Genomic DNA, 57,164 nt, shown 5'->3' on the forward strand with positions numbered 1-57,164 from the left:
CGCTGGAACGGCCAAATGGTCTGAATCTATTTGGCGCGACGCGGGTCGCGGGCGCGGACCTCCGACAAGCTCCGGCCATCCGCGCCTGCGACCCGCGCCGCGTCCGGCCGTTCGGCACTGCAACCCGCGCCGCGCCGGCCGCGCAAAGCACAAACCCTCGCGGGCGGCGGCCGAGGTGGCCCTAGGACCACCTCGGAAGCCGAACGCGAGGGTTTAGTGATGCCGAGGCCGAGAGGCCCTACTACTGCGAGATGCCGACGGTAGCCGGATCCTCGTTCGAACCGGGAGCCTCGGGCGAGACACCGGCGCGAACGCGAGCCCCGAGGTCGGGGTCGACCGACGTCCAGTAGGCGAACACGCGCTCGAGCAGGTCGGGGCGCGTGACCTTCGACACGTGACCGACGATGTTGCCGACCATGCGCTCACGAGCGGCGTCGTCGAGGACCTCGCGGTACAGGGTGCCGGCCTGGCCGAAATCGTCGTCTTCGGGGTGCAGCGTGGCGGCCGTGCGGGTCAGGAGCCCGTCGGACTCCCAGCCCGAGTCGTCACCGTGCGCCTCGGGCGACGCGTGTGCGCCGCCGACCGAGTTGGGTGCGTAGACCGGGGTCGTCGCCGACGAGAAGTGGTAGCGGGCGCCACCGTCTTTCGAGTAGTCGTTGACCTCGGTGTGCGGCATGTTCACCGGCAGCTGCGCGTGGTTGGTGCCCACGCGGTAGCGGTGAGCGTCGGCGTAGCTGAAGATGCGGGCGAGCAGCATCTTGTCGGGGCTGGCGGCGATCCCGGGCACGAAGTTCGAGGGGGCGAAGGTGGCCTGCTCGATCTGCGCGAAGTAGTTCTCGGGGTTGCGGTTGAGCTCCATGGTGCCGACCTCGATCAGCGGGTAGTCGCTGTGCGGCCACACCTTCGTCAGGTCGAACGGGTTGAAGCGGTACGAGGCTGCGTCGTCGTAGGGCATGACCTGCACCGATAGCTTCCAGGTCGGGAAGTCGCCACGCTCGAGCGCCTCGGAGAGGTCGCGGATGTGGAAGTCGGCGTCTTCACCGGCGATGCGGTCGGCGTCGTCCTGCGTGAGGATCTCGTTGCCCTGGTCGCTCTTGAAGTGGTACTTGACCCAGAACTTCTCGCCCGAGGCGCTGATCCACTGGTAGGTGTGCGACCCGAAGCCGTCCATCATGCGCCACGAGGCCGGGAGGCCGCGGTCGCCCATGAGCCAGGTGACCTGGTGGGCCGACTCGGGCGAGAGAGTCCAGAAGTCCCACTGCATGTTGTGGTCGCGGAGGTGCGAGCCCGGAAGGCGCTTCTGCGAGTGGATGAAGTCGGGGAACTTGATGCCGTCGCGGATAAAGAAGACGGGCGTGTTGTTGCCCACGAGGTCATAGTTGCCCTCGTCGGTGTAGAACTTCAGCGCGAAGCCGCGGGGGTCGCGCCAGGTGTCGGGCGAACCCTGCTCACCCGCGACGGTCGAGAAGCGAGCGAGCATCTCGGTGGTCGCACCGGGCTGGAACAGCGAGGCGCGGGTGTACTTCGACACGTCGTTCGTGACGGTGAACGTACCGAACGCGCCGCCGCCCTTGGCGTGGACGATGCGCTCGGGCACTTTCTCGCGGTTGAACTGGGCGAGCTTTTCGACGAGGTAGACGTCGTGAAGCGCAATGGGGCCGTCGGCGCCGACGCTCTGCGAGTGCTCGTCGCTGGCGACGGGCGCCCCGGCCTGAGTTGTCGTGTGGTTGTGCAACTGGTCAGTCATGAGACTCCTTGCTGATCGAGATGGACGAAAGAGAAAGTTCAGGATCCGACGGCTCGGCCGCACCAGCGGCCCCGTCGAGCTCGGAGGCTCGGCACTCGGGGCACAGCCCCCAGAAGGTCACCTCCGCGGTGGTCACCATGTAGCCGGAGGTCGACGACGGGGCGAGGCACGGCGCTTCGCCGACCACGCAGTCGACGTCGGCAATCGCTCCGCAGATCGAGCAGACGACGTGGTGGTGATTGTCTCCGGTGCGGAGCTCGTAGCGAGCGGGCGAGCCCGCCGGCTCGATCCGTCGGAGGATGCCGATGCCGGTGAGGGCGGCGAGCACCCCGTAGGTCGCCTGGAGGCTGGTGCCGGGTAGCCGAGCGGCCACGCGAGTGAACACCTCGTCGGCGGTCGCGTGCGAGTGGTCGATCAGCGCTTCGATCGCGGCGACACGGGGTGCCGTGACGCGGAGGCCCGCGTCTCGGATCCTGGTGCTCGCCTCGAGTGAAGTCATGCCATAAGTGAACCACTTGTTTTGAGTGATTCAAAATAAGCGAGGAGTCCTCGCGGTGGGCGCATACTTGTCAGCGCCCGCCTCACCGATTGGAATAGCCACGCCTCCCGTCTCTACCGTGCTGCTCACGTTCCGCCTCGACCCCGTCGCGCTGGCCGTGATCGTCGTGGCAGCCATCCTCTACGGAGCCGGTGTCATTCGGGCCCATCGAGAGGGCACCCGCTGGAGCCCGGGCCGCACAGCGGCCTTCTTCGTGCTGGGGCTCGGGTCGTACGCGATCATCTCGTTCGGGTTCCTCGGCGCGTACAGCCACGATCTGCGCTTCGCCTTCACCACCCGGATCGCACTGCTGCTGTTCGTGGTGCCGGCGCTCATCGCGCTCGGTCGGCCGGTGCACCTGGCCCGAGCGGCACTCGGGGAGGCCGGGCGGGCTCGATTGGAGCGGTTCCTCGGATCCTCGTTTCTGAAAGTCGTCGGCAGCGCGATCTTCTCCCCGCTGTTCGCTCTGGCCGTCTTCGCGGTCTTCCTGACACCGCTCGCCTTCTCGATCCGCGAGAACGCCGTGGGCGAATCGCTCATCACGGTGCTCGTTCCGGTCGCCGGGCTGCTGATGATCCTGCCGGTCTTCGAGGGGTCTCGCGTGCACACGAGCTTCTTCATCACCGTCGAGTTCCTGCTGGCGTTCGTCGAGCTGATCCTCGATGCCATCCCCGCGATCGTGCTGCGCATCACCGGCCACGTACTTGACCAGGGGCACGCCGTCGCGGCCATCGCTCCCGGGTGGTTCCCGTCACAGCTGCGCGACCAGCAGCTCTCGGGCGATCTGCTCTGGTTCATCGCCGAGGTGGCCGACATTCCCGTGCTGATCTTCCTGTTCGTGCGCTGGAGTCGCACCGACCGCCGCGAGGCCCGCGCCGTCGACGAGCTGAGCGACGACGAGATGGAGGAGCTGACCCGGGCGCACCTGCGCGGGGCGCGCGACTGACCTGCCTGCTTGCCTGCTCGGCTGCTTGGCTGCCTGGTGCTCTTGCAAATTTGAAGGAGAAACCCGCGCCCGGCAACGACTTCATGCCGATCCGGGGGGTTCGCCTCCGCGTTTTTCCTTCAAATTTGCAAAGGCACACAGCTGAGGGGAAATAAGGGAGGCGCCCAGCCATCGGGGGAAATGACTGGGCGCCTTCGGACCGGGAGTGGATCAGATACTCCACGGCTGAGCCGGAGTGAGTCAGAAGCCCGATCACAAGGCCTCGTCTCTCCGACAAGCTCTACTCTGGGCCCCCCGCATAAGAGCGGGCTGACAGGAGTCTTGGCGTCTGCCGCTAATGGCGCGACTTGTAGACTTGGCGAGTCCGCTCGCCTCCCCTCTACGTGATGGAGTTCCTGTGCCCACGATCGTCGTCGAAGTCATGCCCAAGGCTGAACTGCTCGACCCCCAGGGCAAGGCAGTCACCTTCGCTCTCGCCCGTCTCGGCAAAGACTTCGCCACTGAGGTGCGCATCGGCAAGCGCTTCGAGATCACTGTCGACGAGGTGACCGACGCGATCCTGGCCGACGTGAAGCAGCTCGCCGACGACGTCTTCTCGAACTCGGTCATCGAAGACGTCGTATCGATCGAGGTGCTCCAAGATCCTGCGGCGAGCGCCCCGGCCGAAGCGTCCAGCACCGCCGCCGCCCTCTGATGGCGACCGGCATGCGCATCGGCGTCGTCACGTTCCCCGGGTCGCTCGACGACCGCGACGCCCAGCGCGCCGTTCGCCTGGCGGGTGGCGAGCCCGTAGCCCTGTGGCACGGCTCGCACGACCTCGACGGCGTCGAGGCGATCATCCTTCCCGGCGGCTTCAGCTACGGCGACTACCTGCGCGCCGGCGCCATCGCCAGCCTCTCGCCGATCATGAGCGAGGTCGTCGACGCCGCGAACAAGGGCATGCCCGTTCTCGGCATCTGCAACGGCTTCCAGATGCTCGCCGAGGCCCGTCTCATCCCGGGCGCGCACACCCGTAACGCGCACCAGCAGTTCATCCGCCGCGACCAGCGCCTTCGCGTCGAGAACGCCGACACCGCCTGGACGAACGGCTTCGAGCAGGGTCAAGAGATCACCATCCCGCTGAAGAACGCCGACGGCCGCTTCATCGCCGATGCGGAGACCGTCAAGCGGATCGAGGGCCAGGGTCAGGTCGCCTTCCGCTACCTCGGCGTCAACCCCAACGGATCCTTCGACGACATCGCCGGCGTCTCGAACGAGCGCGGCAACGTGGTGGGTCTCATGCCCCACCCGGAGCACGCCACCGAGCCCGGCTTCGGCCCCGACACGGCCCTCGCCATGTCGTCGGGCGTCGATGGCCTCACCTTCTTCACCTCCGTCATCCGAAAGGCGCTCGTCGCGTGACTACCGAACTCACCCAGGCTCCCGGCAGCGCAGGATCCGAGCGCCACATTCCCGACACCGTCTCGAACGCTGCAGCGACACCTGACCGCGAGCAGCCCTACGGTGCACTCGGCCTGAAAGAAGACGAATACCTCAAGATCCGCGAGATCCTCGGCCGTCGCCCCACCTCCGGCGAACTCGCGATGTACAGCGTCATGTGGAGCGAGCACTGCTCGTACAAGTCGTCGAAGATCTACCTCCGCCAGTTCGGCGAGAAGGTCTCCCCCGCCATGAAGAAGAACCTCATGGTGGGCATGGGCGAGAACGCCGGCGTGGTCGACATCGGCAACGGCTGGGCCGTGACCTTCAAGGGCGAGAGCCACAACCACCCGAGCTACATCGAGCCGTTCCAGGGTGCCGCGACCGGCGTCGGCGGCATCGTCCGCGACATCATCTCGATGGGCGCCCGCCCGGTCGCCGTGATGGATCAGCTCCGCTTCGGCGCGATCGACGCCCCCGACACGCAGCGCGTCGTCGACGGCGTGGTGTCGGGCATCAGCTTCTACGCGAACTGCCTCGGCCTGCCGAACATCGGCGGCGAGACCGTGTTCGACGCCGTCTACCAGGGCAACCCGCTCGTCAACGTCACGAGCGTCGGGGTCCTCCGCCACGAAGACCTCCACCTCGCCAACGCCAAGGGCGCCGGCAACAAGGTCGTGCTGTTCGGCGCCCGCACGGGTGGCGACGGAATCGGTGGCGCCTCGATCCTCGCCTCCGACACGTTCTCGGCCGGCGGCCCAACCAAGCGCCCCTCGGTGCAGGTCGGCGACCCCTTCGCCGAGAAGGTGCTCATCGAGTGCTGCCTCGAGCTGTTCCGCGACGAGCTCGTCGAGGGCATCCAAGACCTCGGTGCCGCGGGCATTTCGTGCGCCACCTCCGAGCTGGCCAGCAATGGCGACGGCGGCATGTTCATCGAGCTCGAGAAGGTTCTGCTGCGCGACCCCACGCTCACTGCCGAAGAGATCCTCATGAGCGAGAGCCAGGAGCGCATGATGGCCGTCGTGCGCCCCGACAAGCTCGACGCGTTCCTCGCGGTCGTCGCGAAGTGGGAGGTCGAGACGAGCGTGCTCGGCGAGGTCACCGACACCGGCCGCCTTATCATCAACTGGCACGGCGAAGAGATCGTCAACGTCGAGCCGCGCACCGTGGCTGTCGACGGCCCCGTCTACGAGCGCCCCGTCGCCTACCCGTCCTGGCTCGACGAGCTCCAGGCCGACACCGCTCGCAGCCTCGATCGGCCCGAGACCGGCGACCAGCTCCGCGAGCAGTTCCTGGCCCTCCTCGGCTCCCCGAACCTCGCCGACAAATCGTGGATCACCAACCAGTACGACACCTACGTGCTCGGCAACACCGCACTCAGCTTCCCCGACGACGGCGGCATGATCCGCGTCGATGAAGAGAGCGGCCTCGGATTCGCGATCGCGACCGACGCCAACGGCCGCTACTGCCAGCTCGACCCCGCGCAGGGTGCTCGCCTGGCTCTCGCCGAGGCCTACCGCAACGTCGCCGCCACCGGTGCCACCCCGGTCGCCGTCACCGACTGCCTCAACTTCGGCTCCCCCGAGAACCCCGAGGTCATGTGGCAGTTCTCGAAGACCGTCGAAGCCCTGAGCGACGCCTGCCTCGAGATGGAGATTCCCGTCACGGGCGGAAACGTCTCGTTCTACAACCAGACCGGCACCGCGCCGATCCACCCCACGCCCGTCATCGGCGTGCTCGGCGTGATCGACGACGTCGCAAAGCGCATCCCCTCGGGGTGGCAAGACGAGGGCGACAACATCTACCTCCTCGGCACCACGTCGCTGGAGCTCGACGGCTCGGCCTGGGCGGGCACCATCCACGATCACCTCGGCGGGCGTCCTCCCGCGGTCAACCTCGAGGCCGAGCGTCAGCTTGCGGGCCTTCTGGCCGCCGGCGGCAGCGAGTCGCTCCTCGGATCGGCGCACGATCTCAGCGAAGGCGGCCTCGGCCAGGCCCTCGCCGAGTCGGTTCTCCGCTTCGGCGTCGGCGCCCGAGTGTGGCTCGACGAGGTCATGGAGCGCGACGGGGTCGACGCCGCGACGGCCCTCTTCTCGGAGTCGACCGGCCGCGTGCTCGTGTCCGTCCCCCGCGAAGACGACGTGAAGTTCCGCGGCCTCTGCGAGGGTCGCGGCTACCCCGTCGCCCGCATCGGCGTCACCGACAAGCAGAACCCGGGCCTCGAGGTGCAAGACCTCTTCACGGTCAACCTCAACGAGCTCCAGGCGACCCACCGTGGCACGCTCCCCGCGCGCTTCGGAGCGCTAATCGCCGAGTAGCTCGCCCGTCACCGTGAGACCTCAAAAACGACCAGGATCCGCGCCCGGCGCCCGTCGAATTTGAGGTCTCGGGCGTTCTCCACAGGGTGGGGGCACAACGCCGCGGGCGGAGTGCGCGGGCGGGGATGATCGGCGGGTGAACGACGACCCTGAAGCCTTTCGAGTTCGCGACGCCGAGGCGCGCGGGCTGACACCGGCTGCCCTCCGTCGCGTCGAGTGGGAGCGGCCATTCCATGGCATTCGGCGCTGGCATCGAGACACGGGGCCACCGCGGGGCGTGAGAGATCGGGTGGTCGATCTCTGCCGGGCGCTGCTGCCAGCGCTTCCCGAAGGCGCGTTTTTCAGCCACGTCACCGCGGCCATTCTGTGGGGATTGCCACTACCGGCCGCGCTCGAGTTGCATGACGCACCCCTCCACGTCACGACGCGTTCGGGCAATGCACTCCGACGCAGAGGAGTCGTCGGCCACCTCCGTCGATCCGCACCTCCGCACGTGCTTCGCGCGGGGATTCCGGTAAGCACGCCGATCGACACCTGGGTCGACTGCCGGGCCACCCTGGACGACATCGAGCTCGTCGTCGTGGGCGATGCCCTCGCCGGGGAGTGGTCGCCCTACCGCGGAGCTCACCACTGCGATCCGTCCGACCTCGTAGCCGCTGCCAGAAAGGCCATTGGCAAAGGATCCGCTCGACTCCGCCGCGCCGCCACCCGTATTCGAGCCGGTTCGAAGTCACCCCAAGAGACGCGGCTCCGACTCGCGCTCGTCGAGTCCGGTCTCCCCGAACCCGAGATCAACGTGACCAAGTACGGCCCGGATGGTGCCTGGCTGGGTGCAGCCGACCTCGCCTACGACGAGCAACGCCTCGCTATCGAGTACGAGGGCGATTACCACCGCACCGATCGCGACCAATGGTTCGCCGATATCGCGCGGCGCGAACGATTCGACGATGCCGGTTGGCGCACCGTGAGGGTCACCGCCGCCGACATGCGCCACCTCGATGCGCTCTGCACCCGAATCGCCCGCCTCCATCGCGAACGAACTCCGTGAGACCTCAAAAACGACCAGGATCCGCGCCCGGCGCCTGTCGAATTTGAGGTCTCACGCGGCGCGGCGCGACGCAGCGCGACGCAGCACGGCGCAGCGCGGCGCAGCGCAGCGCAGCGCAGCACGACGCGACGCGGCGCTTCGCTACGCGAAGGCGATGCAGGCGGGCGAACCCGTCGCGATGAGCGCGGTTGGGGCGCCCGGCACGCCCGTCGCCGGGTCGATCGGCAAGACCGCAACGGTGTCGGAGAGCTGGTTCGCGACGAGCATCTCGCCCGCGTCGATCGCGAAGTGGCGGGGCCACCGACCGCCGCACGGCACCTCGGCCACGAGTGCCAGGCGCCCGGCCGTGGCCGTGTCCGTGGCCGTGTCCGTGCCTCCGTCCGGCTCCGAGCCCGCGAGCACGGCGAGGGTGTCGCGCCCGCGAACCGCGACGTACACCCGCCCGCCCTGCACCTCGATGTGCGAAAGGAGCGTCTCGCCCGTGCCTGCCTCGACCGAGGGGTCGCAGGCCAGCACCGAGTAGTCGAGGGTGAACCCCTCGGCGGAGTGGGACAGCACGTGGAGGCAGCCGTCCAGCTCGCCCGCGACGACGAGTTGCTCGCCGAGCCAGGCGAGATGCCGTGGCCCCGATCCGGCCGGCAACGCATGCGCGCCGACGAACGACGGTTCGAGGGTGATCGGATCGACGGCGACCTCGAAGAGGCGGTCCGTGCCGAGGTCGGCGACGAGCAGCGTGCCCCACGGCGTCGGTGTGGCGCTGTGGGCGTGCGGCGCCTCCTGACGCTCGACGTGGGGCCCGGTGCCAGCAGGCAGGGGGAGCACGCGGGCCACTCGCGCAGGATCCAACGCATCGGCAGAGAGGACGGCGACCGTTCCGGCCGTGTAGTTGGCGACCACGAGGGATCCTGAAGCTGGATCGACGACGACGTGGCAGGGAGCGCTGCCGCCCGAGGCGGCGATCGAGGCGGGTACGAGCTCACCCGCCGAGTTTGTGAACGAGACGACGCGCCCGGCCGCCGTCTCGGAGACGACGTGTACCTCCCCCTCGGTGAGGGTGAGGAACGACGGGTCGTCGACCGGTGCGACCTGGATCAGCTTCCACTGCCCGTCACGCGACTGCCGCTCGAAGACCGAGACACCCTCGCCCCGCCCTCCACTCGTGGCGGTGTACGAGCCCAGGTAAAAGCGCGTGCGGGCCTCGCTCATGATTCGTCTCGGACGCCCGAGGCGATTCGCTCATGGTGGTGGATGACCTCGGCCACGATGAAGTTGAGGAAGCTCTCCGTGAAGTCGGGATCGAGGCGCGAGTCGGCCGCGATGGCCCGAAGGCGCTTGATCTGCTCGACCTCGCGGCCCGGGTCGCTCGCCGGCATCCCCGCATCCGCCTTGAGGTGGCCGACGGTTTGCGTGAACTTGAACCGTTCGGCGAGCAGATGGACCAGGGCGGCGTCGATGTTGTCGATGCTCTCTCGGATGCTCTGTAGCCGCTCGACGGCGCTGGGGTTCGGTTCCATGGCTCGACTTTATCGGTCGCGGCCTTGCAGAATCTGGTGCGGCTTCGTTACTCGTCGCCGAGGAGGTCGTGGCGGACGATGACCTCGTCGCGCCCGGGGCCGACCCCGATCACGGAGATGCGGGATCCTGAGATCTTCTCGATGGCGAGCACGTAGTCTTGCGCGTTCTTCGGCAGGTCGGCGAAGGTGCGCGCGCCCGTGATGTCGTCGTTCCAGCCGGGGAACTCTTCGTAGATCGGCTTCGCGTGGTGGAAGTCGGACTGCGAGACGGGCATCTCGTCGAAGCGGACTCCGTCGACCTCGTAGGCCACACAGACGGGGATGGTCTCGAGGCCGGTCAGCACATCGAGCTTGGTCAGCACGAAGTCGGTCACGCCGTTGATGCGAGCCGAGTAGCGCGCGATCGGGGCGTCGTACCAGCCGCAGCGACGCGGGCGACCCGTCGTGGTGCCGAACTCGAAGCCCTGGCTGCGGAGGAACTCGCCCGAGGCGTCGAAAAGCTCGGTCGGGAACGGTCCGGCTCCGACGCGGGTCGTGTACGCCTTGACGATTCCGACGACGCGCGAGATCTGACCCGGGCCGATGCCCGAACCGGTCGAGGCGCCGCCCGCGGTGGCTGACGACGAGGTCACGAACGGGTACGTTCCGTGGTCGACGTCGAGCATGGTCGCCTGGCCCGCCTCGAAGAGGACGTTCTTGCCCGCTTCGAGCGCATGGTGCAGCTCGAGGGCGGTGTCGGCGACCATCGGGCGCAGGCGCTCGGCGTAGCTGAGCAGCGTCTCGACGACCTCGTCGGCGCTGATCGCCCGGCGGTTGTAGATCTTGACGAGCAGGTGGTTCTTCTGGTCGAGAGCCGCCTCGACCTTCTGCCGCAGGATGTTCTCGTCGAAGAGGTCTTGCACCCGCAGCCCCACGCGGTTGATCTTGTCGGCGTAGGCCGGCCCGATGCCGCGACCGGTGGTGCCGATCGAACGCGACCCCAGGAAGCGCTCGGTGACCTTGTCGAGCGTGCGGTGGTAGTGCGTGATGAGGTGCGCGTTGGCGCTGACACGGAGCTTCGACACGTCGACGCCTCGGGCGATGAGGGCGTCGAGCTCGTCGAACAGCACCTCGATGTCGACGACGACACCGTTGCCGATCACCGGCGTCACGCCCGGAGTCAGGATGCCCGAGGGCAGCAGGTGCAGGGCGTACTTCTGATTGCCGATCACGACCGTGTGGCCGGCGTTGTTGCCACCGTTGAATTTGACGACGTAGTCGATGCGGCTGCCGAGCAGATCGGTCGCCTTGCCTTTGCCCTCGTCGCCCCACTGGGCTCCGATGATCACGATTGCGGGCATGGTGTTCTCCTCGCGGTCGGGGATCGCACCCGTGCGCAGGTGCACCCCAGTGTATCGGAGCCGAGGATCCGACGGCCCGGCGGGCAGAATCGACTCACGAAAAGCACGATCGAGACACGAAAACACAATCGAGCCACGGCATGCCGTGGCTCGATTGCGTTATTTCGGTCTGACGCGGGTTCGCCGGCCCTAGTCGGCCGAGGGCGGCTGTGAGCCGGAACCGCGCCGCGCCCTGGTGAGCACCACGACGACGGCCACGAGCGCGACGAGGATCACCCCGCCGCCGACCCCGAGGGCGAGGGGGAGGCCGTTGGATCCTTGGCTCATTGCCTCGGGGGTGGTGCCATCGCCATCGGTCGCCGCCGCAGAGCCCGACGAGGCTGCGGGCGCCTGGTCACCGCAGGTCGGCCTACGGTCAGCGCCTTCCGCTGCGGTCACCGACGCCGGCTTGTCGTAGCTGAACGCGAGCGACGACGTCACCGTGTGCCCGTCGGCCGAGACGATCTGCCAGCGGGCCGTGTAGTCGCCGGACGCGCCCAGGGCGACCGGCACCGTCACATCGGTGTCGGCGATAGTCGGGCAACCGGTCTCGAAGTGCTTGCCGGCGGGGCCGGTTACCTCGACGACATTCGACGAGCCGTCGCCCGACAGGTCGAGCACACGGTCGTCGAAGGTCAGCTTGACGCTCGTGAGCTCGGTCGACACCGTCGAGCCGGCCTTTGGCGTCGACGACACGAGGTAGTCGTGCGCGTTCGCGGCGGCTGCCGGCACGAGCACGAGCGCGCCGACCCCGAGGGCGACTCCAAGGGCCGTGGTGAGACGCCTCACGAGCGGGCCGAGCCTCGAGCGCTCCGCACGTAGGCGAGGAGCGCGACCACGAGGGCCAGGGCTCCGAGCCCGAGACCGGCGATGCCGAAGCCGAGCCCCAGGCCCGAGGTGGTTCCGGTGCTGGCGGATGCCACCGGCGTCGCCGTCGCCGTATCGGTGGCCGTCACGCCGCCGTGGTGGCTTTCGGTCGCCGCGCCGATCGCGAGCACCGGTGCGGGGTGTTCGGGCTCTTCGCCGTCGGCGGGTGTCGGCTCGTTCCACTTGACCACGCTGCCGTCGCTGTACGTCTGCGTTGTCGGGAGCTCGACCTCGTCAACGTCGGGAACGGCACCGGCCGACACGGTGAAGAGCTGGAACTCTCCCGGCGCGATCCCGTCGGCGGTCGAGTCGGCGGTCCAGGTGACGCGGGTGACCGCCTTCGTGATGGTGCCGTCGTCAGTCTTCACGGCCTTGGGGAGCGTGCTCGTGGTCACGACGGCCTTCCAGCCGGCGAGCGGCTGGTACGACACCGAGGTGAACGGGTGGTCGGTCGGGAAGTCGACAGCGACCCTGGTCGTCGACGCGGTGGCCGACTCGGTCGGAACCTTGAACTGGAGCGTGGAGTACGAACCGGCGGTCACGTCGTCGCCCTCGACGTGCACGTGTGCCGATGCGGCGAGAGGTGCGGCCAGTGCGAGGGCACCGGCGAGGGGAAGGGCGAACGCGGTGCGCAGGGCGAGGGTGCGGGTGCGGGTGCGGGTGGTGGGCATGGTGAATCGTCTTTCTGTCGTCTGAATGGCGCCCGGGCGCGGGAGGCTCGGGGCGCAGCGACTTAGCCCGGCAGCGGGCGGTCGCAGGAAAATGGGGTCAGACGACAGCGGGCGGGCCGCGATGGGGGCGAGCAGCGAGGAGCACACCGAGCCGGCGAATGCCACGTCGGTCGGCCAGAGCCCGGACCAGCCCGTGCCGGTCGGGGAACAGGGCGAACCCGAGGATCCGCGACACCAGCGCGAGCCGGGCGACCGCAAGTCGGGCGATGGTCACCAGCGCCCGCTCACCGTGGAGAAGCAGTGCGATCGTGAGGAGAGCAGCCACGGCGTGGCCGAGCCACATGCGCGTGTCGCTCATGCCCTCCATGCCGTGGCTGGCCGATCCGGCGACGTCGGGGAGGCGGACGGTCGAGCCGCCCGACATCACCATGCCGAGCATGCCCACCGAGTGGCCGTCTCCAGCTGAGGCGGGAAGCGACGTTCCGAGGCTGAAGAGCAGGTGGAAGACGATCTGGCTCACGCCGACGGAGACCGCCAACGGAACGACGGCGAGGGCCCGTGCGCTGAGTGCGATGCAGACGAGGCAGGCGAAGACGAGAGCCAGCACCGTGCCGAGGAGGCCCGGCACCATGCCGCCGCCGGCGACGTGGGAGAACGCAGCGATTGCCACGGAGAGGGTCGCCACGATCAGGCCGCGCGCGACGCGCAAACCCCTCGAAGCGACCCGGACCGTCATGCCTGAAATCTTACGGGGAACGCGATCAGCGGTCGGCGCGCGCGTTGTCGGCGGTACCCGCCGGTGCTTTGCCTGCCATACGCGCGAGCTGCTCGTTGTAGGCGTTCAGCTCGGCGTCTCCGTCGACGTCAGCTCGTCGGTCGTACCGCTTGGCGGTCTTCTCGTCGCTAGTGATCCACTGACGCATCACCATCAGGGCCACGAGCACGGTCGGGAACTCGCCGGCACCCCACGCGATGGCGCCACCCGTGTGCTGATCGGCCAGGAGGTCTTGGTAGTTCGTCTTGCCAAGCGCGTGCCACCAGTCGGCGGCGAGGATGTCGGTGCCGGACATGATGGCGAGACCGAAGAACGCGTGGAACGCAAGCGTCGCGAGAAGCAGGATGATGCGGAGCGGGAACGGCGGCCGCTTGGGGCCGGGGTCGACTCCGATGAGTACGAAGAAGAAGACGTACCCGGAGAGGAGGAAGTGGACCTCCATGATGAAGTGCCCGGGGTGCGTCTGCAGCGAGGCTTCGAACCAGCCCGTCCAGTAGAACGCGACGAGACTGCCAGCAAAGACCACGGCCGCGACGATGGGGTTGGTGATGAAACCGGCGTAGCGCGAGTGCGTGATGAGCATCAGCCACTCGCGAGCACCGCGGCTGTTGTCGTGGCGCTTCGGGAGGACGCGAAGCGCCAGCAGAATCGGGGCACCCAGCACGAGGAGCGGGGGGACGTACATCATCAGCACCATGTGCTGGATCATGTGCGTCGAGAAGTTCACGGCGCCGTAGACGCTCGGGCCACCGCTCGTGGCGAAGAGCACTCCGAAGCAGCCGAAGAGCCAGGGGACGGTGCGCCCCCACGACCAGCTGTCGCCGCGGCGCTTGAGGCGGTAGACGCCGACCAGGTAGAGGCCTGCCATGACGGCCGCGACGGCGATGAAGAAGTAGTCGGGGTGGAACCCGAACAGGAATCGCGGCAGCGTGACGGGCGCCGGGTACGCGAAGCCGATGAGCCCATCGCGGGTGTCGCCCTCAGCGACCTGCGGTACGGGCGGCGCGCTCCTCGAGAGGGCCACCGACAGACCCATCGCGACCGCCATGAAGACGACCTCGACCACGGCCAGCCGGACGAACGCCCGAGAGCGCCCCGGTTCGCGGATTAGTCGCGGGATCACCCGTCGTCGGTGAACAACGCCAGCCACTCCCAGCCCGATTAGGATGATCGATTTGACCAGGATCAGCAGCCCGTAATTCGTCGTCACGAGGTCGGCCGGGCCGGTCAGACGCAGGCTCGCGTTGATCACGCCGGAGAACGCGACGAAGGCGAAGGCCCAGACGGCAATAGTCGAGTAGCGGGAGACGATCGCGGCGAGATGCCGGCCCGCCTTGTTCCGCAGCAGGATGACTGCGATCAGACCGCCCATCCACACGGTGACGCCGATGAGGTGCATGGCCAGGCTGTTCACCGCGTTGACGTGCTCGTTCGTGCCCGACGAGTGGCCGGAAAGGGAGAGCGGGAGCAACGCGAGGAGGGAGAACACCGTCGCCGTCGCCGTCCACGAGACGTTTTTCGTGGCGAGCAGGATGATCAGCGCCACGAGCGTGCAGCCGATCGAGACGACCCAGGTCTGGCCCAGCTCGAGTTGGAACGTGAAGAAGAAGAATTGGCGACGGAAAGTCGAAGAGGTAAACGGCACCCCGAGCACATTTGCCGCCGTGAACATCAGCGTGGCCACACCCGCGATAAACCACACGGTGGCCGACCACGTCGCCCAGCGCGTTGCGTGCCACTGGCTGAAACTCGCCGACTTGGGGTCTTTCGACTGGCCGGGGAGAACGACCGACGAGACCACCAGCAGGCCGATTGTCACAGCGGCCGCGCCATTGAAGACGCCTTTGGCGAGGGGTAGCCCATTGTTGACGACGACACCCGGATCGACGATGAGTGAACCACCGAGCGCACCGGTGAAGTACATGGCCGCGAGCGCCAGCACGAGCAACAGCGCGCCCGACCCGATCAGCCAGATGGCCACGGCAGACGGTCGGCCGGATCGCACCGGACGGGGAGCGTCACCGCCCGAATCGCCCCCCTGCGAGGCGCGGCGGTTCGACGACAGGTCGAGACGGGTGGTCTCGAAGCGGAGGTCGTCGATCTGATCGGTCACCCAGTAATAGTACGGACACGCTCCCGATCCCTGTCGGAGTTATCCACAAGGCCGAGACACCTCCCCGTATTCGCAACCGCTCGTTCACCCGGGCTCGCCACTCTGCCGGCATGGACGCACGCACGAACCCCGACGAGATCGCACGCACGAACCCCGATTCGAGCCCCGGCACCACCGCACTCGCGAAGCCGCGCAAGATCGTGCTGGTCGGCATCGACGGCCTGCGCATCGACGACGCCCTCACAGGCGTCCACGCCCCCGTGCTTTCCGCCTTCGCCCGCGCGGGCCAGCTCCTCCCACTCGAGATGGAAGTGCCGACAATCTCCGGCCCCGGCTGGTCGTCCATTCTGACCGGAGCACCGCATTCGGTCCACGGCGTCTTCGACAACACCTTTCACGGTCACCGCCTCGATGCCACCACCGATTTCCTCGCACGCGCCTCGCACGCGGGCCACTCCACTTTGGCCGCGGTGAGCTGGCCGCCGCTCGCCGATCCGGCGAGCGCGGGTCCGATCCTGACCACTCGCCTCGACGACCAGAGAGCCGGCCGCCATCGCCTCGTGGTCCGCGACGGCGAGACCTACGGCTACCGCATGGCCGACGGCGACATCGCCGCCTTCACGCGCCTTGCGATCCGCGATGCCGGGCCCGACGCGAGCTTCGTCTACCTCGGCGAAGTCGACGAGGCCGGTCATCTCTACGGCGGGGTCTCGCCTGAGTACGACGCCGCCGTCGCGCGCGTCGACACCCACCTCGGCACGATCCTCGACGCGGTGGCGCGCCGGGTGAGCACGCACGACGAAGACTGGCTGGTCGGCGTCACGACCGACCATGGGCACCTCGACGAGGGCGGCCACGGCGGCGCCGACCCCGTGTTGACGCGGTCGTTCCTCGCCCTCGGCCGATATGGGAGCGGCGTGCCGTTCGACGTCGACAGCGCGATCAGGATCCAGCCCACCGACATCTCGCGGATCCTGCTCTCCCATCTCGGCTGATCGGCCCCGCGCCCACCAACGGCGCTAGTCGCCGATCGCCTTCGGGTGCCGTGCTCGGAGCGCCGTCTCTTCGGCGTCGATCGCGGCCAACACGGCCTGCACGGCGTTCTCCTGGTACCGCCCGTCGCGGCGTGCAAGAAGCACGGCCTCGCGCTCGGCCTCGATCATGCTGCCGCGAAGCCTGCTGAACATCACGGGCGACTGCTCCCGGTCGGGGGGCGACGGGTTCGCGAGCGACTCGGAGAGGAAGCTCGATGCGCGCCGGAGCTGCTCGACGACGCGCTCCTCATCGTCGTCGCCGCGCACGGCGTCGAGCCGGTCGATGCCGGCCTGCTTGGCCTCTGCTGTGAGCAGCTGTCGTTCCGTCCACTCCTGCGCGAGGTTCGGGGCGGGCAGGTGCACCCGGCGGATGAGCAGCGGCAGGGGAAGTGCCTGCAGCAGAGTGCCGAGAACGACGACGAACGCCAAGAACTGCAGCAGTTCGCGCTGCGGAGTGCCTTCGGGAAGGAGGAAGGCCGCAGCCAGAGTGACCACGCCACGGATACCTGCCGCCGAGACGACCGTGCTCGACGCGGCCGTCCACGCGCGTTCGCGGACTCGCGCCGGCCCGATCCGGTAGAGGAACATCGTGAAGAACACCCACGCGAACCGGGCAGCGATCACGATGGCGAGCACGGCGAAGCTGATGCCGATGGTCGGCCAGAGCCCCGGCCCGAACCGGACCACGTTCTCGAGCACCCCCGCGAGATTGAGGCCGATGAAGAGGAACACGGCGTTCTCGAGCAGAAACTGCACTGTGCGCCAATTGAGCCGCTCGGCCACGCGGGCCTCGGCCGAGAGCACGACGGGCGACCGGTAGCCGAGGTAGAGGCCGGCGACCACGACGGCGAGCGCCCCGGAGCCGTGGAGGAGTTGCGCGGGGAGGAAAGCGAGAAAGGGGGTGACGAGCGAGAGGCTCGTGTCGAGCACGGCGGACCGGAGCCGGCTACGAATCTGGGCCAGCACGATACCGACGACAAGGCCGATACCTCCGCCGACGATCACCGCGAGGCCAAAATCAACCGCGACTTCGCCGGGTGTAACCACATGGTGGATGGCGGCGATTGCCGCATCGAGTGCCACGAGAGCCGTGGCGTCGTTGAGCAGGCTCTCGCCCTCGAGGATCGTCACGACTCGACGCGGGAGCGGCACCTTGCCGGTCACCGCCGTGACCGCGACCGCGTCGGTGGGGGCGACCACAGCGCCGAAAGCGAGGCCAGCCGCGATCGTGATGCCCGGCACGATCCACCAGGCGGCGAACCCGACCACCACGACGGTGAAGGCGACGAGCGCGACGCTGGTCAGCACGATGCTGTCGTTACGAGCCCGGATGTCGATCAGCGACGTGCGGATGGCGGCGGCGAACAGCAGGGGCGGCAAGAGGGCGTAGAGGATCAGATCCGGCTCGAGCGTGACCCTCGGCACACCGGGGATGAACGACGCCACTGCTCCGACCGCGACGAGGGCGACCGGGGCCGACCAGCCGACTCGACCCGAGAGCCCGGTCACGGCGACGGTCACGATGACGAACGCGACGATCCAGGCGATCGAGGTCACGGGGTCCATGAGGTCGAGGATGGCACAGCGTCGGCGACTCGACGAGGGGTGAGCGGAAAGGCCCCCTTAGGACGCCCCACCGAGCACGAGCCCGAGTCCGGAGGCGCCGATCGACACGACGAGCATCCCGATGCCGTAGAGGGCGGCTGCCCCGTACCGGCGGTCTTGCACGAGACGCACGGTCTCGACGCTCGCGGTGCTGAACGTCGTATAGCCGCCCATGAGGCCACCCCCGAGAATCAGCACCCAGTCGTGCGGCAGACCGGCTGCCGTGCCGAGCCCGGTCAGCAGGCCGAGCCCGAACGATCCGGTGACATTGATCACGACGGTCGCGACCGGAAAGCGGCTGACGCGCGCCTTGATGACGCCGTCGAGAACGAAGCGCAGCGACGCCCCCGCGCCCCCGGCGAGGCAGATCGCGATGAAGACGAGAGGGGTGGTCATCCGGCGTCCTCCTCGTCATCGCCGGTGACGTGGTGGGTCGAGCGCGACTGCACGGCCCCGGCGAGGGCGATGCCCAGTGCCGCCGCCGCGACCCCGGCGAGCAGCGACAGTGCCGCGTAGGTCAGAGCGACGCCGGTCGCGGATCCTAGGCGGGTCGCCACATCGGTCGCGAGCGCGCTGTAAGTGGTGAAGCCGCCGAGCACGCCGGTGCCGAAGAGAAGGCGAAGGATCCGGCGCCCCCCGTCATCCGATCCGCGCCGTGCGAGCGACTCGAGCAGCGCTCCGAGCGCGAAAGAGCCGACGAGGTTGATGGCAAAAACCGTCGTCGGGAATCCGTGGGGCGCGGCCGGCCAGGTGAGCGACAGCGCCTCGCGGATGCCGGTGCCGACGGCGCCGCCCGCGAACACGAGGAGGATCAGCCGGGGCTGACGGTGAAGTGGGCTCACGTGTCCAGTTAATCATCCCCGCGCCCTGCTCCGAATTTGAAGGAGATCCGCGCCCTCGACCCCGGCGGATCCTGATGTTTCCGTCGGGGCCGGCGCGTTTCTCCTTCAAATTCGGAAGCGGGCGCGACCGGCAGCAGCTAGTCGCCCTTCACATTCACGATCTGCCGCAGCGTGTGCCGGATCGACACCAGATCGGACGCGTCGTCCATCACCTGGTCGATCGGCTTGTACGCCTGCGGGATCTCGTCGAGGAATGCGTCGGTGTCGCGGTACTCGATGCCGACCATCGCCTCGCGCAGCTGATCGTGCGTGAAGGTCTTGCGAGCCTTCGACCTCGAGAACTGCCGACCCGCGCCGTGCGGCGACGAGTCGAGTGCGAGCTTGTTGCCGAGCCCCTCGACCACGTACGACGCCGTGCCCATGGAGCCGGGGATCAGCCCGGCCTCACCGGCCCGCGCCGAGATCGCGCCCTTTCGCGAGAGCCAGACGCTCTTGCCGAAGTGCGTCTCTTTCTGCGTGAAGTTGTGGTGCGTGTTGATGCGCTCGAGCTCGGTGACGGGCGATCCCATCCAGTCGGCGAACTGCCGCACGACGCGGTCCATCATCTCCTCGCGGTTGAGCAGCGCGAAGTGCTGCGCCCAGCGGAGCTCAGCGATGTACCGGTCGAACTCCGACGTGCCCTCGATCAGGTAGGCGAGGTCGTCGTCGGGCAGCGCGATCCACCACTTCTTCATAAGCGCCTTGGCGACCTGGATGTGCTTCTGCGCGATCTTGTTGCCCACGCCTCGGCTGCCCGAGTGCAGGAACAGCCAGACGTCGTCGTTCTCGTCGAGGCTGATCTCGATGAAGTGGTTGCCCGAGCCGAGCGTGCCGAGCTGCAGCTCCCAGCTCTTCGTGTACGACGCCGGGTCGAATCCGGCCTCGACGGCCATCGCCGTGAGCTCGTCGATGCGCGGCGCGGCAGTCGCCACCACCTTGCGGTTGTACGAGCCGGCCGAGGTCGGCACGGCACGCTCGATCGCCTCGCGCACCGGCTTGCGGTCGGTGGGCAGGTCGGCGGCGGTGAACTGCGTCTTCACTGCGATCATGCCGCAGCCGATGTCGACGCCCACGGCGGCCGGCATGACCGCCCCGAGTGTCGGGATGACCGACCCCACGGTGGCGCCGAGACCCAGGTGGGCGTCCGGCATCAGAGCGAGGTGCGGAAATATGAACGGCATGGTCGAGGTGGTGCGAGCCTGGGCCTCCGTGGAGTCCTCCAGGATGCTCGCCCAGCTCAGCAGCCGGTTCGTGATCTTCTTCATGGTCCTTTCGTTTCTGTTCGGTGTGACGGAGTGCACCCGGGGAGGCGCATTCCGATCGACCTGCAGTGTCGAAAGAAACGAGAGAAGCCCCGGGCCTCATCGGCGGCCGGGGCTTCGACGGATCGAAAGCTACGGCCCTAGATGGGTTCGTGGAAGGTGCGCTGGATGAGCTCGAGCTCATAGCGCGGGGCGAGTTGCTGGTTGTTCAGCATTTCGTTCCTTCCAGGGGCGGCATGCCGGAGTGGCATGGAGAACCGAGCATAGCGGGCCGAGGATCCGACGTGTCAAGCAATCGGGGCAAGTCACCTTCTACACACTTCCGTAAAGTGCACACGGCAGTGCAAGTTAGGCGTACACTCGCTGCATGCCTTCCACCGCCAGCCGCCCGCGCGCCCCGCGCCGCGACGCGACCGAGAACCGCGAGAGCCTCCTGCTCGCTGCCGGCACCCTGCTCAACCGCGACCCCAATGCCTCCCTCGAAGCCGTCGCCGCGGAGGCCGGGCTCTCCCGTCGCGCCCTCTACGGCCACTTCGCGAACCGCGACGACCTGCTTCGCGAGCTGGCGCTGCGGGGCGCCGCGCGCATCAACGCGGCGCTGCTGCCGGGCGCCGGTGCCGTGCCGGGTGCCGAGCCGACGGATCCTGCGCTCCAGCTCGCCACCGTCGGTGCCCGCCTCTGGAACGAGGTCGACCACGTCCGCACCATGGCCCTCATCACGGTGCGCGGGCCCCAGGCGCTGCTGGTCGGCGACGCGCTCCTCCCCCTGCGCGAGCACGTGCGCGGCATCGTCGAGCGCGGCATCGCCGATGGCTCGTTCCGCGACGACATCGACGCGCACACCCTGGCCCACCTGATCGAGAGCGCCGCCATCTCTGTGCTCGACGAGTCGACCCGACATGAGATCTCCACCGCGGAGGGGCGACGCCTCGTCGTGCTCTCGGTGCTCGCCCTCGCCGGCTTCGGTCACGCCGAGGCGACGACCATTCTGACCACCCTCACCCCGGAAGAAGAACGATGAGACTCACCCTCGACGGCGTCGCCATCGGCGAGGGCCCCGGCGCCCCGCTGCCCCGGCTCGACGCCACCGCCACCAGCGACATTCCCGCGGTCGTCGCGGTCGAGACGGAGGGGGCCCCGACGCTCGCCTCGCTCATCGCCGGTGGCCGCATGGCCCCCGACACCGGCCGAGTGCTGATCGACGGCGTCGACGACCCCGCCCGCATCCGCGAGGCGTTCGCCCTCATCGACACACCGACGGTCGCCGAGCCGTTCGCCGACCTCACCGTCCGTACGGTGGTGCAGGAGGAGCTCGCTCTCGCCGGCCAGCGTGGCAACCGGGCGACGTCCGACCTCTTTCTCGAGGCGGTCGGTCTCGCCGAGCACGACGAGACGCGCATCAAGCACCTCCCGACCGAGGCCCGTATCCGCATTCTCTGCGAGCTCGCGCTCCTCCGCCCCGGCGTCGAGGGCCTCATCATCACCACGCCGGAGCGCCACGGCGGCGACACCGCGGCCTGGTTCGGCGTCGTCCGCGACCTCGCCCTCCGCCACGTCGCCGTCCTCCTCGTCACCGGCGTAGCCGCGGCCGCACACGTCAGCGCACTGCTTCCCGCGCCCGAAACCGCTTCAGAATCGCAGGACACCGAATGAAGATCGCCGCCCTCGTCCGCTCCGAGCTCAACCGCCTCACCGCCTCCCCGCTCGCCCGGCTGGCCTTCATCGCGCTGATGTGCGTTCCGTTGCTCTATGGCGGAATGTATCTCTGGGCCAACCAGGATCCCTACGCCAAGCTCGACCACATCCCCGCCGCGATCGTCGACAACGACGCCGGGGCGACCGACTCCGACGGCAACGCGGTCGACTACGGGCAGAAGATCACCGATCAGCTCGTCGAGGGCAACGACTTCGACTGGCACGTCGTCTCGCAGGCCGAGGCCGACAAGGGCATCAAAGACGAGACCTACAACTTCGTCTTCTCGATCCCGAAGTCGTTCTCGACCGACCTCACGAGCGCGTCGACGACAGATCCGACCGCGGCCAAGATCGACCTGACCACGAACGACACGACGAGCTACCTCTCGTCGACGATCGCCGATCAGGCTGGCAAGACGATCCGGGCGACGATCACCGCGGAGGTCGGCAAGACGGCCGCCAAGACCCTTCTCGTCGGCTTGAACGACGTCCGCGACAACCTGAAAGACGCGAGCGCAGGATCCAGTAAGGTCACTGCGGGCGCGACCGACCTCAAATCCGGTCTCGACTCTGCGAAGTCCGGCGCCACGAAGCTCGCCTCGGGCGCGTCCCAGCTCTCGACCGGAGCATCGAGTCTGAATACGGGTCTCCAGCAGCTCCGCACCAAGACCGCAGCTCTCCCCGCCCAGACGGCGCAGCTGTCGAGCGGCCTCGACACTCTCCAGTCGCAGACCTCGTCGCTTCCGGCCGACTCCGCAGCCCTCGACACCGGCGCTCAAAAGGTCGCAGCGGGCAACAAGGCTCTCGATGACGGAGTCGCCCTGCAGAAGCAGGCCGCGTCTGACGTCAAGGCAGCCCTGCCTGCTCAGCTCTCGGCCGCTCAGAAGAAGCAGCAGGCCGCTCTTAACCAGATCTACGCCGCCACGGGTATGACCGATGCGCAGAAGGCCGCCATCCAGCAGGTCGTCGATGCCTCGAACGAGTCCACGGCCACCAAGCTGACCTCGGCCGCGACTGCCGCCCAAACGCAGCTGTCCACGCTTGAAACCACGACCGGTCAGCTCGCCACGGGCAGTGCCCAGGTTGCCGCCGGCACCTCGAAGCTCTCGGCGCAGACGCCGGCCCTCGTCTCGGGAATCCAGCAGCTCGACGCGGGAGCGAACGAGCTCAGCACGGCTGCTCCGGCCCTCACGAGCGGCATCGCCAGCGCGGCCGACGGCTCCGCGCAGCTCGCCTCCGGCGCGGCCACCGCGTCGACCGGTGCCTCCTCGCTCTCCTCCGGCATCACCAAGCTCGACTCGGGCGCGAAGTCGCTCGTCACGGGTTCGACGAAGCTGACGAAGGGGCTCAAAGACGGCGTGAAGCAGATTCCGGCCACGACCGCGGCCACCCGAGACACCCAGGCCGCAGCGATCGCCGACCCGGTGAGCATTCGCGACTCGTCGATCGCGAGCGCCGGCAACTACGGTGCGGGGCTCGCACCGTTCTTCATCAGCCTCGCCGCCTGGATCGGCATGTACGCGCTGTTCCTGATCATCAAGCCGATCTCCAAGCGAGCCCTGACGGCAGTCCGCGCCCCCGGCCGGATCACCCTCGCCGGCTGGCTCTCTCCCGCGATCCTCGGTCTGGTGCAGATGGTCGCCCTGTTCGCGATCGTCAAGTTCGCCCTCGGGTTCGACGTCGTGAACCCGGTGCCGATGGTCGGCCTGATGGTGCTCGCGTCGATCACCTTCGCGGCCATCATCATGATGCTTAACGTGCTCCTCGGCAGCGTCGGGCAGTTCCTCGGACTGGTGCTGATGCTCATCCAGCTCGTCACCGCCGGCGGCACGTTCCCCTGGCAGACCCTTCCCGGCCCGCTGGCGGCGCTGCACTTCGCCCTGCCGATGAGCTACGCCGTCGACGGCATCCGCCAGCTCATGTACGGCGGCAACATCGGCGCCGCGTGGAGCGACGCCGGAGTGCTCGCCCTCTGGATGATCGGCGCGCTGCTGGTCTCGTTCGTCGCCGCTCGACGCATGACGAAGCGCCGCACGATGCGCGACCTGCGCCCCAGCCTGATCGGCTGATCGGCTCATCGCCTGATCGGCCGGCGTTGCCCTAGCGCCCCGAGGCCACTCCCCCGTGGAGACGATTTGCGCGTCATCAAATTTGACGCAGATCGAAATGGCCGACGTTTCGAATCGCGTCAAATTTGATCGGGCGCAAAACGTCTCTTACGAGAAGCCACTCCGGCCCGGCCTGCCAAAGAGCGCCCGAAAGTGCACAAATGGGTGCTCGCTTGCCTTCCGAGCCACCAATTCCGCACTCTCGGCGGCGGCAGCGCGGCAGCAGCCCGACGGCGTAACGCCAGCGCACCTAACGCCGAACAAGCCCCTCGAGCTCGACCTCGTAGCGCCGGCAAATGTCAGCCCACGTGTAGTGCTCCAAAGCCCGTGAGCGCGCAGCCGTCGACAGCTCCTCCTGCCGCGCGGCATCGCCGATCAGGCCGACGACGGCCGACGCGATCTCCGACGGCGTCGGCTGCACGAAGACCGCCGCGTCGTCGAGCACCTCGCGGTTGTAGACGGTGTCGCGGGCGACGGTCGGCGCGCCGCAGAGCATCGCCTGCACGAGCGCCGGATTGGTTCCGCCGACGCTGTGCCCGTGAAAGTAGGCACCCGCGTGCTGCCAGAGGGCGAGCAGGCGACGGTCGTCGCTCAGGTGGCCGAGCCACGTGACACGCGGCTCGGCTTCGGCGAGCAACCGGACCGCGTCGTCGATCTCGCCGCCGTAGCCGCTGGATCCTACGATGACGACGTTCGTCGTGAGAGCGATCGTGCGGGCCGCCTCAATGAACTCGTGCACGGTGTTCTCGGGCACGAACCGCGCGACGATCAGGGCGTAGCCTCGATGCGTCTGCCCTTCTTCGACAGGGAGGTCGCCGGGCTCTTCGCCGCCGTAGGGGATGAACACGCTGTCGCGTCCGAATCCGTCGCGCCAGCGCCGGGCGATCTCGCGCGCGTCGGCGACCAGTCGGGTGCCCCACCACGCAGTGGTCTTGGCCCCGGCCCGGAACATCAGCTTGGCCAGGCGGCCCCACTTGGCGCGCTCCCATTCGATGCCGTCGACGTTGACGAGCGTCGGGATTCCGCGCAGCTTGAGCAACGGCAGCCAGAAGCCGTTCGCGACATTCATCACCAGAGCAACGTCGGGCTTGCGGATCATCGCGTCGAGAGTGGCGGTCAGCCCGTAGCTGAGGGTCGACAGCGACTTGCTCTCGACACCGCGGGTCGTCTTCGCTCGCACGCGCGGGTCGAGGTCGGGGTCGTCGTCGCGCGTCGCCCCGTCGCGGCCGTAGACGGTGACGTCCCAGCCCTGCTCGGCGAGGTGCGGCGCGATCTTGCGCACCGCGGTCTCGAAACCGCCGTAATAGCTCGGGTAGCCCCGGGTTCCGATGACGGCGACGGATTTCGACATGCACCGAACCCTAGCGGTCCCACCCAGAACCTCTCGTCAAATCCCCTATTGTTATGTAATATTTGGAATGTTGCCATCGAAAGGCCCCGACATCTCTCGTTCAACCCCCTTCCGCCCCGATCTCGAGGGCCTGCGCGGCGTCGCCGTTCTCGCCGTTTTCGCGAACCACCTCTTCGGCGCGCCCGTCGGCGGGTTCGCCGGCGTCGACCTCTTCTTCGTCCTCTCCGGGTTTCTGATCACCGGCATCCTCATTCGTGAGCGTGACACGACGGGTCAGATCGACCTGGTGGCGTTCCTGGTGCGCCGAGCGCGAAGGATCCTGCCCGCCGCCCTCGTCGTCATCGCCGCGGTCTCTGCCGCCGCCGCTGCGCTCTGGCACACGCCGCGCGCCCTCGCCGTCGCTCTCGATGCGCTCGCCTCCCTGAGCTTCGTCGAAAACTGGCACCTCGTCGCGACCCGCACCGCCTACCTGCAGGGCGACGGTGGGGAGTCGCCACTCGAGCACTTCTGGTCACTCGGTGTCGAGGAGCAGTTCTACGCTTTCTGGCCCCTGCTCCTCATCGCGACCGGCCTCGCCGCCCGTCGTCTCGGGCGGGGCAGATCAATACGTCTCTCGCGGGCCGTCACCCCGGTCGCGATCGGAGCGATCCTGGTCGCCTCTCTGGCGTTCGCCGCCTGGCGCAGCAGCGTCGATCAGAACGCCGCGTACTTCGACACCGGGGCCCGCGTCTGGGAACTCGCGGCCGGAGCCCTTGCGGCCACCCTGGCACCGCTGGCTGCACGACTCGCACCGCGGTCTCGACAGCTCCTGTCGATGGCCGGTCTCATCGGCATCGCGCTCTGCCTCCTCGCCCCCGTGGCTCCGCGTCACTACCCCTGGCCCGTGGCCGTGCTCCCGGTGGGCGCGGCCGTGCTCCTCCTCCTGTTCCCGCCGCGTGGCGGCAGCCGTCTCGCCCGGGTGCTCGACAATCGGCCTATCCGCCTCACTGGCCGAATCTCGTATTCGCTCTACCTCTGGCACTTCCCGGTCATCGTCTTCGTCCACAGCCTGCTCGGCACGTCGCCCGCAAGCGCCCTGCTCACCATCGCCTTGGCTGGCCTCCTCGCAGCGCTGTCGTATCGCTTCGTCGAGCAGCCCGCGCTCCGCCACGTGCGCGCACCCGAGCGACGACCGGCCAGCATCAGCGGAAGCCCCCGTGCACCTCGCCGACGACTGCAGATCGCGGCCGCGGCGATCGTGCTCGTTGTCATCGGCACGGCGACGACCCTCCAGCGGGCGGGCGTGCCCGAAGTCACCAGCACCGAGGCCGCCGCCGCCGCGACCGATCTCCTCGGCAAGCGCGAACCGGCGCGAGAGCTCCTCGACCCGTCGTCTCTCGAGTCGCTGATCACCGCCGGCCTGTCAGACGCCACCTGGCCTTCGACCATTCCGAGCCTCGACCACGCCTTCGACAACCAGTACGCGCCCGGCATGTCGCTCGAAAGCGGCTGCCTGCACGATGTGACGACACAAGCGACCCACACGATCTGCTCGACTTCGACACCGGGCGCGACAAAGACCGCGGTAGTTCTCGGAGACTCCATGGCGATCAGCTACCTCCCCATGATCAACCGGGCCCTCGTCGGCCACGGTTGGCGTGTGGTCGGACTGGGCTTCAGTAGCTGCCCGCTGATCGATGCCACGCTCACCAAACCCGGGCTCGGCGCCGCCTTCACCGACGGCTGCGCGCATGCCCGCGAAGAGAGCCTCTCTCTCGTCCACGACCTCGACCCCGAGCTGGTCATCCTCTCCGGTCACGAAACGGCTCCCGAGCGGCTCGAATCACCCGAGCCTCAGGCCGGGTCGGGCTGGAGCAGCGGTACGGAAAGCCTCCTGCGCACCCTCGCGGACGCCGATCGCCGGGTCGTCCTCCTCGGGAGCCCGCCGATGGGCCCACCGATCACGAACTGCGCGACGAGACTCTCGTCGCCCCGGCAGTGCGAGACGACTTACTCGGCGGAGCATCGCGCGAAAGACCGTGCCGAGAAGGCGGCGGCCGACCGGGTCGCGGCGGCCGGCCACGACGTCCGCTTCGTCTCGACCGAAAGCTGGTTCTGCTCGGGCGGGCGCTGCCCGGCCCAGATCGGCGGAACCCTGGTGCGCATCGACGACAGCCACCTGACGAACGCGATGTCCGAGGCTCTCGGGGCGGTCGCCCGAGACGTGCTGCTCAGGGCGCCGGGCGCGGATCCTTCGGTCTGACCCGCTTCGGCTCAGTCGTTGCCGAGCACTCGCAAGACTTCAGGATCCGACTCGGTCAAGAACGCGGTCAGCCTCTCGACCTCCTCCGTCTCGCCGATTGCAGCGGCTCCGCGCCGCAGGGCGAAGAGTGCCCGCAGCACCCCCCGGTTCGGCTCGTGCGACCACGGCACGGGACCGTGCCCACGCCAGCCGGCCTTGCGAAGAGAGTCGAGGCCGCGGTGGTAGCCGACGCGCGCGTAGGCGTAGGCCTCGAGGTCGCGACCACCGCCGAGCGCCGTCTCGTCGGCCAGGAGGGCCCATGCCAATGACGACGACGGGTGCGCCGAGACGATTTCAACCAGCGGAGTACCCGCGGCCAGTGCCGCCTGCACGTCTGGCTCGTCGGGCAAGAGGGTCTCGGGCACACCGAGGAGGTTGTTTGCGGGCATGACGGCAGAGTACTGCCTTGCTCTGAGTCTTCCTTTGTTTAATGTGAAATGCTAGATTGTTCACTCCGATACGTTTTGAGCGGACAACCCCCTCTTTCTTCCGCTCCTCGACAACATCAGGCAGGGAACATGCAACTCAACGACTACATCCGCATCGTTCGCAGGCGATGGGCGACGATCGTCGTCGTGACTCTCGTCGCCGTCTCGTGCGCCGCGGCCTACACGATCACCGCGACGAAGACCTACGTCGCCTCCACACAACTCTTCGTCTCCGTCCAGGCGGCCGACGCCAGCAGCGCCGTCGAGGCCGTCCAGGGCACGAGCGCCGCCCAGGAGAAGGTCCGCACCTATGTGGGTGTGATCAAGAGCTCGACCGTCCTCGCGCCGGTGATCAAAAAACTGCATCTCGATACGACGCCGGCCGCTCTGGCCGATCGCGTCACGGCGACCGCGAACTCCAACACGACGCTGATGGACGTCGCGGTGACCGACACCGACCCCCAGCGTGCGGCCGAGATCGCCAACGCGGTCGGGGCGAGTTTCACCACCGAGGTCCTCGACCTCGAGTCGCCACTGGCGGGCGGGTCGAGCCTCGTGAAGGTCCGCACGATCGAGCCCGCGGTCGTGCCGGGCTACCCCTCGTCGCCGCGCGTGCTGTTCACGCTCGCCCTGGGCGGGCTCATCGGCCTCGCTGCCGGATTCTCCGCCGCGGTGCTGCGTTCGGCACTCGACACGCGCATCCACGGCAGCTCCGATGTCGAAGGAATCACCACGGTTCCCATTCTGGGTGGCATCAGCTTCGACCCGTCGATCAAGAATCGACCGCTCATCGTCCGCGCCGACCCGCGAAGCCCGCGAGCCGAGGCGTTCCGCGCGCTTCGAACGAACCTCCAGTTCGTCGATATTGGCGCGACGAAGCGGTGCTTCGTAACGACCTCGTCGGTGCCCTCAGAGGGGAAGACGACCACGACCGCGAACTTGGCCATCGCCATCGCCGAGAGCGGCGCAACGGTCGTGCTCGTCGACGGAGACCTTCGTCGACCGCGCGTCGCCGAGATCATGGGGCTCGAGGGCGCCGTGGGCCTGACCGACATCCTGATCGGGCGCGTCGAGCTGGAAGACGCCCTCCAGCCCTGGGGCCGCGGCAGCCTCACGGTGCTCCCCGCGGGCAGCATCCCCCCGAACCCCAGCGAGCTTCTCGGGTCGGCCGGCATGCACGCCCTCATCCGCGAACTGACCGCCGCCTACGACTACGTTCTCGTCGACGCGCCACCCACACTTCCCGTCACCGACGCCGCGCTCTTGAGCACCGTCACGAGCGGTGCCCTCGTCGTCGCCGCGGCGGGACGCACGACGAAGAACCAGCTCCGAAGCGCGCTCGACAACCTCGAGCGGACGGGCAGCCACCCCGCCGGGGTCATCCTGACCATGCTTCCGGCTAAGGGCCCCAATGCGTACGGCTACGGCTCCTACGACGCGTACTACGGCATCGACGGCAAAGACCCGTCGCTCGAGACCGACTCTCTCATCTCCGGCCGCCACCGATGAGGCCCACGCGCCCTCGAGTCGTCTACTACCGAATCCACGACCGCACGTACCCGCGCAACTCGCGAATCCGGCGCTACCTGGCCGATGCGGGCTTTGAAGTCGTCTCACCCCGCCCGAGCCGAGTGCGGGGTCGAATCGTGCGACTGGCGCACGACGTCTTCCGCCTCTGGGCCGAGGCGCGACGCTCGCAGGTCGTCGTGCTCTCCGAACTCCGCCTCGCACACGCCCCCTTCGTCGCCCTCGTCGGCCGCCTGACGCGCTGCACCGTCGTGATCGACGGGTTCGTCGGCCTTCACGAAACAGCCGTGGGCGACTGGAAGGCCGTCTCACCGACCTCGTTTCGCGCCCGGCTCCTCCGACTGCAAGACCGTCTGGCGGTCACCTGGTCAGACGTCTACCTCATCGACACCGAAGTGCGAGCAGCCGCCGTCCGACATGACCATCCGCGAGCGCGCTGCGTTCTGGCGCTGCCCGTCGGTGCGCCCCCGTGGGCCACGCCCCAGCCGGCCCGAACGACCAGCGAGCCCCTGCGCCTCCTGTATTACGGCAACTACATTCCTCTGCACGGGCTCGACATCGTCATCGAGGCCCTCGGCTCGCTTGCCCCGCGCCGGGCGTTCAGTGCGACATTCGTCGGCAACGGCAGCCTGCGTCCGGCCATCGAGGCCCGCGCCGTCACTCTGGGTATCGCGAACGACTGCGTCTTTCTTGACTCCGTTCCCGAAGAGGCACTCCTATCCGTAATCGCGTCGACTGACGTCGTGCTCGGGACGTTCGGCACATCCGCGAAGGCCCAGTCAGTCGTCGCCAACAAGGTCTGGCAGGGGCTCGCCTGCGGTCGCGTCGTCGTGACCCGCGACACCGCCGCGGTTCGGGAGCTCGCGCCGATCGCGCGAAATCTTCTCGTCGGCGTGCGCTCCCCAGAATCCGCCGATTTGGCCGACACGCTTGCCGAACTCAGCCCGGCAGACGCCGACACGTCGATCGCGACAGACCTCGAGGCCTGGGTGGCGGGCGAATACGCGCAGTTCGGAGACATTCTGCGCGACCTCGTCGAGAGCCGATGCCGCCGATGACCATCCGCCACACCGCCGCCACGACACCCCGCTCCACCCCGGCCGCCCGCACGGGTGCGCTCCTCCTGTTCGCCGGAGCGCCAGTCCTCGGTGCGGCAGCGCCTCTCGCGATCACCATCGCAGTCACTCGGGGCCTCGGTGCCACCGGCTGGGCGTCACTGGCCCTGGCTCTCGCCATCGGCAACGCCAGCACCACGGTCGCCGAATTGGGCTGGGGCGTTGTGGGCCCCCAGCAGGTCGCTCGCCACCCCGATTCCCGCCACGACCTCTACCGCTCGGCTCTGGCCTCCAAGCTCGTCGCTCTCGTCGTGATCGCCCCACTCGCGGCGGTCCTCGCGTTCCTGCTCGCCCCGGTCGATCCAGTCGGCGCCGCGGTCGTCGGGGCCGGTGGCGCGATGGCCTCCCTCAGCCCCGCGTGGTTCTTCGTCGGGGCAGGCCGCCCCGGCCTGACGCTGGTCTGCGACACACTGCCGCGCCTGCTTCTGTCGCTCGGCGCCGCCTGGCTCATCGCCGGCGGCGCTTCCCTCGCGTTCTACGGGACCGCACTCGTCACGTCGTCGGTTGTGGCCTGGATCCTTGCCTCTGTGATCGCGGGGCTTCCGCTCGTTCCGCGTGCGCGCGACTTCACGCGGGCGCCCGAGACGCTTCGACGCCAGGCGGTCGTCGTGTCCGGGCGAGCCGTGAGCATCGTCTATACGGCACTCCCCTCGGTCGCCCTCGGCGCACTGGCTCCCGGCGCGGTCGCCCTCTACGCCGCCGTCGACCGACCGCTGCGCATGGGAGTCGTCGTGCTCGGGGCCATCCCGGCTCGGCTGCAGGCCTATCTCGGCGTGGTCGACCGGCGACTCGCCCAGCACCGGGCCCGCAACGCTCTGCTGATCAACGCCGGCATGGGGGTCGCCGCCGCCCTCGTCTTCGGTGCCGGTATGCCCGCTGTCTGGGGCGTTCTGTTCGCAGACGCCGTTCCGATGGATGCGGCCCTCATCGCTCTCGGATCACTGCTGGTCGCCGTGATGTGCGCATCACGCGGGTTCGGCATCGTGCTGGTCGCCTTCGACGCGTCCAACGACATCACGCGAGCCATTCTGGCGGCGGCGGCAGTGGCCCTCGCGCTCGTCCCCGCGCTCTCTCTCGCCGCCGGGGCCACCGGGGCGGTCGTCGCTGTCATCGTCGCCGAGGTCACAGCGCTTGCAGTTCAGGGCCTCTGCGTGCGCCGTCGATGGCACGCGACGGCGCCCGCCCGGTGACCCCACTCCTCCCAGACTCCACCTCCCCGAAGGTTCCCTGATGCTCATCGCTCTCGCTGCCCCGCTCGGCGCCGGTCTCTTCTTTCTCCTTGGCGCCCTCGTCCGGCCCGCACGCGTGCGCGGGATCGCCGTCGCGCTGACCGTTACCGCCCTGTGTCTCTTCTGGTCACGGACGAGCCCGCAGAACGTCAAAGACGCCACCATCGCCGCCTCGCTACTCTTTCTCGCTCTGGCTGCCCTATCGCCCCGTGCGCACGCGAGCATTCGAACGTCGATATCGCCCCTCATTCCCCTCACGGCCTTGTTCTTCGGCTGTGCCCTGGCGACGACACAACTGACCAACCCCGACGGGGTCGGCTTCCTGCTTCGTCTAGTGGGCCTGTCGCTGCTGCTCATCACCGTCGTCGGCCAATTCACCCGAGACGACATAGCGTCGCTGCGCCGAGGGCTCATCGCGAACGGTGCGATCCAGGTCGCCCTGGGGCTGATCGAACTTCTCATCACTCACCGCCCAGTCCTCTGGGGCTACCTGATCTACGGCAACGGACGCGGGCTGAACAACGAGAACCACCTCCTCGGCGATGCGGTGTCGCGAGTGCAGGGAAGCCTCGGCCACCCGATTCCGTTCTCGGTGGTCATCACCATCGCCCTGGTCCTCTTGCTCGTCGACTGGAAGACCTTCTCCAGGCCGTGGGCTCTTCTCCTGCTCTCCCTCTTCGCGGCGAGCCTGATCCTGTCTGGGTCACGAAGCGGGATCCTCGCCGCCATCCTCGCGGTCGCCTACATCCTCCTGAACGGGAAGACCCTGTCGAGTCGATGGCGTGGGCTCCTCGCCGTCGCCGCCGGCGCCGCGGCCATCGCGCTCAACGCCGACTCCGTCGGTGCGATCGTCGGCGAACTCGTCGACTCCGGCTCCTTCTCGAACCGTCAGGGAAACCTCTCGTACGTGCCCGCTCTGCTGGCGCGACCCCCGTGGGAGTCGCTCTGGGGCAGCGGTGCGGCCACACAGCAGCTGCTCTTCGACCGCGGGCTCCTGCTCAACAACGGGCTCAACGTCGTCGACAACCAGCTCGTGACCACCCTCGCCACCCAGGGCGTGGTCGGGCTCGTGCTTCTCGTCCTCCTCGTACTCGTCGGGTGGCGCTCAACCGATGCGGCGGGGCGGGCAGCAATCCTCCCCATGGTCGTCATGCTCTTCTCCTTCGACTACCTCGCTTTCGCGTCGATGGTGAGCATCCTGATCGTCTGTCTCGCCATGCCCCGTGTCGAAACGGTGCCGACCGCCGACGACAGGGCCTGTGAGGAAGGCCAGCGGGCAAGCAAACCGATGGCCAAAATGAGAAACATCAACAGCGAAACGACACAGGCCATTCCGATGTAAGGTATAAATACCTCGTGACTTCACGCCTTACTACACCGCCGCATAAGCACCATGCCGAGATCGACGGGATCCGCGGCCTCGCCGTCTCCTTCGTCGTCCTCTTCCACCTCGGTGCCGGGGTGCGGGGCGGCGCAGTCGGTGTCGACATCTTCTTCACCATCTCGGGCTTCGTCATCACCGCGGCGCTGCTGCGCGAGGTCGCGAGCACTGGCCGCGTCTCCCTTCCGGGGTTCGCTGCGCGCAGGATCCGCCGCCTCCTCCCTGCCGCCGCAGTCGTGACGGCTGCCACCCTCGTCGCGACCGGCACCCTGTGGTTTCAGCCGAGGTTCTTCCAGACCATCCTCGACGCTTTCGCCGCTGCCACCCTCGTCGAGAACTGGCACCTCATCGGTGCTGGCGCCTCGTACCTTCACGATCCGACACCGTCACCGCTGCAGCACCTCTGGTCGCTCGCCGTCGAGGAGCAGTTCTACCTCGCCTGGCCCCTCGTGGTGGTTCTTGCGGTGGTTGTCGGGCGCTCACGCAGGAGGATCCTGCTCCTCGTCGCGGGTGTCGCCATCCTCACGACGGCCGTCTCGATCGTCGTCGCGGCGTCGCTGACCGTGAGCTCGCCCAATGCGAGCTACTTCAACACGACGACCCGGCTGTGGGAGATCGCGCTCGGGTGCCTCTGTTGCGTCGCCTCGAACCGCCTCCGCCACCTCCCGGCCACGATCCGCACCTGGGCCTCGTCGGCGGGGGTCGCCCTCCTCGTCGTGACTCCGCTCGTCGTGCCGAGCGACTCCCTGCCCTGGCCCGGTGCCGCGCCCGCAGTGGTGGGCACCGCTCTCGTTCTCCTCTGCGGCCTCGGCGGCTCGGCCCTGCCGTCACGTGCTCTGCGATTCGCTCCCCTCCGCTGGCTGGGCTTGCGCTCGTATTCCCTCTATCTGTGGCACTTCCCCCTGATCGTTGTCGCCACGAGTGCGACTGACATGACCCCGGCTCTCGCACTGGCGATCGCGGCCGCGACCCTTTTCCTGTCAGCCCTGACCTACCGGTACATCGAGGTCCCTTTCCAACGGCCGCGACGGGCCCTCTCGCCTGACCGCACACGGAATCGGACACGGACACGGACACGGACACGACTGTCACCCCGGGCGACGGCGATCACCGCGATGGCCGCCTCGACAACCGCAGTGCTCGTCGTCGGGTGCTTCGCGGTGGCTCAGGTACGCGGCCCAGGAAAGCTCGGCGATCCCGCCTTCGCCGCTTCGACCTTGGGCCTCATCGACCCCGCCCCGCCTCCGAGCACCCCACCCACCCTCGACGAGCTGCGCCGACAGCTCACGAAAGCCTCCGCCGCCCGATTCTGGCCCGCCGAGATTCGATCCCAACTCGATTCCGCCTTCACGAGCCGCCTTCCCCCGGCAATGGACAACGATTCAGGATGCCGTCATAACCCGGTCGAATCGACGCAGATCCCCCGAACCTGCACCTGGGGCGACCCGAAGGCATCTCGGCGCGCTGTCGTGATCGGGGATTCCTCGGCTGCCGCCTGGACTCCGGCCGTAGCCGGGGCGCTCGTTCCCCTGGGTTGGCGAGTCGACGCCCTCTCCTTCTCCGGCTGCTCGTTCGTCTCCGTGTCGGCCACTCCGACCGGCCAGCCCTGGTTCGCTAAAGCCTGCCGAGCAAGCCGCGACACCATGTTCCGCCTCGCTCGGCAGCTCTCCGCCGACCTCGTGCTCCTCAGCGACAGCACCAACCTCCTCCCCTTCCTCGAGAGTGGAGCCCAGCGCGATGCCGCCGAGCGCGAGTGGCGCGACGGAACCACCGAGACGCTTCGGGCTCTCGACGCCCCCGATCGCGCTCTCGTCCTATTGCCCGCGCCACCCAAAGGCCCCTCGCCGGCGATCTGCACGACACGCCTCTCCGCTCCCTCCGCGTGCCTCGCAAGCCCGCCGTCCAACTACCACCTGAAGCGAGACGCCGAATCGAAGGCTGCCGCCGCCGCCCGAAAGACTGGCGTCGACGCGCACTACATCGACACGCTGCCCTGGTTCTGTACGGGCACGCGATGCCCTCTCTTCGCCGGAACCAACCTCATCCGCGCCGACGCTTCCCATCTCAGCGAGCGCATGTCGCGTGCGCTGAGCGACATCCTGCGAGAGGCACTCGACCGGCTAGACGTAGTACCTCGGAGGTGACTCCGACAATCCGAACTCCCCCGTCAGCTGTCCACCCCGCCTTCACCACGAAAGCACCGGTATGCAAGCACCCTTCCAATTACTCTTCGTCTGCACGGGCAACATCTGCCGGTCGCCCTACGCCGAGCTCCTGCTCCGCGAGCGCCTGGGCAGCCCGCCCTTCGTCGCCGTTGCAAGCCTCGGCACCAGCGCGGCCGAGGGCGCGCCGATACCCGAGCCAATGATCGCTCTGGCAACGGCGCGCGGGCTGATACCCGGTCACCACCGAGGCACCCAGGCCACCGCGGGCGCACTCCTCGGGGCCGACCTGATCATCGCGCTCGACCGCCACAACCGCGGCCGGGTCGTCTCAATGGCTCCACGGACGAACCGCTACACCGTGACGCTGCGCGAGTTCGGCCGTCTCGCGCAGGCCGTCACGGACGACGACATCCGAGATCTCGACGTGCGATCCGGCAACGATCCGGCAGAGCGGCTCCGCGGGGTGACCCGCACGGTCCTCGCTCTGCGAGGCTCCGTCGCACCGCCACCCACACCCGAGTTCGACGACGTCGTCGACCCGTTTGGACTCTCCGACGCGGTCTATCGCCAAGCGGTCGCCGAGATCGAGCCAGCTGTCGAGACGCTCGCCAGCCTCCTGGGCCGCGCGGTCGCAGCCCCTTGAGCTCGTGGCGGCTCAGCCTGCCGCGGGTCGCGGAAAGCTCACGTGCTGCAGCACCCAGGCGTGCATGACGACCGCGGCAGCGGCCGAGGCGTTGATGCTTCGCGTTGACCCGAACTGCACGATCTCGAGGATCGCGTCGGCCGCCGCGATCGCCTCGGGTGAGAGACCGGGGCCCTCCTGCCCGAAGAGCAGGACGCACGTCTCGGGCAGATCGAACGTCTCGATGGGGACGGAGCCTTCGACGTTGTCTATGGCGAGCACCGGGATCCTGCGCTCTTTCGCCCAGGCGATGAAGGTCTCAACGTCGGGGTGGTTGATGACGTGCTGGTAGCGGTCGGTCACCATGGCACCGCGCTTGTTCCAGCGACGCCGACCGATGATGTGGACCGTGTCGGCACCGAACGCGTTGGCGCTGCGCACGATCGAGCCGATGTTCATGTCGTGCTGCCAGTTCTCGATGGCGACGTGAAAGGGGTGCCGGTGCTCGTCGAGATCGGCGACGATCGCCTCCATCGACCAGTAGCGGTATCGGTCGATGACGTTCCGGGTGTCACCGCCCCGGAGGAGGTCGGGGTCGTAGTGCTCGTCGCGCGGCCAGCCCTGTTCGCCGCCCGGCCACGGCCCGACGCCGTGGGTGGTCTGCTCGGGGCTCGTTGCGGGTTCGTCGGTCACGGAGTCCAGTCTTCCAGGCCGTCCGCCCACGGCAGGCCGCTACTGTGAGCCCATGGCGACTCGTGACGAAGTGGAATGCTGGCTGACCGACATGGACGGCGTGCTCGTCCACGAGAACCAGGCCCTTCCGGGTGCCTCTGAGCTGATCCAGCAGTGGCAGAACGAGGGAACGCCCTATCTCGTCTTGACGAATAACTCGATCTTCACGCCGCGCGATCTGTCCGCTCGCCTTCGCGCCTCCGGTCTCGAGGTGCCCGAAGATCGGATCTGGACCAGCGCCCTGGCCACCGCCGACTTCTGCCGCTCGCAGATGCCGGGGGGCTCCGCGTTCGTCATCGGCGAGGCCGGCATGACGACGGCCCTGCACGAGGCGGGGTTCATCATGACCGAGACGGCACCCGACTACGTCGTCGTGGGCGAGACGCGCAACTACTCGTTCGAGGCGATCACGAAGGCGGCCCGGCTGATCATGGGCGGGGCCCGCTTCATCGTGACGAACCCCGATGCAACCGGCCCCAGCGCCGAGGGGATCCTGCCCGCCACGGGAGCCATCGCCGCCATGATCACCAAGGTCACCGGCAAAGAGCCTTACATCGTGGGCAAGCCGAACCCGATGATGTTCCGTTCGGCAATGAACAGGATCGGCGCCCACTCCGAGAACACCGCCATGATCGGCGACCGCATGGACACCGACATCATCGCCGGTATCGAAGCGGGGCTCCACACGATCCTCGTGCTTACGGGCATCAGCGACCGCGCCGAGATCGACCGCTACCCGTTCCGCCCCACCGAGGTGCTGAACGGCGTGCACGAGCTCGTGCGCTCGGAGCCGGTCGCCTACGATCTCGGCGATGCCGAGGGCAACCTGTAGTCAGGCCCTAGGGCGCCAGACTGCTCGACAGTTGCTCGCCGCCGGTGCGGTTCACGAAGCAGTAGAACGTCCGCGAACCCGCCGCCCACTCCTCCGCGGTCGACGGGAAGCTGTCTGACACCTGCACGTCGGTGTAGGCCTGCGCGGCGCTGAGATTGATGGCCTTGTCGGACTGGCACTGAGGCGAGACCTGCGCCTCGAGAGCCGCGGCGCCCGGGTAGGTCGACCCGGCGGCCCCGTCGAGCGCTCCGACGTAGACGAGCTGGGCGACGTGGGGCGTGCCGCAGTCGACGACGGTGTAGCTCGACTGCCAGGCGTCGGTGAACGCCGACAGGCACTCACCGCCACCGAGTTCGGTGTAGGGATGCACGCCGGGCGCCGCGAGGCCCGAAGCCGCGGTCGCCTTCGGAGTAGGCGTGCTGCTCGCCTTCGGTGTGGCTGTCGACGTGCTGGTCGCGGTCGCCTTCGGAGTGGCCGTGGCGATCGGTGCGGCCGTCGAGTCGGACCCCCCGGCCAGAACCCGCCCGAAGAAGAAGAGCGCTGCGAGCACGACGATGAAGGCGACGGCGATTCCGACGAAGAGTAGGATCCGGCGGCGGCCGGCATCCGATCCCCCACCCCCCTGCGCGCGCGGGCGGACCGCGGCCGGCGTCGCCGTCGATGCGGTCGGCGCTACGGGCGCGGCCGAAGCCCAGGCCGCGGGCGCCTTCGAAACGTCGATCGGCGTGATGGTCCGCGAGCTGGCTCCTCCGAACGGCAGGGGACGCTCCGTCGGCGTCACCGGCACCACGCGCGTCGGCGCATCGGGCGAGACGGTCGACACGGGCGTGACAGGCACCACGGGCGTCGCGGGGGTCGCAGGCACCACGGGCGGAACGAAGGCGACGGTCGGGGCCTCACTCGAAGCCGGGTCGGGCCGGGCGAAAGCGGCGTCGGTCTCTGCCGGTACGGCCGACATCGCCTGCGTGACAGGAAGCTCAGGATCCACCGGCTCGTCCGCCCAGGCACCGTCCGGTCCGCCCGGCGGCAGATCGCCTGCGGCGGGGTCGGCGACCTCGGGGCGGGCGTCCTCCCCGAACAGCGCAGCCACGGCATCGACGTCGTCGGCCGGGTCGAGGGGCTCGGCACCGGGCTGGTCGGCGCTGGACTGGTGGGCGCTGGGCGTTGCGGCACCCGGCTGTTCGGCGTAGGGACGAACCGGCTCTGGCAGCTCGTCGCGGTCAGGCGCAGCTGCAGCGGTGGAGACGGTCGGGGTCGCAGCCGGCTCGGGGTCGAGGTCGTCGAGCGACCACACGACCGGGGCGGCGACCGTCGGCGTTTCGTCCCTCGACACGGCATCAGGCACCGACGTCACGGGCTCAGACGCGACGGGCTCAGGCATGAGAGGCTCAGGCTCACGCGAGGCCGGTTCGACGGGCGGCAGATCCGTCCAATCGAAGCGGGAGGGCTCGCTCGACGTCGCCGCGTCGGCCGGGGGCACCGAGATGAGCTCGGTGAACGAGGCAGCACGAGCGGGCGGGGATTCGGGACTCGCGGGAGCGGGATCCTGCTGGGGAACGATGTGAACGGGAGCGGTCGGGGTCGCCCCGAAGACCGCGCCGAAGTCGGAGGTGGGCGTCTCGCCGCGGCCGTCGTGCGCCGGCAGTGCCGACGTGTCGAGGGGTTCGGCAACGGTCGGGGTTGAGAGACTCCAGGGCTCGGGGGCGTCGGCGGATCGGTCTTCGTCGAGCGCGTCATCGCGCTGGCCGCGCAGGGCCGAGAGATCGAGCGACATCGGGTGGGGCGACTCGGGAGACGCGGGTGGGGCGGCCGCGGGAGGGGCAGGCGGAGGTGCCGCGGGGGTCGCGGGCGGTTCGACCCGAGCGGAATGCCGAGGCGGACGCGGCTCGCCGAAGAAGGCCTCGGCGCTCGGCAGCCGACGCGGAACGATCGGAACGGTTTGCGAGGCGTCGGGCTCGGTCGGGGTGGCGGGAGCAGCGGATTCGCGTGCTGCCGGGGGCGGCGTCGCGGATCCTGCGCTCTCCGCCTCGGGATCGTCGCCCGGGCGACGCTCGTCGCTCACGGCTCCAACCCGAGGTCGTCCAGATTGATCGCCGCGAAGTACGGGTAGCCGGCCGCCTCGATCACCTCTCGGGCACCGGTGGATCGATCGACGACGACCGCGACTCCGACGACGACTGCGCCGACCTTCTCGAGCGCCTCGATCGCCTTCAACGGCGAGCCGCCGGTCGTCGAGGTGTCTTCGAGCACGATCACGCGCTTGCCGTCGAGCTCGGGACCTTCGACCTGGCGACCGCGACCGTGGTCTTTGGGCTCTTTGCGTACGACGAAGGCGTCGTAGTCTTTGCCGGCGGCGGCGCCCTGGTGCAGAACCGCGGTGGCGATGGGGTCGGCGCCCATGGTGAGACCGCCCACGGCGAAGACGTCGGGCACCTCGTCGATGAGGTCGACCATCACCTGGCCGATCAACGGGGCCACCCGGTGATCGAGGCTGACCTTGCGCAGATCGACGTAGTACGACGCCTTCTTGCCGCTGGTCAGCGTGAAGTCTCCGTGGAAAACGGCGAGTTCGCTGATGTAGTCGATGAGCTTCTGGCGTACGTCGGTCACGCCCACATGGTACCCGGCCCCTCTCCACGGCCTCACGCCCCGTTCGCGGGGCGGCTGGACACCGGTGTCGCCGGGTCTTAGTAGCGTGGGTGCATGCGAGTCGCCACCTGGAACGTCAACTCCATTCGAGCCCGTGCGGGCCGCGTCGTCGATTGGCTCGTGCGCGAAGACATCGACGTGCTCGGCATGCAAGAGCTGAAGTGCAAACCCGAGCAGTTTCCGTACGACGTCTTCCAGGAGGCCGGGTACGACGTCGAGCTGCACGGCCTGTCGCAGTGGAACGGCGTCGGCTTCGCCAGCCGCCTGCCGATGGACGACGTCGAGATCACCTTCCCGTCGCAGCCCGGCTTCGCCAAGGGCGTCGAGTCGTCCGAGGCACCCAAAGAGGCCCGGGCCATCGGCGTCACCGTCGACGGCGTCCGACTCTGGAGCCTGTATGTGCCGAACGGTCGCGAACTCGACGACCCGCACTACGTCTACAAGCTCGACTGGCTGGCGAAGCTCCGTGATGAGACCGAGGGCTGGATCAAGGCCAACCCCGAGCAGCCGCTCGCGCTGATGGGCGACTGGAATGTGGCGCCGCTCGACACCGACGTGTGGGATCCCGCGGTCTTCGAAGGCCACACCCACACCAGCCCGGCCGAGCGCGACGCATTCGCCGCCTTCCAGACGAAGGGGCTGCTGACCGACGTCGTTCGGCCGCGCCTCCCCGAGGGCTACACCTACTGGGATTACAAGCAGCTTCGTTTTCCGCGCAACGAGGGGATGCGGATCGACTTCATCCTCGGCTCGAAGCCGTTCGCCGACCTCGTCACGAGTGCCCGCATCGACCGCAACGAGCGCAAGGGCGATGCCCCGAGCGACCACGTGCCCGTCGTCGTCGACCTCGATGTCGACCCGGGTGATGACGACGATCGGCCTATGATCTTCTGAATCCTTGGGGGCTATGAATTCGACGGAGATGCCTGCAGAGCCAAAGACGATCACGCTGTCGGAATCTGCACACGGGAGTAACTCCGGCGAATTCATGATCCGGGCGGCCGGAATCGTCACACCGACGTGTGCCACGGCGAGCGCGATTCGGCGCTGCGCGGCGGCTACGAGGGTAGGCAACTGGCAGACGTTCTGCGGACTAGGAGACGCGCCGCGGCGGAGCGGCTAGTCCGCACCACGTCTGCGAGGGAGCGGGCGCCCCTACTTCAAGAGGGCCGCGACGACGACCAGCACAGGCACCGCGGCGATCGTCGTGATCAGGACCGTGTCTCGCGCAACGACCACCCCCGTCTGATACCGCTGCGCGTAGTTGAAGGCGTTCTGCGCACTCGGCAGCCCGGCGAGCACCACCGTCACGAAGAGCTCGTCGTGCCCGAAGTCGAACACGAAAGCGCCGAGGATCCACGCCACAACGGGCATCACCACGACCTTGAGTGCGCTTTCGACGAGCACGTCCACCCGCGCGCTCCCCGCCTGCAGCGGCTTCTGCCCGTGCAGCGACATGCCGAACGAGATCAGCACGACAGGCACGGCGGCGGCACCGACCAACGCGAATGGTTCGAGCACGTCGGTGGGAATGCGGATGTCGAACACCGAGACGAGCACGCCGAGGAGAGAGGCGATGAGGAGGGGATTGCGGAACGGGCGCGTGACGGTGGCCAAGCGGCTGCTGCCGGATCCTCGGTTCATCGACACGTCCATGATCGTCAGCACGACCGGCGTCAGAATCAGCAGCTGAAAGAGGAGGACCGGCGCCACATAGGTGGCACTCCCCAAGACGTAGACAGCGACGGGGATGCCGATGTTGTTCGCGTTGACGTAGGCACCCGCCATCGTGCCCATGGTGGTCTCGGGCACCGAGCGACGAAGCACGAGCCGCAGCACCACTACCGAGATCGCCGCCGCGGCGAGTGCCGCGAGGGTCGACACGATCAAGATGGGCGAGAACAGCACGTGCACGTCGGCCTTCGAGATGGTCGTGAAGAGCAGGCACGGGGTGAGCACGAAGAAGACGAGTTGGCTGAGCACGCGGTGCCCCTGCGGTCCGAGCAGATCGATGCGCCCGACGACGTACCCGATCAGAATGACCGCGCCGATGATTGCGAACCCGATCAGAACTCCAGCCATACTCCCCAGTCTGGTGGCTGCGGCGTTAGCCTCGAGCCATGGCTGAGACTGTTTTCAACGGGGGCACATTCGCCTACGAGCTCGACGGAGAGCCGAGCGCTCCGGCTCTGGTGCTGATCCACGCGGGGGTGGCGACGCGGCGGATGTGGGATCCGATCGTGCCGGGCCTGGCCCAGAACCACAGGATCCTGCACTACGACACCCGGGGTTTCGGTGACACGGCAACCGACGACGTGCACTTCTCCGAGGTCGATGATCTTCTCGCTGTGATGGGCGCCGCGGGCATCGACCGGGCCACCCTCATCGGCGCCTCCCGCGGGGGCCGGATCGCGATCGACGCCGTCGTCGAGCACCCCGACCGCTTCACCGGCCTCGTCACCGTCGGGTCGGTGCCGAGCGGATTTCCGGAGGTCGAGATGACCGAGCGCGAGAACGAGCTGTTCGACGAACTCGACGCCCTGCTGGCAGCGGGAGACCACACGCAACTCAACCGCGTCGAGGCCGAGCTCTGGGCCGCGGGGCCGACGCGAGACCTGCTCGAACTCGAACCGGCGTTCCTCGAGCAGGCCTACGCACTCAATGCGGCCAATCTGCCGCACCTGACCGAGGCGCCCAAGCCCGTCCCCCTCGAGTCTCCGGCCTACTACCGCACCGTCGACATCGAGCTGCCCGCGCTCATCGTCGTCGGCGAGCACGACCTCTCGGGCGAGTTGGCCGCGACCGAGTACCTCCTCTCGACCGTCCCCGACTCGTCGGGGGCACGGTTTCCCGACTCGGCACACTTGCCGAGCGTCGAGCGCCCCGACGAATTCGTCAGGATCCTGAACACCTGGCTCGAATCTCGACAGCTCTAGTCTGGATGTCTGAGGTGTGACATACCATGTTGTCTATGGCAGTCACCACCTCGCAACCACGTCGCGCCCTCACAGCCCTGCTCGGCATTGGTGCCCTCAGCACTGTGGCCGGCCTCCTCGTCAGCGTCGCAATCACGCCCGGCGTTGCGGTGGCCGGTCAAGCAGCCTCGGGTGCGATTAGCGCCTTCGATCAGATCCCCGAGTACATCGAGATCGGCAAACTGCAGCAGCGCAACGTCGTCTACGCCCACAAGGGTGGCCAGGAGGTACCGCTGGCCACCCTCTACAGCGAGAACCGCGTGACGGTCGGGTGGAACGACGTCTCCAAAAACCTGAAGAACGCCGCGGTCGCGGGTGAAGACCGGCGCTTCTTCGAGCACGGTGCCGTCGATCTCAACTCCCTCGTCCGGGCGGGTGTCGGCAGCCTGGCGACGAAAGAGATTGGGTCGGCGGGTGGCGGCTCGACCCTGTCGATGCAACTGGTGCGCAACATCCTCGTGGCGAAGGCCATGTCGCTCGACACGGAGAAAGCCCGTCAACAGGCCTATGCGAAAGCCACCGAGAAGTCGACGGCTCGCAAGATCGCCGAGATGAAGCTCGCGATCGGCCTCGAGAAGAAATACAGCAAGAAAGAGATCCTGCTCGCCTACCTCAACATCGCCTATTTCGGCGATCAGGCGTACGGCGTCGAGGCGGCGGCCCAGCACTACCTCGGCAAGAGCTCCAAGACGCTGACGCCGGCCGAGGCGGCCAGTCTCATCGCGACCGTCCAGTACCCCGAAAGCCGTAACCTCTCCTCACCGAAGCACTACAAGGCCAACAAGGCTCGGCGCGACGTGATCCTCCGGTCGATGGCGAACGAGAAGATGATGTCGAAGGCGTCACTCACAAAGGCCCTGAAGGCGCGCATCGGTTCATACGTCCACCTCACCCCCGCGACGCAGGGCTGCATGGCGGTGACGGAGGCCGGAGCCCAGCAGTGGTGCGACCTGATCCGCCGCGTCGTGAAGACGCTTCCGGCCCTAGGCAAGACGGCCGCCGACCGCGACCGCAACTGGCGACTCGGCGGATACGAGATCCACACCTCACTCGATCTCGACCTCACGGCGAAGGCGAAAGAGCTGGTCGACACCTACGCCCCCAAAACCGAGACTCGATACGCGCTGGGTGCCGTGGCCACCTCCGTCGAGGCGGGCACCGGGCGCGTCATCGTGATGGCCCAGAACAAAGACTTCGACGACACCCTCCGGGGCGGCGGGCCCGGCACGACCGCGGTCAACTACGCCGTCGACGAGAAGTGGGGCAGCTCAACCGGCTTTCAACCCGGGTCGACCTACAAACCCTTCACACTTCTCGACTGGCTGAAGAAGGGCCACAGCCTGTACGACACGGTCAATGCGACTCCGCGCGACTTCAGCCCGATGACCGCCTGCGGGGCTCCCGACTACACCCGCTTCGACCCCAAGAACGACGACTTCGGCAACCCGGGCACGGTCACAGCCCTCCAGGCCACGATCCGCTCGATCAACACGGGCTACGCGGCGATGGCCCAGAAGCTCGACCTCTGCGATATCCGCGACACCGCCAAGTCGCTCGGCGTCCACCCCGCCGACGGCGGCGAGCTTTCCGCCTATCCGTCGTCCGTCATCGGCTCCGGCAACACCGTCGCTCCGCTCACTATGGCAGCGGCCTTTGCCACCATCGCCAACGGCGGCACCTACTGCGAACCGACGTTCATCGACTCGATCGTCGACGACGCCGGCACGACCCTTCCCGGCCAGACGACGAAGTGCGAGCAGGTCATCGACGCCGGCGTCGTGGCCAAGGCCGCGGTGGCAATGCAGGGGGTCTTCGCATCGGGCACGGCGACCTCCGCCAACCCGCGCGACGGCGTGCCGATCCTCGGCAAGACCGGAACGACCGATCATGCCGAACAGACCTGGCTCGTCGGCGGCTCGTCGAAGGTCGTCACGGCCTCCTGGGTCGGCAACATCGAGGGCCACCAAAACCAGTACCGCATCTACGGCACCTACGGCGCGATGAACGTGCAGCGGCTGAACATCTGGCGCGGCCTGCAGTCGGCCATCAACGCCGCCTACGGCGGAGACGCCTTCGCGGCAGCGGCGCCCGAATACCGTCCCCGCACCACCCCGCTGCCGCTCGGCGACGACGAGACCGAGGGTGAGCCCGACGGCGAGCCAGATAAAACCGGCGACGGTAACGACGACAGCAACGGCACTGCACCGGCGCCTCAGAACGACGAGCCGGCTGCCCCGCCGACGTCAGGCACCGAGCCGGCCCCCACCGCGCCCGCGCCCACCCCGCCGGGCAACGAGTAGGTCGGCCCTCTCTTCGTGAGAGAGACTGGGCAGGTGACTCCTCTGCACGATCCCGCACTTCACTCGTTCGCCTCCGACAACTACTCGGGCGCCCACCCCGAGGTCATTCAGGCGCTGGCCGACGCGAACGGCGGCCACGTCGCCTCCTACGGCGCCGACCCCTACACGGCGCGATTCAGCGAACTCGTCGAGCAGCACTTCGGCGCCGGCTCGACCGTCTACCCCGTCCTCACCGGCACCGGCGCCAACGTGGCCGCCCTCCAGGCGCTCGTTCCGCGCTGGGGCGCCGTCATCTGCGCATCGACCGCGCACATCTACACCGACGAGGGCGGGGCTCCCGAGCGCCTGGGCGGACTGAAGCTCCTCTCCGTTCCGACCCCCGACGGCAAGCTGACACCCGATCTGATCGACCGGCAAGCCTACGGGTGGGGCGACCAGCAGCGCCCGCAGCCCCTCGCCGTCTCGATCACGCAGACGACCGAGATGGGAACGGCCTACTCGGTCTCCGAGATCCGGGCGATCACGCAACACGCGCACTCCCTCGGCATGACGGTGCACCTCGACGGTGCACGCATCGCCAACGCCGCAGCGAGCACGGGGGCCACGCTCCAGCAGATGACGCGCGACGCCGGAGTCGACGCGGTCTCGTTCGGCGGCACCAAAAACGGACTCCTCTTCGGCGAGTCGGTCGTCTCGCTGAGCGACGCAGGTCTCGAGGGCATCACGTACATCCGCAAGATGGACGCGCAGCTCCCCTCGAAGATGCGCTTCGTTTCGGCCCAGTTCGTGGCACTCCTCGAGGGCGATCTCTGGCTCCGTTCGGCGCAGCACGCCAACAGCCTCGCGCTCCGCCTTCGCGACGCGCTCCTCGACCTCCCCGGCGTCACGATCACGCAGGCGGTCGAAGCCAACGCCGTCTTCGTGGTCCTCCCGAAACCGATCATCGAGACGGTCCGCGCCGAACACCGGTTCTACGACTGGAACAGAGAGACGGGCGAGGTGCGACTGATGTGCTCATTTGATACGACGACTGACGACGTCGACTCACTCGTGGCGTCGATCCGTCGCGAACTGGGCGTGCTCTCGTGACCGAGCCGTCGGATCCTTCGGGCATCCCTGTGCCGGCCACCAGCCCTGGCACGTCTCGCCCCGGGCTTCCCGCGGGGGCCGTCGCCCCGGGGCGTCCGGCCAAGCCGAAACGACGCCCCCTCCGCACGGGCGACGTGGCAATCACAGCGATCTTCACGGCGATCCTGTACATCCTGGTGGCGGTCTATGTCGTCGAAGCTCTGAATCGTGCCGACTCAACGGAGGGGTCGGTGCCGGGCGCCGCCCTCGCGAACGTCCTCGCCGAGTTCGCCCCGATCGGTCTTGCCGTCTTCGCGTCGGTGTTCGCCGGGCTCTTCGTCGCGCGGCGCATTCTCGCCTTCTGGTTGCCCGTGGTGGCCGCGATCCTCGTCGTGGCGCTCTACTCGGTCACCCAGCAGATGATCGATTCGGCGGTCGTCTCGCACCTCGGTGGCTGAGGGTGCCGCGTCACGACATAAGCATGCGCGGGCATAGATACTGCGCCTAGGGTGTTCAGCAGACGAGTTCTCCTCGACGGTGCGGAGTCAGACTTCACTAATCCAGGAGCAGCTATGACCACCACAGACCAGTCCGCCACCACGGTTCGCACCTCTGAGACCTCGGTGCCTCTCGTCGATCTTCTCGATGAGCGCTGGAGCCCCCGCTCGTTCGACCCGACCGCCACCGTCTCTGACGAGCAGGTGACGGCCCTGCTCGAGGCCGCGCGCTGGGCGCCGTCGGCCCTGAACCTGCAGCCGCGACGCTTCATCGTCGGGCGCCGCGGAACCGCGACCTTCGACACGATCCTCGCCAATCTGATGGGCTTTAACACGCTGTGGGCGGGCAACGCCGCCGCGCTCGTCGTGGCCATCGCCGAGACCGAGTCCGAAGAGGGCGAGGCTCGCGCCGGGGCCCAGTACGACCTCGGGCTCGCTGTATCAGCGCTGACCGTTCAGGCCCACGCCGAGGGCCTGCACGTGCACCAGATGGCCGGCATCGAGGTCGACGGCCTCCGATCGGCCTTCGATCTGCCCGCTCGTCTTCTGCCCGTCACCGTGAGCGCGGTCGGAGTCGTCGCCCCCGCCGACCAGCTTCCCGAGAAGCTGGCCGAGCGCGAGACGCTCCCCCGCACGCGCCTCGAGCTCGACGAATTGGTGCTGCGCCGCGACTGATCTCGGCTAGATCGCCCGAGACGAGGGCCCGGGCACCGTATGGTGCCCGGGCCCTTCTGTCACTCCGAGGCCGGGTCGGCCGGCTGCGGCGCCGGTGATGTCAGATCGGTCGGCTCCGACTTGACGACGGTCAGCGATTCGCCGCCTTCGGCCACGTCGACCAGAACGGTGTCGCCGTCGACGATCACACCGCCGAGTAGCGCCCGGGCGAGATTGTCGTCGATCTGCCGCTGCATGAGTCGGCGCAGCGGGCGGGCCCCGTAGATCGGGTCGTAGCCGCGCTCAGCCAACCACGCCCGGGCGTCCGGTGTCACTGCCAGCTCGAGACGACGATCCGAGAGCCTCCGGGCCAGTCGGTCGACGTACAGCGACACGATCTGCCCGAGGTCGTCTTGCGACAGTGTCGTGAACAGCACGATGTCGTCGAGTCGGTTCAAGAACTCCGGCTTGAAGGCCTGCCGCAGTGTCGCCTGGACGGCCTCCTCTTTCTGCTCCTGCGTCAGCACCGGGTCGATCAAGAACTGGCTGCCGATGTTCGAGGTCAGCACGAGGATCACGTTACGGAAGTCGACCGTCCGCCCCTGACCATCGGTGAGGCGTCCGTCATCGAGCACCTGCAGCAGAATGTCGAAGACATCGGGGTGCGCCTTCTCCACCTCGTCGAGCAACACGACGCTGTACGGTCGCCGCCGCACCGCTTCGGTCAGCTGTCCGCCGGCCTCGTAGCCGACGTACCCGGGAGGCGCTCCGACCAGCCGCGACACCGTGTGTGCCTCTCCGTACTCCGACATGTCGATGCGGATCATCGCCTTCTCGTCGTCGAACAGGAACTCCGCGAGCGCGCGCGCCAACTCGGTCTTGCCGACGCCGGTCGGCCCGAGAAACAGGAACGAGCCCGTCGGGCGATCAGGATCCGAGATCCCGGCCCTGGTCCGCCGCACGGCCTCACTCACCGCCGTCACGGCCTCTCGCTGCCCGATGATCCTCCGCCCCAGCTCGTTTTCGAGGTGCAGCAGTTTCTCGGTCTCGGCCGCGAGCAGCCGTCCGACCGGAATGCCCGTCCACGCCGCGACGACCTCGGCGATGTCGGCGTCGGTGACCTGGTCGTTGACCATTCGGTCACCCGACTCCTCGATGCTCTCGGCGTCGGCGATGCTCTTCTCGATCTCGGGGATCGTCTCGTAGTTGATCTTCGAGGCGTCTTGGTAGCGCCCCTCGCGCATGGCCCGATCGAGCTCGATGCGGGCGTCGTTCAGCTGCCCCTTGAGCTCACCCACGCCCTGGAGAGCGGCTTTCTCGGCCTGCCACCGACGATTGAGGTCGGCGTAGGTCTGCTGTCGAGCGGTCATCTCGTCGCGCAGGGCGTCGAGTCGGGCTCGGCTCGCGGGATCCTTCTCTTTTTTGAGCGCCAGTTCTTCGACCTGCATCCGCGCCAGAGAGCGGTAGAGCTCGTCGAGTTCGAGGGGGGATGAGTCGATCTCCATTTTGAGGCGGGATCCGGCCTCGTCGACCAGGTCGATCGCCTTGTCGGGCAGTTGCCGACCCGAGATGTAGCGGTTGCTGAGCGAGGCCGCCGCGACGAGCGCGCTGTCGGCGATCGTGATGCCGTGGTGCGCCTCGTAGCGCTCTTTCAGGCCGCGGAGAATGGCGATCGTGTCTTCGACGCTGGGCTCGCCGACGTAGACCTGCTGGAACCGGCGCTCGAGAGCGGCGTCTTTCTCGATGTACTGGCGGTACTCGTCGAGCGTCGTCGCGCCGATCAGCCGCAGCTCGCCGCGGGCCAGCATCGGCTTGAGCATGTTCGCCGCTGCCACCGATCCCTCGCCGCCGCCTGCCCCCATGAGCGTGTGGAGCTCGTCGATGAACGTGATCACCTGGCCGTCGGATTCGGTGATCTCTTTGAGCACGGCTTTGAGGCGCTCTTCGAACTGGCCGCGATACATGGCGCCGGCCACGAGCGCCGAGATGTCGAGAGAGATGAGCCGCTTGCCCTTGAGCGAGTCGGCCACATCGCCGGCGATGATCCGCTGTGCCAGGCCCTCTACGACCGCCGTCTTGCCGACGCCCGGCTCGCCGATGAGCACGGGATTGTTCTTTGTGCGCCTGGTGAGCACCTGGCTGACGCGCCGAATCTCCGTGTCTCGCCCGATCACCGGGTCGAGCTTGCCGCTCGCCGCGATCGCCGTCAGGTCGACGCCGTATTGCTCTAGGGCGCTCTTCTGCTTCTCGTCGGAGGCCGGCGCGCCTTGCATGTTCGCCATGAGTCACCTTTCGAAGTTGAGTTGATCTGACTCAAGTTTATTCATCGGAGGCCCGGCGCGCCACCGTGCTTTTTGGCTTCGTTTGCGATATTTGGAGTGTAGATGTAATATTTAATTGATCTGTCCTCTTCGCCCGCGCTCTGCTGGCCGACCAGAAAGACACATACCCTCCATGAATATCGCCAAGACCGGGGCCGCATTCGGCCTCGCCGCACTGACGCTCGCGTCGTCACTCTCCCTCGGGGCTGCTGCCACCGCCGCGCCCGCCGCTCCTGCCGCGGAACAGGGCTCAAATGAGTTGCTGCCCGACCACTACCTGGCTCCGCTCGTCGCCAAGAACCCCGATGGAAAGTATTGGGGAGGCGTTAACGATGGCAAATACGGCAAACGAACCGCTTACTTTGACACGTATGCCGAGGCCGCCGCAGATGCGGGGGTTTTCCAGTTCCCCAAGCCTGGATCTGAGGGCAAGGTCGTTACTGAAGACGGCACTAAATGCCTTTTCTTCTACAACTCTTACGCTCAACTCATATCGATTTCCGACGTATGGTGCCGATCCGCGACCTTGACTGGAATTTCAAACAACTTCGCGGTTCTGTCGGACGGCTCGCTGCTCGACCCGGCCAAGCCAGCGAAACGCTTTCTGGCGACATCTGGTCGCGAGTATTTGGGCTCGGTAGGCACTCCCTCTGCGACTGATCCGGAGGCGAAGCTTCAGCTTTTCACAGCGGAGGCGACGAGCATCGACGTCTATAACCGCACCGCCGCCATTACGGGTCACGCAAGTCCGGGTGCGCGTGTGGTGATTGGGAACAAGGAGATCATCGCGAACGCCGAGACCGGTGAGTGGACGACCACCGTTCGGAACCTCGAGATCGGTGAGAACACGTTCGAGATGGAACAGTTCGACGGCACCGAATCGCTCGGCAAGTCGTCGTTCACCGTCGACGTGAAGACCACCCCCCTCAGCTTCAAAGTCACCGCCACCAGCATCAAGAACAACAGCGCCGACGTCGAGATCACCGGAACCCCCGGCGCCACCGTCGAATACCAGGGCACCGAGATCTCCCTCGGCCGCACCGGCACCGCGACCGCCACCGTCCGAGGCCTCGCCCTCGGAGGCAACGACGTCACCTTCGAGCAGTGGCTTGACTCGAAGTCGGTCGGCGGCCCGCAGACGTTCACCATCATGATGACGATCGCCGACCTCACCGTCGACGCCGCCTTCGGCGCGAACAACAACGAAGACGTCATTCTCTCCGGCAAGGCCGAGAGCGCCGCGCACATCACCGTCCTCGACGAGAACGGTGACAAGACCGAGACCGACGCCGACCCGCGCGGCAACTGGTCGACCCCGGTTAAGGCCCCCGGCGCCGGCATCCAGACGTTCGAGGTCTTCCAGACCATCGGCGACGCCAACAGCCTCGTCCGCGAAGTCGACGTCAACTACGGCAACCCGGTCGAGATCCTGACCCCCCGCGACAACACCGACACCGACGGCGGCACCCTCCACTTCACCGGAGAAGGCCAGTCGCTCGCGAACATCGGCCTCTACGAAAACGGCACCCGCCTCGCCTCCTTCCAGGCCCTGAACTCCGGCAACTGGAGCCACGACATCACCGGCGTCAAGGGTGACTACAAGCACACCTACACCGCGCGCATGCTCTCGAAGGGCAACCTGACCACCGAAGAGACCATCACCGTCAACCCCGACAAGCCCGAAGAGGCCGAGGCCGCGAAGTTCGACCTGACGAACCCGAAAGACGGCGAAGACGTCACCCTGGCCGACGGCAAGGCCTCCCTCGAAGGCACCGCACGAGCGGGCGCCGACGTGCAGGTGATCTTCGGCGGCAACGTCGTCGGTAGCGCCACCGCCAGCGACACCAACACCTGGCAGACTCTCGCCGCACTCCCCACCGGCACCCACAACGTCCGCTTCAAAGTCACCGCCGCCGGGCAGCCAGTCGAGAACCACTACCGCACGATCACCGTCAAGGCCGAAGAGGGCACCTCGTTCGAACTGACGAACCCGAAAGACGGCGGCGAAATCACCCAGGTCAACGGACTCGTCGACTTCACCGGCAAGGCGAAGAAGAACACCTCCGTCGAGATCTGGGCCGGCGGCAAAGCCGTCGCGACCGGCCTCACCGGCGACACCGAGACCTGGACGGCAAAGGGCGCCAGCCTCCCCGTCGGCACCCAGCTGGTCCGCGCCAAAGTCAACACCAACGGCGTCATCCAGAACGTCTTCTTCACCATCACCGTCAAAGCCGAAGAGGGCGTCACATTCGAGCTGACGAACCCGAAAGACGGCGGCGAAGTCACCCGGGTGAACGGACTCGTCGACTTCACCGGCAAGGCGAAGAAGAACACCTCCGTCGAGATCTGGTCCGGCGGCACCGTCGTCGCGACCGGCCTCACCGGCGACACCGAGACCTGGACGGCAAAGGGCGCCAACCTTTCCGTCGGCTCCCACCTGCTCCGCGCGAAGGTCAACACCAACGGCGTCATGCAGAACGTGTTCTTCACCGTCACGGTGAAAGCCGAACAGGGCGTGACGTTCGAGTTGACGAACCCGAAAGACGGCGGCGAAGTCACCCAGGTGAACGGTCTCGTCGACTTCACCGGTAAAGCATCGAAGAACACCTCCATCGAGATCTGGTCCGGTGGTTCTGTCGTCGCGACCGGTCTCACCGGCGACACCGAGACCTGGACGGCGAAGGGCGCCAAGCTCCCCGTCGGCGCCCAGATGCTCCGCGCCAAGGTCAACACCAACGGCGCCGTCCAGAACGTGTTCTTCACCGTCACGGTCAACGAGGCCGTCGGCACCATCCAGGACTTCGAGCTGACCACCCCCGGAGCAGACGGACACGTCGACTCGTTCGTGCAGAACGGCACCAACCTCGCCACCTTTAAGGGGCTCGGAACGACCGGCGGTCACGTCGAGATCTGGACCACCGGCAACATGGCAAGCGACCGCCTCGTCGCTATGGCAGACGTCGATAGCGACGGCAACTGGCAGGCCACCGGCGGTATCAGCAACTGGACCTGGAACCTCGAAGTCCGCTACACCCTCGGTGGCACGACCACGGTGACCCCTTTCACCGCCACCATCGCCGCCCCCGCCAAGTAACACCGGCGACACCCCACCGCACCACCCACCCCGCCGGGCGGAGCCACCAGGCTTCGCCCGGCGGGCCCGTCACTCGCAGGAAGCACCTCATGCCACAGACCCCGATCGCGGCCTCCCTCGCGGGCCTCGCCCTGCTCGCCACACTCACCGGCTGCACCACGTCCGCCCCCACCGCAGCCGACATCCCGGCCAGCACATCTAGCCCGACCGGCCCGACCAGCACTGCAAGGACAACACCGCCCGCAACTGCAACCCCCGAGGTCGAGCTGCCGTCCAACATCAACACCTGCGTCGACGGGCAAGCCCTCATCAACACGACGCAGAAGACAGCCTCGCTCCCCGACGGATGCGACACCGTCTTCGTGCAAACCGAAGACGCCACCATCGACCTGGGCCCTACGAAGAAGCTCGTCTTCGAAGGGCACGGTAACACCGTCACGTACACCGGCGAGGCTCCAGAAATTATCGAGGCCGGCGAATCCGTCGGCACGAACTCGGCAGTCGCCAAATAGCACCGCCACACACCGCGTCACAAGGGCGCCTCCCCCGGGAGGCGTCCTTCAGCGTTCCAGAGCACAATGAACCGATGATCACAGCCGCTCTCGCCCGGGCCCTCCGCGACGCGGGTCTCCGCTGGCGCCCCACGCCCGGCGACCGATTCGCCATCGACGGCGACGAATTCGCCGACGAGGTCTTCACCATCAGCGAGATGACCATCGAGGCACACGACTACTCCGGCGGTACCGTGCTCGGCTTCAACGGCACCACCGAGTGGGCGCTCGACTCGGTGGCGGCCGATGACTCACTCTGGCTTCCTCGAGAAGACCAGCTGCGGATCCTTCTGGGCCCGTCGTTCCGCTCGCTCACGCACCACGGCACCGACTTCACCGTCGAGACCCGGCTCGACAGCTACTCGGCGACCGACGCCGAAAGCGCCTACGCCCTCGCCCTGCTCGACTACATCAAGTCGAGCCTCGAGATCAGCCCCGACGAACCGACGCCGTGACCGTGAACTTCGGGTTGCGCGTCACCTGACGCGTCTCGCCGACGACCTCCTGGAGGGTGTCGCGGTGCTTGAGGTGCGAGTTGTAGACCGTCCACAGCTCGCCGCCCGGCTTGAGTACGCGCGCGGCGGCCTCGAAGAGCTTCACCGCGACACCCGGCTCGACCGCGGCGTCGACGTGGAACGGCGGGTTGAGCAGAACCAAATCGAAGGATCCGCCGGGCTGACTCGCCAGCGCATCGTCACGCACCACGGTCACCCGCTCGGCCACTCCATTGGCCTCGGCAGTGGCTCGCGTCGACGCCACCGCCGCTGCCGACTGGTCGCTTGCCACAATCTGCGCCGACGGCCGCGCGACCGCCGCGGCCACGGCGAGCACACCCGACCCGCACCCGAGGTCGACGATCGTCTCCGCCCCGGGCACCGCCTGCGGCAGCACCTCGAGCAGCGCCCGGGTGCCGATGTCGATCTTCGCGCCGGCGAACGTGCCGCCGAACGCTCTGATCTCGAGCCCGAGGTCGTCGTGGCGCTGAGTGCGCGGCCAGGTCGAGACGACGGGCGGCGAGACGGGTTGGGACGCCGTCAGGACCCGCGACTTCTGGCGGGCCAAGCCGGCGTAGAGCACCTCGAAGTGCTCACGGAGCACGTCGTTCATCGTCGTGGCCATGTGCTTGAGACGGCCGCCCGCGAAGACGACGACCTCGGGGTCGGCGTGACGGGCGATGAGGCCGGCGATCTCGTCGAGAGCGGCGAGGCTGCGCGGCAGCTGCAGGAGCACGACCCGGGCGCCCGCCACCAGGCTCTCGTCGAGCGCGTGCTGGGTGTAGGTGCCGGCAAGACCCGCCTCGTCGGCGTTGAGGCCGAGCGCGAGTTCGCTGACGAGGGGATCCTGGTGCACGCGAATGCCGGTCAGGCCGTGGAGGGCCGCCGTACCGAGAGTCAGGGCACCGTAGTGGTCGCCGATGACGACGACCTGGCCTGCGGAGGCCGCGCCGAGCGCCGTTGCAGCCTCGTCGAGGAGGAGACGGTCGGTCGCGTCGACGGCGACGAGGTTCGCGGCTTCGAAATCGGGGCGGCGGCGGAGGTCGGCGAAGTCGAAAGGCATGATTCAACCCTAGGGGGCGGCCGGGCGGCGCCCGACTCAGGCGACGACGTCGACGAGGGGCCCCTGCCCGGCGATCCGGAATCGTGGTGGATCGACGGCCCGGGGCGCAGAGGGATCGGGTTCGACGAAGAAACCGCCGCTGCCGACCATGCGGCCCCCGATCGTCGCCCCGGCCATCGCCCACACCTCGCCGTCATTACGGGAGATCTGGCCGGTGACCGTGCCGGAGATCTCGAGCAGAGCACCGGGGTGGACGACGATCAAGCCCGTGCAGGTGCCACTGAGAAGCACATACCCGCCCGGTTCGATCGTGAGCTTATCGGCGACGGCGCCACGCAGATCGAGCGACCCTCCGTCGCAGACGAGCGCACCCCGGAGTGCCGTGCCGGTGAGGACGAGCGGCTCTTCGACGACGAGAGGATGAGAGACAGCCCCTGACAGCTTCTTCATGGACGAACTCTAGGAGTGCACCGCCGCCCTGTCGAGGGGTTCCGCGCACGAGCCGAAGAAGCGGAGCGGCCGCAATGCGGAACTCTGCATTTTCAATGAAGTACTTGACAGATAATCAGACGCCTAGAAGAGTTAACGGACCATCCGCACCTTTCTCAGGAGAGATCCATGCCTGTCCCGATCGTCAGCTCCCCGTCCAGCCCGCGCATGCTCATGCGCGACAAGATCCGGCAGGAGATCCGTCGCGCGATTCTCGATGGCACCTTCACTCCCGGCGAGCGCCTGTCCGACGACGAGCTCGCCGAGTGGCTCGGGTGCTCGCGCACACCCATCCGGGAGGCCCTCAACGATCTCGAGCACGCCGGCCTGGTCGAGGTCATGCCGAACCGCTACACCCGGGTCGCCACACCGCGAGCCGAGGAGGCATTCGAGGTTGTTCAGACGCTCGGGGTGATCTTCGGCGGGGCCGTGCGTCTCGCCACGCCACTTCTCGCGGATGACGTGCGGGCGCGGATCCTGGGTTCGATCGATTCGTGCCTCGTCGACCTCGAGCGACGCGATGTTCCCGCGCTCAACGTGCACGCTCTCGCCACGTTCGACCTCTTCGTCGAGCAGTGCGGCAACAGCCACCTGATCAAGCTGAGCCACGACACGAGTGCCGGGCTGGCCTTCAAGCTGCGGCTGCCCAACCTGGTGCGCATCTTCAACTGGCCCGATCTGACGCAGTCGTTCCGCGACCTCCGATCCGCCGTCGAGGCCGGCGACGCGATCGCCGCCGAGCTCGCTGCCGAGCGCTTGCATCAGCTGCCCGTCGAGACTCCCGAGCACGAGCCCGTCAGCTCGGAACGACCGCTCTCCCGCCGAAGCGCGTGAGGTAGATCGCCGCGGCCGCTGCGGCCACGGCTGTCATCGCGGGCGCAAACGACCCCGACAGGGCGAACGACACCGCGAGCGCCACCACCGCGACGATCAGATCGGCCAAGACCGTGGCCCGCCAGCCTGCCTTCGACCGGTGCTTCGGCGTGATGACGAAAAGGGCACGGCGTCCGATGACGACCCGGACGACCGAACGCAGGGTGGTCCAGAACATCGAACTGTAGAGCGCGAAGGCACGCCCCAGGAAGATGGCGCCGGCCCAGGGCGTCGCCCGGCTCGTGCGCCGCAGGGCCTCGGGTATCAGCGGCGCCAGACCACTCGCGGCCAGCCCGAACCCGACCCACATCGAGAAGAGCGGAACACCGAGCGACGACGTCACGAGCGACGTGGCAAACAAGAAGAGCCCGAGAAGCGAGCCGAGGGGGATCATGACGAGCTCGACGAGGAGATCGAGCTTCTCGGCCGGAGTCATGCGCGACCGCAGGGCGGGAAGGGCGAACAGGCGAATCAGCTCGGTTGCCCCCTGAACCATCTTGCCGTGCTGCTTTTTGAAGGCGTGGTAGTCGATGGGAAAGTCTTCGACGCTGAC

Annotated in this window: 50 protein-coding genes (1 of these 50 running past the window's edge); 27 read left to right on the top strand and 23 right to left on the bottom strand. The window is 67.9% G+C overall.

The window, feature by feature from the left end; all coding sequences use genetic code 11:
• Positions 1 to 241: 241 nt before the first annotated feature.
• Both VH571_RS12625 and VH571_RS12630 read right to left on the bottom strand, forming a co-directional pair.
• Positions 242 to 1,747 (bottom strand): catalase, encoded by a 1,506-nt coding sequence (locus VH571_RS12625; RefSeq protein WP_123940821.1) that lies wholly within the window; start codon positions 1,745 to 1,747, stop codon positions 242 to 244.
• Complete coding sequence (locus VH571_RS12630) at positions 1,740 to 2,246, bottom strand: Fur family transcriptional regulator (RefSeq protein ID WP_055961045.1); 507 nt, start codon at positions 2,244 to 2,246, stop codon at positions 1,740 to 1,742. Before VH571_RS12630 ends, VH571_RS12625 begins: the two co-directional genes overlap by 8 nt.
• Before the next feature lie 118 nt (positions 2,247 to 2,364).
• Here VH571_RS12630 and VH571_RS12635 point away from each other — a divergent pair, with 118 nt between their 5' ends.
• The 5 genes from VH571_RS12635 to VH571_RS12655 all read left to right on the top strand — a co-directional run bounded on the left by VH571_RS12635 (position 2,365) and on the right by VH571_RS12655 (position 8,016).
• Positions 2,365 to 3,231, top strand: coding sequence for a cytochrome c oxidase assembly protein (locus tag VH571_RS12635; RefSeq protein WP_423264880.1), 867 nt, complete (start codon positions 2,365 to 2,367; stop codon positions 3,229 to 3,231).
• 397 nt (positions 3,232 to 3,628) lie between these two features.
• The gene (gene purS / locus VH571_RS12640) at positions 3,629 to 3,925 is read left to right on the top strand and encodes a phosphoribosylformylglycinamidine synthase subunit PurS (protein ID WP_423264881.1); all 297 of its coding nucleotides are present in this window, start codon (positions 3,629 to 3,631) and stop codon (positions 3,923 to 3,925) included.
• An 11-nt stretch (positions 3,926 to 3,936) separates the two neighbouring features.
• On the top strand, positions 3,937 to 4,632 hold the full coding sequence (gene purQ / locus VH571_RS12645; protein WP_055962349.1) for a phosphoribosylformylglycinamidine synthase subunit PurQ: 696 nt from the start codon (positions 3,937 to 3,939) through the stop codon (positions 4,630 to 4,632).
• Positions 4,629 to 6,968 (top strand): phosphoribosylformylglycinamidine synthase subunit PurL, encoded by a 2,340-nt coding sequence (gene purL / locus VH571_RS12650; RefSeq protein ID WP_423264882.1) that lies wholly within the window; start codon positions 4,629 to 4,631, stop codon positions 6,966 to 6,968. The genes purQ and purL overlap by 4 nt, the downstream gene beginning before the upstream one ends.
• A gap of 136 nt (positions 6,969 to 7,104) precedes the next feature.
• Positions 7,105 to 8,016 (top strand): hypothetical protein, encoded by a 912-nt coding sequence (locus VH571_RS12655; RefSeq protein ID WP_423264883.1) that lies wholly within the window; start codon positions 7,105 to 7,107, stop codon positions 8,014 to 8,016.
• Positions 8,017 to 8,157: 141 nt separating this feature from the next.
• Here the strand turns inward: VH571_RS12655 and VH571_RS12660 are convergent, their stop codons facing one another.
• The 7 genes from VH571_RS12660 to VH571_RS12690 all read right to left on the bottom strand — a co-directional run bounded on the left by VH571_RS12660 (position 8,158) and on the right by VH571_RS12690 (position 15,335).
• Positions 8,158 to 9,222, bottom strand: a complete 1,065-nt coding sequence (locus tag VH571_RS12660) for a lactonase family protein (RefSeq protein WP_423264884.1) — start codon at positions 9,220 to 9,222, stop codon at positions 8,158 to 8,160.
• Complete coding sequence (locus VH571_RS12665; protein ID WP_055961060.1) at positions 9,219 to 9,530, bottom strand: chorismate mutase; 312 nt, start codon at positions 9,528 to 9,530, stop codon at positions 9,219 to 9,221. Before VH571_RS12665 ends, VH571_RS12660 begins: the two co-directional genes overlap by 4 nt.
• Positions 9,531 to 9,577: 47 nt before the next feature.
• The gene (locus VH571_RS12670) at positions 9,578 to 10,870 is read right to left on the bottom strand and encodes an adenylosuccinate synthase (protein ID WP_055962352.1); all 1,293 of its coding nucleotides are present in this window, start codon (positions 10,868 to 10,870) and stop codon (positions 9,578 to 9,580) included.
• Positions 10,871 to 11,059: 189 nt separating this feature from the next.
• On the bottom strand, positions 11,060 to 11,698 hold the full coding sequence (locus VH571_RS12675) for a copper resistance CopC family protein (RefSeq protein ID WP_423264885.1): 639 nt from the start codon (positions 11,696 to 11,698) through the stop codon (positions 11,060 to 11,062).
• The gene (locus VH571_RS12680) at positions 11,695 to 12,447 is read right to left on the bottom strand and encodes a YcnI family protein (protein ID WP_423264886.1); all 753 of its coding nucleotides are present in this window, start codon (positions 12,445 to 12,447) and stop codon (positions 11,695 to 11,697) included. Before VH571_RS12680 ends, VH571_RS12675 begins: the two co-directional genes overlap by 4 nt.
• Positions 12,448 to 12,544: 97 nt before the next feature.
• Entirely contained in the window at positions 12,545 to 13,183 is a 639-nt protein-coding gene (locus VH571_RS12685) for a hypothetical protein (RefSeq protein ID WP_423264887.1), read from the bottom strand.
• A 25-nt stretch (positions 13,184 to 13,208) separates the two neighbouring features.
• Complete coding sequence (locus VH571_RS12690) at positions 13,209 to 15,335, bottom strand: cytochrome c oxidase assembly protein (protein ID WP_423264888.1); 2,127 nt, start codon at positions 15,333 to 15,335, stop codon at positions 13,209 to 13,211.
• 110 nt (positions 15,336 to 15,445) lie between these two features.
• Here VH571_RS12690 and VH571_RS12695 point away from each other — a divergent pair, with 110 nt between their 5' ends.
• Complete coding sequence (locus tag VH571_RS12695; protein WP_423264889.1) at positions 15,446 to 16,330, top strand: alkaline phosphatase family protein; 885 nt, start codon at positions 15,446 to 15,448, stop codon at positions 16,328 to 16,330.
• Between the two features lie 24 nt (positions 16,331 to 16,354).
• Here the strand turns inward: VH571_RS12695 and VH571_RS12700 are convergent, their stop codons facing one another.
• From VH571_RS12700 to VH571_RS12715, 4 genes are all read right to left on the bottom strand, one after another.
• Positions 16,355 to 17,935 carry a Na+/H+ antiporter gene (locus VH571_RS12700; protein ID WP_423264890.1) on the bottom strand — a complete coding sequence of 527 codons (1,581 nt, stop codon included), beginning with the start codon at positions 17,933 to 17,935 and terminating at the stop codon, positions 16,355 to 16,357.
• A gap of 57 nt (positions 17,936 to 17,992) precedes the next feature.
• Positions 17,993 to 18,370 carry a fluoride efflux transporter CrcB gene (gene crcB / locus VH571_RS12705; RefSeq protein WP_423264891.1) on the bottom strand — a complete coding sequence of 126 codons (378 nt, stop codon included), beginning with the start codon at positions 18,368 to 18,370 and terminating at the stop codon, positions 17,993 to 17,995.
• Positions 18,367 to 18,816 (bottom strand): fluoride efflux transporter FluC, encoded by a 450-nt coding sequence (locus VH571_RS12710; protein WP_423264892.1) that lies wholly within the window; start codon positions 18,814 to 18,816, stop codon positions 18,367 to 18,369. Before VH571_RS12710 ends, crcB begins: the two co-directional genes overlap by 4 nt.
• Positions 18,817 to 18,953: 137 nt before the next feature.
• Positions 18,954 to 20,120, bottom strand: coding sequence for an RtcB family protein (locus tag VH571_RS12715; protein WP_194602724.1), 1,167 nt, complete (start codon positions 20,118 to 20,120; stop codon positions 18,954 to 18,956).
• A 364-nt stretch (positions 20,121 to 20,484) separates the two neighbouring features.
• On the opposite strand from VH571_RS12715, the gene VH571_RS12720 reads away from it, so the two are divergent.
• Genes VH571_RS12720 through VH571_RS12730 form a run of 3 tightly spaced genes read left to right on the top strand, consistent with a single transcriptional unit; the run spans position 20,485 to position 23,881 of the window.
• Positions 20,485 to 21,138, top strand: a complete 654-nt coding sequence (locus tag VH571_RS12720) for a TetR/AcrR family transcriptional regulator (protein ID WP_423264893.1) — start codon at positions 20,485 to 20,487, stop codon at positions 21,136 to 21,138.
• Positions 21,135 to 21,770: a hypothetical protein gene (locus VH571_RS12725; protein ID WP_123940789.1), complete on the top strand. Its 636-nt coding sequence runs from the start codon at positions 21,135 to 21,137 to the stop codon at positions 21,768 to 21,770. Before VH571_RS12720 ends, VH571_RS12725 begins: the two co-directional genes overlap by 4 nt.
• On the top strand, positions 21,767 to 23,881 hold the full coding sequence (locus VH571_RS12730) for a YhgE/Pip family protein (protein WP_423264894.1): 2,115 nt from the start codon (positions 21,767 to 21,769) through the stop codon (positions 23,879 to 23,881). The genes VH571_RS12725 and VH571_RS12730 overlap by 4 nt, the downstream gene beginning before the upstream one ends.
• Before the next feature lie 289 nt (positions 23,882 to 24,170).
• Here the strand turns inward: VH571_RS12730 and VH571_RS12735 are convergent, their stop codons facing one another.
• Positions 24,171 to 25,271, bottom strand: a complete 1,101-nt coding sequence (locus tag VH571_RS12735; protein ID WP_423264895.1) for a glycosyltransferase — start codon at positions 25,269 to 25,271, stop codon at positions 24,171 to 24,173.
• A 67-nt stretch (positions 25,272 to 25,338) separates the two neighbouring features.
• Here VH571_RS12735 and VH571_RS12740 point away from each other — a divergent pair, with 67 nt between their 5' ends.
• On the top strand, positions 25,339 to 27,513 hold the full coding sequence (locus tag VH571_RS12740; protein ID WP_423264896.1) for an acyltransferase family protein: 2,175 nt from the start codon (positions 25,339 to 25,341) through the stop codon (positions 27,511 to 27,513).
• A gap of 11 nt (positions 27,514 to 27,524) precedes the next feature.
• Here the strand turns inward: VH571_RS12740 and VH571_RS12745 are convergent, their stop codons facing one another.
• Positions 27,525 to 27,941: a DUF3151 domain-containing protein gene (locus VH571_RS12745; RefSeq protein ID WP_423264897.1), complete on the bottom strand. Its 417-nt coding sequence runs from the start codon at positions 27,939 to 27,941 to the stop codon at positions 27,525 to 27,527.
• A 129-nt stretch (positions 27,942 to 28,070) separates the two neighbouring features.
• Between VH571_RS12745 and VH571_RS12750 the strand changes: the two genes are divergently transcribed.
• From VH571_RS12750 to VH571_RS12775, 6 genes are all read left to right on the top strand, one after another.
• Complete coding sequence (locus VH571_RS12750; protein WP_423264898.1) at positions 28,071 to 29,489, top strand: polysaccharide biosynthesis tyrosine autokinase; 1,419 nt, start codon at positions 28,071 to 28,073, stop codon at positions 29,487 to 29,489.
• Positions 29,486 to 30,565: a glycosyltransferase gene (locus VH571_RS12755; RefSeq protein ID WP_423264899.1), complete on the top strand. Its 1,080-nt coding sequence runs from the start codon at positions 29,486 to 29,488 to the stop codon at positions 30,563 to 30,565. Before VH571_RS12750 ends, VH571_RS12755 begins: the two co-directional genes overlap by 4 nt.
• The gene (locus VH571_RS12760; RefSeq protein ID WP_423264900.1) at positions 30,562 to 31,812 is read left to right on the top strand and encodes a hypothetical protein; all 1,251 of its coding nucleotides are present in this window, start codon (positions 30,562 to 30,564) and stop codon (positions 31,810 to 31,812) included. The genes VH571_RS12755 and VH571_RS12760 overlap by 4 nt, the downstream gene beginning before the upstream one ends.
• Before the next feature lie 40 nt (positions 31,813 to 31,852).
• Complete coding sequence (locus VH571_RS12765) at positions 31,853 to 33,193, top strand: O-antigen ligase family protein (RefSeq protein WP_423264901.1); 1,341 nt, start codon at positions 31,853 to 31,855, stop codon at positions 33,191 to 33,193.
• Positions 33,194 to 33,207: 14 nt separating this feature from the next.
• Entirely contained in the window at positions 33,208 to 35,376 is a 2,169-nt protein-coding gene (locus VH571_RS12770; RefSeq protein ID WP_423264902.1) for an acyltransferase family protein, read from the top strand.
• 61 nt (positions 35,377 to 35,437) lie between these two features.
• Positions 35,438 to 36,040 carry a low molecular weight phosphatase family protein gene (locus tag VH571_RS12775; RefSeq protein WP_423264903.1) on the top strand — a complete coding sequence of 201 codons (603 nt, stop codon included), beginning with the start codon at positions 35,438 to 35,440 and terminating at the stop codon, positions 36,038 to 36,040.
• A gap of 12 nt (positions 36,041 to 36,052) precedes the next feature.
• On the opposite strand, the gene VH571_RS12780 is transcribed toward VH571_RS12775, so the two are convergent.
• A complete protein-coding gene (locus VH571_RS12780; protein WP_423265013.1) occupies positions 36,053 to 36,721 on the bottom strand; it encodes a TrmH family RNA methyltransferase in 669 nt (222 codons plus the stop codon).
• Between the two features lie 43 nt (positions 36,722 to 36,764).
• On the opposite strand from VH571_RS12780, the gene VH571_RS12785 reads away from it, so the two are divergent.
• The gene (locus tag VH571_RS12785; protein ID WP_123940765.1) at positions 36,765 to 37,583 is read left to right on the top strand and encodes an HAD-IIA family hydrolase; all 819 of its coding nucleotides are present in this window, start codon (positions 36,765 to 36,767) and stop codon (positions 37,581 to 37,583) included.
• A 7-nt stretch (positions 37,584 to 37,590) separates the two neighbouring features.
• On the opposite strand, the gene VH571_RS12790 is transcribed toward VH571_RS12785, so the two are convergent.
• Entirely contained in the window at positions 37,591 to 39,645 is a 2,055-nt protein-coding gene (locus tag VH571_RS12790; RefSeq protein ID WP_423264904.1) for a septum formation family protein, read from the bottom strand.
• Positions 39,642 to 40,193 carry an orotate phosphoribosyltransferase gene (pyrE, locus tag VH571_RS12795; RefSeq protein ID WP_423264905.1) on the bottom strand — a complete coding sequence of 184 codons (552 nt, stop codon included), beginning with the start codon at positions 40,191 to 40,193 and terminating at the stop codon, positions 39,642 to 39,644. Before pyrE ends, VH571_RS12790 begins: the two co-directional genes overlap by 4 nt.
• Before the next feature lie 93 nt (positions 40,194 to 40,286).
• On the opposite strand from pyrE, the gene VH571_RS12800 reads away from it, so the two are divergent.
• Positions 40,287 to 41,126 carry an exodeoxyribonuclease III gene (locus VH571_RS12800; protein WP_423264906.1) on the top strand — a complete coding sequence of 280 codons (840 nt, stop codon included), beginning with the start codon at positions 40,287 to 40,289 and terminating at the stop codon, positions 41,124 to 41,126.
• A 261-nt stretch (positions 41,127 to 41,387) separates the two neighbouring features.
• On the opposite strand, the gene VH571_RS12805 is transcribed toward VH571_RS12800, so the two are convergent.
• A complete protein-coding gene (locus VH571_RS12805) occupies positions 41,388 to 42,314 on the bottom strand; it encodes an AEC family transporter (protein ID WP_423264907.1) in 927 nt (308 codons plus the stop codon).
• Between the two features lie 38 nt (positions 42,315 to 42,352).
• Here VH571_RS12805 and VH571_RS12810 point away from each other — a divergent pair, with 38 nt between their 5' ends.
• From VH571_RS12810 to VH571_RS12830, 5 genes are all read left to right on the top strand, one after another.
• Positions 42,353 to 43,168: an alpha/beta fold hydrolase gene (locus tag VH571_RS12810; RefSeq protein ID WP_423264908.1), complete on the top strand. Its 816-nt coding sequence runs from the start codon at positions 42,353 to 42,355 to the stop codon at positions 43,166 to 43,168.
• Positions 43,169 to 43,203: 35 nt separating this feature from the next.
• A complete protein-coding gene (locus tag VH571_RS12815) occupies positions 43,204 to 45,507 on the top strand; it encodes a transglycosylase domain-containing protein (RefSeq protein ID WP_423264909.1) in 2,304 nt (767 codons plus the stop codon).
• 33 nt (positions 45,508 to 45,540) lie between these two features.
• Complete coding sequence (locus tag VH571_RS12820) at positions 45,541 to 46,596, top strand: threonine aldolase family protein (RefSeq protein WP_423264910.1); 1,056 nt, start codon at positions 45,541 to 45,543, stop codon at positions 46,594 to 46,596.
• Positions 46,593 to 47,033, top strand: a complete 441-nt coding sequence (locus tag VH571_RS12825; RefSeq protein WP_423264911.1) for a hypothetical protein — start codon at positions 46,593 to 46,595, stop codon at positions 47,031 to 47,033. Before VH571_RS12820 ends, VH571_RS12825 begins: the two co-directional genes overlap by 4 nt.
• Before the next feature lie 114 nt (positions 47,034 to 47,147).
• Positions 47,148 to 47,747: a nitroreductase family protein gene (locus tag VH571_RS12830; RefSeq protein ID WP_423264912.1), complete on the top strand. Its 600-nt coding sequence runs from the start codon at positions 47,148 to 47,150 to the stop codon at positions 47,745 to 47,747.
• A gap of 59 nt (positions 47,748 to 47,806) precedes the next feature.
• On the opposite strand, the gene VH571_RS12835 is transcribed toward VH571_RS12830, so the two are convergent.
• Complete coding sequence (locus tag VH571_RS12835) at positions 47,807 to 50,008, bottom strand: ATP-dependent Clp protease ATP-binding subunit (protein ID WP_423264913.1); 2,202 nt, start codon at positions 50,006 to 50,008, stop codon at positions 47,807 to 47,809.
• 799 nt (positions 50,009 to 50,807) lie between these two features.
• On the opposite strand from VH571_RS12835, the gene VH571_RS12840 reads away from it, so the two are divergent.
• The 3 genes from VH571_RS12840 to VH571_RS12850 all read left to right on the top strand — a co-directional run bounded on the left by VH571_RS12840 (position 50,808) and on the right by VH571_RS12850 (position 54,147).
• A complete protein-coding gene (locus VH571_RS12840; protein WP_423264914.1) occupies positions 50,808 to 53,141 on the top strand; it encodes a hypothetical protein in 2,334 nt (777 codons plus the stop codon).
• An 89-nt stretch (positions 53,142 to 53,230) separates the two neighbouring features.
• Positions 53,231 to 53,653 carry a hypothetical protein gene (locus VH571_RS12845; RefSeq protein WP_423264915.1) on the top strand — a complete coding sequence of 141 codons (423 nt, stop codon included), beginning with the start codon at positions 53,231 to 53,233 and terminating at the stop codon, positions 53,651 to 53,653.
• Positions 53,654 to 53,727: 74 nt separating this feature from the next.
• Positions 53,728 to 54,147, top strand: a complete 420-nt coding sequence (locus VH571_RS12850) for a hypothetical protein (RefSeq protein ID WP_055961154.1) — start codon at positions 53,728 to 53,730, stop codon at positions 54,145 to 54,147.
• Here the strand turns inward: VH571_RS12850 and VH571_RS12855 are convergent.
• Both VH571_RS12855 and VH571_RS12860 read right to left on the bottom strand, forming a co-directional pair.
• Positions 54,122 to 55,249 carry a class I SAM-dependent methyltransferase gene (locus tag VH571_RS12855; protein ID WP_423264916.1) on the bottom strand — a complete coding sequence of 376 codons (1,128 nt, stop codon included), beginning with the start codon at positions 55,247 to 55,249 and terminating at the stop codon, positions 54,122 to 54,124. The genes VH571_RS12850 and VH571_RS12855 overlap by 26 nt on opposite strands.
• Positions 55,250 to 55,285: 36 nt before the next feature.
• Positions 55,286 to 55,699 carry a hypothetical protein gene (locus VH571_RS12860; protein WP_423264917.1) on the bottom strand — a complete coding sequence of 138 codons (414 nt, stop codon included), beginning with the start codon at positions 55,697 to 55,699 and terminating at the stop codon, positions 55,286 to 55,288.
• Positions 55,700 to 55,867: 168 nt separating this feature from the next.
• Here VH571_RS12860 and VH571_RS12865 point away from each other — a divergent pair, with 168 nt between their 5' ends.
• Positions 55,868 to 56,572 carry a GntR family transcriptional regulator gene (locus VH571_RS12865; protein ID WP_423264918.1) on the top strand — a complete coding sequence of 235 codons (705 nt, stop codon included), beginning with the start codon at positions 55,868 to 55,870 and terminating at the stop codon, positions 56,570 to 56,572.
• Here the strand turns inward: VH571_RS12865 and VH571_RS12870 are convergent.
• Positions 56,535 to 57,164: the final stretch of a glycosyltransferase gene (locus VH571_RS12870; protein WP_423264919.1), read on the bottom strand. The gene runs 951 nt beyond the window's last position; only the last 630 of its 1,581 coding nucleotides appear in the window; its start codon lies beyond the right edge, outside the window; the stop codon is at positions 56,535 to 56,537. The genes VH571_RS12865 and VH571_RS12870 overlap by 38 nt on opposite strands.

It is taken from the genome of Frondihabitans sp. 4ASC-45 (assembly GCF_049472575.1).
Classification (GTDB): domain Bacteria; phylum Actinomycetota; class Actinomycetes; order Actinomycetales; family Microbacteriaceae; genus Frondihabitans.

What these genes read in the sequence shown, in the direction of transcription:
- VH571_RS12845 (WP_423264915.1), top strand. Translation starts at nt 53,231, where the DNA reads ATGCCACAGACCCCGATCGCGGCCTCCCTCGCGGGCCTCGCCCTGCTC.
- VH571_RS12810 (WP_423264908.1), top strand. Translation starts at nt 42,353, where the DNA reads ATGGCTGAGACTGTTTTCAACGGGGGCACATTCGCCTACGAGCTCGAC.
- VH571_RS12680 (WP_423264886.1), bottom strand. Translation starts at nt 12,447, where the DNA reads ATGCCCACCACCCGCACCCGCACCCGCACCCTCGCCCTGCGCACCGCG.
- VH571_RS12630 (WP_055961045.1), bottom strand. Translation starts at nt 2,246, where the DNA reads ATGACTTCACTCGAGGCGAGCACCAGGATCCGAGACGCGGGCCTCCGC.
- VH571_RS12755 (WP_423264899.1), top strand. Translation starts at nt 29,486, where the DNA reads ATGAGGCCCACGCGCCCTCGAGTCGTCTACTACCGAATCCACGACCGC.
- crcB (WP_423264891.1), bottom strand. Translation starts at nt 18,370, where the DNA reads ATGACCACCCCTCTCGTCTTCATCGCGATCTGCCTCGCCGGGGGCGCG.
- VH571_RS12730 (WP_423264894.1), top strand. Translation starts at nt 21,767, where the DNA reads ATGAAGATCGCCGCCCTCGTCCGCTCCGAGCTCAACCGCCTCACCGCC.
- VH571_RS12815 (WP_423264909.1), top strand. Translation starts at nt 43,204, where the DNA reads ATGGCAGTCACCACCTCGCAACCACGTCGCGCCCTCACAGCCCTGCTC.
- VH571_RS12785 (WP_123940765.1), top strand. Translation starts at nt 36,765, where the DNA reads ATGGCGACTCGTGACGAAGTGGAATGCTGGCTGACCGACATGGACGGC.
- VH571_RS12725 (WP_123940789.1), top strand. Translation starts at nt 21,135, where the DNA reads ATGAGACTCACCCTCGACGGCGTCGCCATCGGCGAGGGCCCCGGCGCC.
- VH571_RS12695 (WP_423264889.1), top strand. Translation starts at nt 15,446, where the DNA reads ATGGACGCACGCACGAACCCCGACGAGATCGCACGCACGAACCCCGAT.
- VH571_RS12720 (WP_423264893.1), top strand. Translation starts at nt 20,485, where the DNA reads ATGCCTTCCACCGCCAGCCGCCCGCGCGCCCCGCGCCGCGACGCGACC.
- VH571_RS12625 (WP_123940821.1), bottom strand. Translation starts at nt 1,747, where the DNA reads ATGACTGACCAGTTGCACAACCACACGACAACTCAGGCCGGGGCGCCC.
- VH571_RS12670 (WP_055962352.1), bottom strand. Translation starts at nt 10,870, where the DNA reads ATGCCCGCAATCGTGATCATCGGAGCCCAGTGGGGCGACGAGGGCAAA.
- purQ (WP_055962349.1), top strand. Translation starts at nt 3,937, where the DNA reads ATGCGCATCGGCGTCGTCACGTTCCCCGGGTCGCTCGACGACCGCGAC.
- VH571_RS12700 (WP_423264890.1), bottom strand. Translation starts at nt 17,935, where the DNA reads ATGGACCCCGTGACCTCGATCGCCTGGATCGTCGCGTTCGTCATCGTG.
- VH571_RS12765 (WP_423264901.1), top strand. Translation starts at nt 31,853, where the DNA reads ATGCTCATCGCTCTCGCTGCCCCGCTCGGCGCCGGTCTCTTCTTTCTC.
- VH571_RS12735 (WP_423264895.1), bottom strand. Translation starts at nt 25,271, where the DNA reads ATGTCGAAATCCGTCGCCGTCATCGGAACCCGGGGCTACCCGAGCTAT.
- VH571_RS12835 (WP_423264913.1), bottom strand. Translation starts at nt 50,008, where the DNA reads ATGGCGAACATGCAAGGCGCGCCGGCCTCCGACGAGAAGCAGAAGAGC.
- VH571_RS12850 (WP_055961154.1), top strand. Translation starts at nt 53,728, where the DNA reads ATGATCACAGCCGCTCTCGCCCGGGCCCTCCGCGACGCGGGTCTCCGC.
- VH571_RS12745 (WP_423264897.1), bottom strand. Translation starts at nt 27,941, where the DNA reads ATGCCCGCAAACAACCTCCTCGGTGTGCCCGAGACCCTCTTGCCCGAC.
- VH571_RS12855 (WP_423264916.1), bottom strand. Translation starts at nt 55,249, where the DNA reads ATGCCTTTCGACTTCGCCGACCTCCGCCGCCGCCCCGATTTCGAAGCC.
- VH571_RS12775 (WP_423264903.1), top strand. Translation starts at nt 35,438, where the DNA reads ATGCAAGCACCCTTCCAATTACTCTTCGTCTGCACGGGCAACATCTGC.
- VH571_RS12685 (WP_423264887.1), bottom strand. Translation starts at nt 13,183, where the DNA reads ATGACGGTCCGGGTCGCTTCGAGGGGTTTGCGCGTCGCGCGCGGCCTG.
- VH571_RS12750 (WP_423264898.1), top strand. Translation starts at nt 28,071, where the DNA reads ATGCAACTCAACGACTACATCCGCATCGTTCGCAGGCGATGGGCGACG.
- VH571_RS12740 (WP_423264896.1), top strand. Translation starts at nt 25,339, where the DNA reads ATGTTGCCATCGAAAGGCCCCGACATCTCTCGTTCAACCCCCTTCCGC.
- VH571_RS12715 (WP_194602724.1), bottom strand. Translation starts at nt 20,120, where the DNA reads ATGAAGAAGATCACGAACCGGCTGCTGAGCTGGGCGAGCATCCTGGAG.
- VH571_RS12860 (WP_423264917.1), bottom strand. Translation starts at nt 55,699, where the DNA reads ATGAAGAAGCTGTCAGGGGCTGTCTCTCATCCTCTCGTCGTCGAAGAG.
- VH571_RS12760 (WP_423264900.1), top strand. Translation starts at nt 30,562, where the DNA reads ATGACCATCCGCCACACCGCCGCCACGACACCCCGCTCCACCCCGGCC.
- VH571_RS12800 (WP_423264906.1), top strand. Translation starts at nt 40,287, where the DNA reads ATGCGAGTCGCCACCTGGAACGTCAACTCCATTCGAGCCCGTGCGGGC.
- VH571_RS12665 (WP_055961060.1), bottom strand. Translation starts at nt 9,530, where the DNA reads ATGGAACCGAACCCCAGCGCCGTCGAGCGGCTACAGAGCATCCGAGAG.
- VH571_RS12830 (WP_423264912.1), top strand. Translation starts at nt 47,148, where the DNA reads ATGACCACCACAGACCAGTCCGCCACCACGGTTCGCACCTCTGAGACC.
- VH571_RS12805 (WP_423264907.1), bottom strand. Translation starts at nt 42,314, where the DNA reads ATGGCTGGAGTTCTGATCGGGTTCGCAATCATCGGCGCGGTCATTCTG.
- VH571_RS12865 (WP_423264918.1), top strand. Translation starts at nt 55,868, where the DNA reads ATGCCTGTCCCGATCGTCAGCTCCCCGTCCAGCCCGCGCATGCTCATG.
- VH571_RS12660 (WP_423264884.1), bottom strand. Translation starts at nt 9,222, where the DNA reads ATGAGCGAGGCCCGCACGCGCTTTTACCTGGGCTCGTACACCGCCACG.